The sequence below is a fragment of the Kitasatospora sp. NPDC085879 genome, assembly GCF_040686255.1.
Classification (GTDB): Bacteria; Actinomycetota; Actinomycetes; order Streptomycetales; family Streptomycetaceae; genus Kitasatospora.
This window is the reverse complement of sequence record NZ_JBFBJZ010000033.1, coordinates 1-57,374: the sequence shown is the minus strand read 5'-3', so window position 1 is coordinate 57,374 and position 57,374 is coordinate 1. Positions and strand designations below refer to the sequence as shown.

At 74.4% G+C, this 57,374-nt stretch carries 46 protein-coding genes and 1 riboswitch (1 of these 47 running past the window's edge); of the genes, 21 read left to right on the top strand and 25 right to left on the bottom strand.

The annotated features are described in order from the left end of the window. The 8 genes from AB0P35_RS24315 to AB0P35_RS24280 all read right to left on the bottom strand — a co-directional run. A protein-coding gene (locus AB0P35_RS24315; protein WP_363514103.1) for a lipopolysaccharide biosynthesis protein crosses the window boundary here: on the bottom strand, positions 1-360 show its 5' portion. The gene continues 288 nt to the left of window position 1, outside the view; only the first 360 of its 648 coding nucleotides appear in the window; it begins with the start codon at positions 358-360; its stop codon lies beyond the left edge, outside the window. 35 nt (positions 361-395) lie between these two features. Further along, positions 396-1,535, bottom strand: a complete 1,140-nt coding sequence (locus AB0P35_RS24310; protein ID WP_363514100.1) for a glycosyltransferase — start codon at positions 1,533-1,535, stop codon at positions 396-398. Then, positions 1,532-2,338 (bottom strand): polysaccharide deacetylase family protein, encoded by an 807-nt coding sequence (locus AB0P35_RS24305; protein ID WP_363514097.1) that lies wholly within the window; start codon positions 2,336-2,338, stop codon positions 1,532-1,534. Before AB0P35_RS24305 ends, AB0P35_RS24310 begins: the two co-directional genes overlap by 4 nt. Beyond that, entirely contained in the window at positions 2,328-4,043 is a 1,716-nt protein-coding gene (locus AB0P35_RS24300) for a lipid II flippase MurJ (RefSeq protein ID WP_363514094.1), read from the bottom strand. Before AB0P35_RS24300 ends, AB0P35_RS24305 begins: the two co-directional genes overlap by 11 nt. Next, positions 4,040-5,371, bottom strand: a complete 1,332-nt coding sequence (locus AB0P35_RS24295; RefSeq protein ID WP_363514091.1) for an O-antigen ligase family protein — start codon at positions 5,369-5,371, stop codon at positions 4,040-4,042. The genes AB0P35_RS24300 and AB0P35_RS24295 overlap by 4 nt, the downstream gene beginning before the upstream one ends. Before the next feature lie 201 nt (positions 5,372-5,572). Then, positions 5,573-7,063: a sugar transferase gene (locus tag AB0P35_RS24290; protein ID WP_363514088.1), complete on the bottom strand. Its 1,491-nt coding sequence runs from the start codon at positions 7,061-7,063 to the stop codon at positions 5,573-5,575. A gap of 282 nt (positions 7,064-7,345) precedes the next feature. Then, a complete protein-coding gene (locus tag AB0P35_RS24285; RefSeq protein WP_363514085.1) occupies positions 7,346-8,527 on the bottom strand; it encodes a glycosyltransferase in 1,182 nt (393 codons plus the stop codon). Between the two features lie 115 nt (positions 8,528-8,642). Then, positions 8,643-9,080, bottom strand: a complete 438-nt coding sequence (locus AB0P35_RS24280) for an SRPBCC family protein (RefSeq protein WP_363514082.1) — start codon at positions 9,078-9,080, stop codon at positions 8,643-8,645. Between the two features lie 123 nt (positions 9,081-9,203). Here AB0P35_RS24280 and AB0P35_RS24275 point away from each other — a divergent pair, with 123 nt between their 5' ends. Then, positions 9,204-10,097, top strand: a complete 894-nt coding sequence (locus AB0P35_RS24275; RefSeq protein ID WP_363514079.1) for a HipA family kinase — start codon at positions 9,204-9,206, stop codon at positions 10,095-10,097. A 70-nt stretch (positions 10,098-10,167) separates the two neighbouring features. Here AB0P35_RS24275 and AB0P35_RS24270 read toward each other — a convergent pair whose 3' ends face one another. From AB0P35_RS24270 to AB0P35_RS24260, 3 genes are all read right to left on the bottom strand, one after another. Beyond that, positions 10,168-10,512, bottom strand: coding sequence for a hypothetical protein (locus AB0P35_RS24270; RefSeq protein WP_363514076.1), 345 nt, complete (start codon positions 10,510-10,512; stop codon positions 10,168-10,170). Between the two features lie 132 nt (positions 10,513-10,644). Continuing rightward, positions 10,645-12,132 (bottom strand): S8 family serine peptidase, encoded by a 1,488-nt coding sequence (locus tag AB0P35_RS24265; protein ID WP_095872680.1) that lies wholly within the window; start codon positions 12,130-12,132, stop codon positions 10,645-10,647. Between the two features lie 209 nt (positions 12,133-12,341). After that, positions 12,342-15,263: a glycoside hydrolase family 48 protein gene (locus AB0P35_RS24260; protein ID WP_363514073.1), complete on the bottom strand. Its 2,922-nt coding sequence runs from the start codon at positions 15,261-15,263 to the stop codon at positions 12,342-12,344. 289 nt (positions 15,264-15,552) lie between these two features. Here AB0P35_RS24260 and AB0P35_RS24255 point away from each other — a divergent pair, with 289 nt between their 5' ends. Further along, positions 15,553-17,058 carry a cellulase family glycosylhydrolase gene (locus AB0P35_RS24255; RefSeq protein ID WP_363514202.1) on the top strand — a complete coding sequence of 502 codons (1,506 nt, stop codon included), beginning with the start codon at positions 15,553-15,555 and terminating at the stop codon, positions 17,056-17,058. A 23-nt stretch (positions 17,059-17,081) separates the two neighbouring features. Here AB0P35_RS24255 and AB0P35_RS24250 read toward each other — a convergent pair whose 3' ends face one another. Further along, positions 17,082-18,158, bottom strand: a complete 1,077-nt coding sequence (locus AB0P35_RS24250) for an amidohydrolase family protein (protein ID WP_363514070.1) — start codon at positions 18,156-18,158, stop codon at positions 17,082-17,084. 3 nt (positions 18,159-18,161) lie between these two features. Beyond that, positions 18,162-19,487, bottom strand: coding sequence for a glutamine synthetase family protein (locus AB0P35_RS24245; protein ID WP_363514067.1), 1,326 nt, complete (start codon positions 19,485-19,487; stop codon positions 18,162-18,164). Between the two features lie 194 nt (positions 19,488-19,681). Here AB0P35_RS24245 and AB0P35_RS24240 point away from each other — a divergent pair, with 194 nt between their 5' ends. From AB0P35_RS24240 to AB0P35_RS24190, 11 genes are all read left to right on the top strand, one after another. Further along, on the top strand, positions 19,682-20,323 hold the full coding sequence (locus AB0P35_RS24240) for a helix-turn-helix domain-containing protein (protein ID WP_363514064.1): 642 nt from the start codon (positions 19,682-19,684) through the stop codon (positions 20,321-20,323). Positions 20,324-20,363: 40 nt separating this feature from the next. Next, on the top strand, positions 20,364-21,863 hold the full coding sequence (locus AB0P35_RS24235) for an MFS transporter (protein WP_363514061.1): 1,500 nt from the start codon (positions 20,364-20,366) through the stop codon (positions 21,861-21,863). A gap of 450 nt (positions 21,864-22,313) precedes the next feature. Continuing rightward, entirely contained in the window at positions 22,314-24,089 is a 1,776-nt protein-coding gene (locus AB0P35_RS24230) for a 3-hydroxybutyryl-CoA dehydrogenase (protein WP_363514058.1), read from the top strand. A gap of 272 nt (positions 24,090-24,361) precedes the next feature. Beyond that, entirely contained in the window at positions 24,362-25,264 is a 903-nt protein-coding gene (locus AB0P35_RS24225) for a TetR family transcriptional regulator (protein ID WP_363514055.1), read from the top strand. Positions 25,265-25,635: 371 nt separating this feature from the next. After that, positions 25,636-26,973: a crotonyl-CoA carboxylase/reductase gene (gene ccrA / locus AB0P35_RS24220; protein ID WP_363514052.1), complete on the top strand. Its 1,338-nt coding sequence runs from the start codon at positions 25,636-25,638 to the stop codon at positions 26,971-26,973. Next, positions 26,973-28,991: a protein meaA gene (locus AB0P35_RS24215; RefSeq protein ID WP_095872687.1), complete on the top strand. Its 2,019-nt coding sequence runs from the start codon at positions 26,973-26,975 to the stop codon at positions 28,989-28,991. Before ccrA ends, AB0P35_RS24215 begins: the two co-directional genes overlap by 1 nt. A gap of 23 nt (positions 28,992-29,014) precedes the next feature. After that, complete coding sequence (locus AB0P35_RS24210) at positions 29,015-29,974, top strand: CoA ester lyase (protein WP_095872688.1); 960 nt, start codon at positions 29,015-29,017, stop codon at positions 29,972-29,974. Between the two features lie 30 nt (positions 29,975-30,004). Beyond that, entirely contained in the window at positions 30,005-30,508 is a 504-nt protein-coding gene (locus AB0P35_RS24205) for a MaoC family dehydratase (protein WP_095872689.1), read from the top strand. Positions 30,509-30,665: 157 nt separating this feature from the next. Next, positions 30,666-31,868 (top strand): acyl-CoA dehydrogenase family protein, encoded by a 1,203-nt coding sequence (locus tag AB0P35_RS24200; protein ID WP_095872690.1) that lies wholly within the window; start codon positions 30,666-30,668, stop codon positions 31,866-31,868. Between the two features lie 462 nt (positions 31,869-32,330). Further along, a complete protein-coding gene (locus tag AB0P35_RS24195) occupies positions 32,331-33,023 on the top strand; it encodes a phosphatidylserine decarboxylase (RefSeq protein ID WP_257018996.1) in 693 nt (230 codons plus the stop codon). Between the two features lie 43 nt (positions 33,024-33,066). Next, positions 33,067-33,891 carry a CDP-alcohol phosphatidyltransferase family protein gene (locus AB0P35_RS24190; protein ID WP_257019250.1) on the top strand — a complete coding sequence of 275 codons (825 nt, stop codon included), beginning with the start codon at positions 33,067-33,069 and terminating at the stop codon, positions 33,889-33,891. Positions 33,892-33,982: 91 nt separating this feature from the next. Here AB0P35_RS24190 and AB0P35_RS24185 read toward each other — a convergent pair whose 3' ends face one another. From AB0P35_RS24185 to AB0P35_RS24175, 3 genes are all read right to left on the bottom strand, one after another. Continuing rightward, on the bottom strand, positions 33,983-35,488 hold the full coding sequence (locus AB0P35_RS24185) for a hypothetical protein (RefSeq protein ID WP_363514046.1): 1,506 nt from the start codon (positions 35,486-35,488) through the stop codon (positions 33,983-33,985). Between the two features lie 178 nt (positions 35,489-35,666). After that, positions 35,667-36,788, bottom strand: a complete 1,122-nt coding sequence (locus AB0P35_RS24180) for an alpha/beta fold hydrolase (protein WP_363514043.1) — start codon at positions 36,786-36,788, stop codon at positions 35,667-35,669. 93 nt (positions 36,789-36,881) lie between these two features. Next, the gene (locus tag AB0P35_RS24175; RefSeq protein WP_363514040.1) at positions 36,882-37,571 is read right to left on the bottom strand and encodes an XRE family transcriptional regulator; all 690 of its coding nucleotides are present in this window, start codon (positions 37,569-37,571) and stop codon (positions 36,882-36,884) included. A gap of 165 nt (positions 37,572-37,736) precedes the next feature. Continuing rightward, positions 37,737-37,931, top strand: a riboswitch (cobalamin riboswitch). Between the two features lie 92 nt (positions 37,932-38,023). On the opposite strand from AB0P35_RS24175, the gene AB0P35_RS24170 reads away from it, so the two are divergent. The 5 genes from AB0P35_RS24170 to AB0P35_RS24150 are packed head-to-tail and all read left to right on the top strand — an operon-like array spanning position 38,024 to position 44,514. Beyond that, the gene (locus AB0P35_RS24170) at positions 38,024-39,001 is read left to right on the top strand and encodes a cobalamin biosynthesis protein (protein ID WP_363514199.1); all 978 of its coding nucleotides are present in this window, start codon (positions 38,024-38,026) and stop codon (positions 38,999-39,001) included. Further along, a complete protein-coding gene (locus AB0P35_RS24165; protein ID WP_363514037.1) occupies positions 38,998-40,494 on the top strand; it encodes a cobyric acid synthase in 1,497 nt (498 codons plus the stop codon). Before AB0P35_RS24170 ends, AB0P35_RS24165 begins: the two co-directional genes overlap by 4 nt. Before the next feature lie 14 nt (positions 40,495-40,508). Beyond that, positions 40,509-42,554 carry a putative cobaltochelatase gene (locus AB0P35_RS24160; RefSeq protein ID WP_363514034.1) on the top strand — a complete coding sequence of 682 codons (2,046 nt, stop codon included), beginning with the start codon at positions 40,509-40,511 and terminating at the stop codon, positions 42,552-42,554. A gap of 3 nt (positions 42,555-42,557) precedes the next feature. Continuing rightward, on the top strand, positions 42,558-43,154 hold the full coding sequence (gene cobO, locus AB0P35_RS24155; RefSeq protein ID WP_095872698.1) for a cob(I)yrinic acid a,c-diamide adenosyltransferase: 597 nt from the start codon (positions 42,558-42,560) through the stop codon (positions 43,152-43,154). Between the two features lie 4 nt (positions 43,155-43,158). Continuing rightward, positions 43,159-44,514, top strand: coding sequence for a cobyrinate a,c-diamide synthase (locus AB0P35_RS24150; RefSeq protein ID WP_363514031.1), 1,356 nt, complete (start codon positions 43,159-43,161; stop codon positions 44,512-44,514). A 7-nt stretch (positions 44,515-44,521) separates the two neighbouring features. Here AB0P35_RS24150 and AB0P35_RS24145 read toward each other — a convergent pair whose 3' ends face one another. Beyond that, positions 44,522-44,962, bottom strand: coding sequence for a nitroreductase family deazaflavin-dependent oxidoreductase (locus AB0P35_RS24145; protein ID WP_363514196.1), 441 nt, complete (start codon positions 44,960-44,962; stop codon positions 44,522-44,524). Between the two features lie 172 nt (positions 44,963-45,134). Between AB0P35_RS24145 and AB0P35_RS24140 the strand changes: the two genes are divergently transcribed. Continuing rightward, positions 45,135-45,821, top strand: a complete 687-nt coding sequence (locus tag AB0P35_RS24140) for a TetR/AcrR family transcriptional regulator (RefSeq protein ID WP_363514028.1) — start codon at positions 45,135-45,137, stop codon at positions 45,819-45,821. Positions 45,822-45,828: 7 nt separating this feature from the next. Here the strand turns inward: AB0P35_RS24140 and AB0P35_RS24135 are convergent, their stop codons facing one another. From AB0P35_RS24135 to AB0P35_RS24125, 3 genes are all read right to left on the bottom strand, one after another. Then, complete coding sequence (locus tag AB0P35_RS24135; protein WP_363514025.1) at positions 45,829-47,358, bottom strand: DUF4190 domain-containing protein; 1,530 nt, start codon at positions 47,356-47,358, stop codon at positions 45,829-45,831. A gap of 192 nt (positions 47,359-47,550) precedes the next feature. Then, positions 47,551-49,140, bottom strand: coding sequence for an ABC transporter permease (locus tag AB0P35_RS24130; RefSeq protein WP_363514022.1), 1,590 nt, complete (start codon positions 49,138-49,140; stop codon positions 47,551-47,553). After that, positions 49,137-50,054 carry an ABC transporter ATP-binding protein gene (locus tag AB0P35_RS24125; RefSeq protein ID WP_363514019.1) on the bottom strand — a complete coding sequence of 306 codons (918 nt, stop codon included), beginning with the start codon at positions 50,052-50,054 and terminating at the stop codon, positions 49,137-49,139. Before AB0P35_RS24125 ends, AB0P35_RS24130 begins: the two co-directional genes overlap by 4 nt. Positions 50,055-50,228: 174 nt before the next feature. Between AB0P35_RS24125 and AB0P35_RS24120 the strand changes: the two genes are divergently transcribed. After that, the gene (locus tag AB0P35_RS24120; RefSeq protein ID WP_363514193.1) at positions 50,229-50,687 is read left to right on the top strand and encodes a MarR family transcriptional regulator; all 459 of its coding nucleotides are present in this window, start codon (positions 50,229-50,231) and stop codon (positions 50,685-50,687) included. 58 nt (positions 50,688-50,745) lie between these two features. Here the strand turns inward: AB0P35_RS24120 and AB0P35_RS24115 are convergent, their stop codons facing one another. From AB0P35_RS24115 to AB0P35_RS24105, 3 genes are read right to left on the bottom strand one after another with little or no spacing between them, the layout of a single operon-like run. Next, on the bottom strand, positions 50,746-51,795 hold the full coding sequence (locus tag AB0P35_RS24115) for a TolB-like translocation protein (RefSeq protein WP_363514016.1): 1,050 nt from the start codon (positions 51,793-51,795) through the stop codon (positions 50,746-50,748). After that, positions 51,792-53,141: an MFS transporter gene (locus AB0P35_RS24110; protein ID WP_363514013.1), complete on the bottom strand. Its 1,350-nt coding sequence runs from the start codon at positions 53,139-53,141 to the stop codon at positions 51,792-51,794. Before AB0P35_RS24110 ends, AB0P35_RS24115 begins: the two co-directional genes overlap by 4 nt. A 5-nt stretch (positions 53,142-53,146) precedes the next feature. Further along, positions 53,147-54,043: an alkaline phosphatase family protein gene (locus tag AB0P35_RS24105; RefSeq protein WP_363514010.1), complete on the bottom strand. Its 897-nt coding sequence runs from the start codon at positions 54,041-54,043 to the stop codon at positions 53,147-53,149. Between the two features lie 260 nt (positions 54,044-54,303). Between AB0P35_RS24105 and cobC the strand changes: the two genes are divergently transcribed. Next, the gene (gene cobC, locus AB0P35_RS24100; RefSeq protein WP_363514007.1) at positions 54,304-55,836 is read left to right on the top strand and encodes an Rv2231c family pyridoxal phosphate-dependent protein CobC; all 1,533 of its coding nucleotides are present in this window, start codon (positions 54,304-54,306) and stop codon (positions 55,834-55,836) included. Here the strand turns inward: cobC and AB0P35_RS24095 are convergent. After that, positions 55,823-56,629 carry an MOSC domain-containing protein gene (locus AB0P35_RS24095; protein ID WP_363514004.1) on the bottom strand — a complete coding sequence of 269 codons (807 nt, stop codon included), beginning with the start codon at positions 56,627-56,629 and terminating at the stop codon, positions 55,823-55,825. The two genes, cobC and AB0P35_RS24095, sit on opposite strands and share 14 nt — an antisense overlap. Further along, positions 56,626-57,201 carry a hypothetical protein gene (locus tag AB0P35_RS24090; protein ID WP_363514001.1) on the bottom strand — a complete coding sequence of 192 codons (576 nt, stop codon included), beginning with the start codon at positions 57,199-57,201 and terminating at the stop codon, positions 56,626-56,628. Before AB0P35_RS24090 ends, AB0P35_RS24095 begins: the two co-directional genes overlap by 4 nt. Positions 57,202-57,374 lie beyond the last annotated feature (173 nt).

The window sequence follows — 57,374 nt, the reverse complement described above, 5'->3', positions numbered from 1 at the left end:
GGCCCGCACCGCGTCGCCGGCGGCCGGGCCGGTGCCGGCGATCTCGATCATCGGGGCGTCCGGCGAGGTGGTGCCGCGGACGCTGTCCGCCAGCGCGGAGACCGTCCGGCCGGTCTTCGCTGCGGCCGCGACCAGCACCTGCGGCTGCCCCGCGAGCCGGCCGTACGCCTGGGCGAAGTTGACCGCGGTGGCCCCCTCCCCCGGGTTCTGCGCGACCACCACCACATAGGAGTTGGCGGTGTAGGAGACGGGGGCGACGGCGGCGTAGCCGGCGCCGGCGGCGGCGCCCAGCGGGGCGGCGACGGCCACCGGCCACCAGCGGCGGACGGCGGCCCGGACGGATCGGCGCGGTTCGGACATCGGAACTCCTTGACTCGGTCGGTGGTTTCGCACGTTCAGGCCCACAGGGCGGCCGGCCGGGGCGCCGCGGTGCGGGCGGGGCCGAGCCGGTCGTAGAGGTCGGCGAGTTCGGCGGCGATCCGCGCGATGTCGTAGTGGTGGACGGCGGGCGGCGGCGGGAGCCGGCGCGGCGGCGCGGTACGCAGGGCGTCCAGCGCCTCGGTGTACGCCTCGGCGGTGGACGGCAGCCGGCGGGCCCCGGGGGCGGCGTCCGGGCCCAGCGCGTCCAGCGCCGGGCAGGCGGTGCGGAGCACCGGCAGGCCCGCCGCGAGGCCCTCCAGCACCGTCAGCCCGAAGGTCTCCTCGGTCGAGGGCGCCGCCAACACGTCCATGGCGGCGAGCAGTTCGGGGACGTCGTCGCGCTCGCCGGTGAACACCGCGGTCACCCCGGCCCGCGCGGCCTGCGCCGCCAGGGCGGCGCGCTCCGGCCCCTCCCCCACCAGCAGCAGCCGGGTCTCCGGGCCGCCCGGCCGGGCCGCGAGTGCGGCCAGCGCCTCGACCAGCACCGCGAACCGCTTGCCGGGCACCAGCCGCCCCACCGCGCCGACCGTGAACGCCCCGGCCGGCAGGCCGAGTTCGGCACGGACCGCGGTCCGGCGGGCGGCCGGCACGGCGTACCCGGCGGCGTCGATGCCGTTGGGCAGCAGGTGGACGCGGTGCTCGGGCACCCCCCAGTCGCGCAGGGTGTCGGCGACCTGCCCGGAGACCGCGACGGTGGTGCGGCCGAGGCGTTCGGCGGCCAGGTAGAGCGCCCGGACGCCGCGGCCGGCGGGCCGGCCCTCGATCATCCCGGGGTGCAGCGAGTGCTCGGTCGCCAGCACGGTGCGCACGCCGGCCAGCCGGGCGGCCAGCCGGCCGTACAGCCCGGCCCGGTAGAGGTGGGTGTGCACCGCGTGGTAGCGGCGGGTGCGGATCAGCCTGGTCAGCCTGGGCAGCACCGCGAGGTCGCGGTTGCCGCGCATGTCCAGCTCGTGCACCGCGAAGCCGTCCGCGCGCAGCGCCTCGGCGACCGTGCCCGGATTGGTGAGGACAGCCACCTCGCAGTGGTGGCGGTCCGGCAAGTGGCGCAGCAGCAGGTGGAGTTGGCGTTCGGCGCCGCCCGCGGCGAGGCCGGTGACCACGTGCAGGACCTTCATCGGACGGCCTCCTGCCGGGCGGCGGGCACGGGGCTGCCGCCGCGCAGGCCGGTCACGGCGTCCCGCCAGTGGTGCCGGCCCTGCTTGGCGAGCAGCCGCACCGCCCCGTCGCGGTCGCCGACGTAGCAGCGGGGCAGCGCGAACCGGCCGGTGAGCTCGCCGTGCTCGATGGCGCAGGCGTACTGGTAGCCGGCGTCGCGGACGGCCTCCGCGGCGGGCCGGTCGACCGCCCCGTACGGGTAGCAGAAGCCGGTGACCGGGCCGCCGACCAGCTGCTCCAGGGCGCGGCGGCTGCCCCGGGCCTGGTCGGCGAGCTCGTCCGCGCCCAGCCCGGGCAGCGCCTTGTGGGAGAGCCCGTGCGAGCCGATCTCCCAGCCGGCGGCGGCGAGTTCGACCACCTCGTCGACGGTGAGCAGCGGCTTGCGCGGGCCGTCCGGGTCCCAGCCGTTGTGGCCGCCGAGCAGGTCGGGCACCACGTACGCGCTCGCCGTGAAGCCGTACCGGCGGAGCACCGGGGCGGCGTGGCGGGCGAAGTCGGCGTAGCCGTCGTCGAAGGTGAGGCCGACCAACCGGGCGGCGGTGCCGGCGGCGCGGGCGCGGAGCAGTTCGCGGACGCTGACCCCGCGCCGGCCGCTGCGGGCCAGCCAGGCCATCTGCGCGGCGAAGCGCTCGGGGCTGACGGTGAGCAGGTACGGGTCCTGCTCCTCGTGGGTGATCGAGTGGTACATCAGGATCCACGGCGCCGTTCTGGCCGGGTGGGCCTGGCCGGGCAGGGTGGGGTGGCGGGCCGGTTCAGCGTCCATGGGGCTTCCTCTCAGCAGCCTGGGTGACCGGGCCCGCGGCCCGGAGAAGGGCGCGCACCGGGTCACGGACCTCGGGAGCGCCGAGGACCGTGCCGAGCCCGGCGAAGACGAGTGCGACGGTGAGTCCGCCGAGCAGGGTGGCCGGCAGCGGCCCGGACGGTCCGGAGGCCGCCACCGCGCCCGCCGCGGCAGCGCCCACCGCGGCGGCCAGCAGCCGGGCCTGGCCGCCGAGGACGCGCCGCAGCCGCAGCGCGATGCCCCGCAGCAGCAGGCCGCGCAGCAGCAGCACGGCGGCTGCGATGATCCCCGCCGCGTTGCCCGCGGCGAGCCCGAGCGCGCCGTACCGCGGGGTGGCGGCCAGCCCGACCCCGGCGGTGACCAGCAGGCCGACGGCCATCGCGGCGACCGGGTACCAGTCCAGCGGCCGCAGCCGGGAACCGGCCGGCCGCGGGTCGGCGGCCCGGCGGACGACGGGCCGCAGCGAGAAGAACGGCCGGACCATCACGCCGATCAGCGCCTGGGCCGGCAGGCCGAAGCTGTAGACCCGGATCACCTCGGCGGTGGCGGCGGTGTCGTGCGGGCCGAACGCGCCGCGCTGGAAGAGCAGCGCGACCACGGACGGGGCGCAGGCCATCAGGAAGGCGGTACCCAGCAGCACGACCGCGGCGGCCTGGCCGAGGTCCTTCTCGACGCGGTCCCGGGCGGCGGCCAGATCCCCGGCGGCGAGCGCCCTGGCGACCAGCGGGAAGGTCACCGTGACGATCAGGATGCCCGCCGTCATGGCGAGTTGGGAGACCTTGGCCGCGTAGTTGAGGTGCGAGATGGTGCCCGGCGGCAGGCCGGAGCCGAGGTAGCGCTCGACGAACACCTGGGCCTGCCGGGTGAGGGTGAACACGGCCACCGGCAGTATCGCCAGCGGGATCAGGACCAGCCCGGCGTCCGCCGTCCGCGCCCGCTCCGGCCGGCGGCGGCGGCGGCGGGCGGAGCGCAGCCGGCGGACGGCGACCAGCAGCAGTCCGGCCATCAGCAGGCTGCCGAGGGCGACGCCGAGCGCGGCGGACCGCACCCCGAGCAGCGCGTGCCCGCCGAGCAGCACGGCGAGGATGCCCAGGTTGTAGGCCACGTAGATACCCGCCGGGGCGGTGAACCGGTGGTGGGCGCGGAGCATCGAGCAGAGGTAGCCGACCACGCCGAACGGCAGCACGGTGAGCGCGGTGATCCTCGTACAGGTGACGGCGAGCGCCGGGTCGGCGAGGCCGGGGGCGAGCAGGCCGACCAGCGGGCCGGCGCCGACGGCGGCGGCGAGGGTGAGGGTGCAGAGCGCGAGCAGCAGCCAGGGCAGCGTGGCGCGCACCAACTGCCGTACCGGGTCCGGCCCGTGGGGCCGCTCCTCGCGCAGCACCAGGGCCAGGCTGAACGCCGGGACCATCAGGAAGGCCATCGCGTCCTCGATGAGCAGCGGCGCGGCGGTCTCCGGCACCGTCCAGGCGACGAGGAAGGCGTCGGTGCCCTGGTTGGCGCCGAAGTACCGGGCGAGCAGCAGGTCGCGGAACAGGCCCAGGCCGGAGCCGGCGGCGCTCAGCACGGCGGTGACCCCGAAGGCACGGGCGACGAAGCCGCCGCGGCGGCGCCGGGCGGCGTGCCGCGGCCCGGGGACGGCGGGGTGCGCCGGCCGGGCGGCCGTGGTCGGGCGGTCGCCGTTCATGCCGCCTCCGCGGCCGCCGGGCCCGGGTGTGCGGCCCGGGCGGCGAGGCCGAGCACCACCGAGGTCAGCACGGTGGTGGTGCCGCCGATGTCGGCGTAGAGGAAGTCGACCAGGATCCAGACCAGCAGGGCGAGGGCGGCGAGGGCGCCACCGCGGGCCCGGCGCAGGCATCCGGTGAGCAGGGCGAGGAAGAGCGCGGCGTAGGCGGTGATGCCCAGCAGGCCCTGCTCGCTGAGCACCAGGAAGTACATGTTGTGCGGCGAGAGCAGCGGTTCGCGCTGGAAGCCGATGGTGGAGTCGGCCGCGTCGCTGCCCGAGGAGAGCCGCAACGGGGCGTGGCCGTCGCGGAGTTGCTGGAAGACCTTCGGGCCGGCGCCGGTCACCGGGTGGTCCTGCCAGATCCGTTCGGCGGTGGCCCACAGGTCGTAGCGGTCGCTGACGGACTGGTCGGGGGCGGCCTGCACCGAGCCGATGCTGCCCAGCCGTTCGGCCACTCCGGAGGCCCCGAGGCCGAGGCCGCCGACCAGCACCACCGCGGCGGCCGCGCCGAGCACCGCGCAGCGCAGCGCGAGCCGGGCGTCGGCCCGGAGCATCAGCACGGCGACGGTCGCGGCGCAGGCGATCCAGCTGCCCCGGCTGAAGGAGACCGCAAGCGGGAAGGTGAGCAGCGCGGCCGCGGCGTACAGGGCCCGACGCAGGGCCGGCCGGCCGCCGGGGCCGCGCTCGCCCAGCGCCAGGGCGAGCGCGGCCAGCAGGCCGAAGCTGACCACGGTGGACATCGCCATGATGTCCAGGGCGCCGAACGTGCCGACGGCGCGCACGGGTTGGCCGGCGTACGAGGCGCCGGTGCGGGTCAGGTACTGCTGGGCGCCGACCGCGCCCTCGACCAGCGCGGCCGCGACGAAGGCGCCCAGCACCAGCCGCCGGTCGGCCCGGGTGCGCAGCGCGCAGGCGACCGCGGCCGGCACCAGGACGAAGATCTGCACCAGCCGGACGAAGCCGGTGGTGCTCGCCTGCGGGTCGACGGAGGCGAGGGTGGCGGCGGCGGCCGCGCAGACCACCGCGCCGAACAGCAGGCAGACGGTGCGGTCCAGCCGGGCACGGCCGCGCAGCAGGTCGGCGGCGGTCAGCGCGACCAGCAGCAGCGAGGCGAGGTCGGCCGGGGTGATGTGGACGGCGGCGGTGACGTCCTTCTCGCCGGTGGGGACGCAGACCAGCAGCACGGTGGCGGCGGCGGCCGCGGCGGCGGGCCGCGGCCGGGCGGGCAGCCGGCGGAGCAGCGGCCGCCGTGCGTCACCGGCGGGCCACACCTGGCGTGCCGGCGACACCCGCCCCGAGCCGAAGGGCCCGCCGGTGCCGAAAGAGAGGCGCGCGGGAGCGACGAAGGAGCGAGGGAGCAACGACCGTCGGCGCCGAGTCAGGAGGGCCCGGAGGCGAGCGGGCGACGAAACAGCGCGAGGGAGCAACGACCGTCGGCGCCACGTCAGGAGGGCCCGGAGGCGAGCGGGCGAGTAACCGAGGGCCATCGCTCAGCTCCCGTCCGGGTTGAGCATGAGGGCGGCTGTGCGGAGCAGGATCTTGGCGTCCTGCCAGAGGCTCCAGCTCTCGATGTAGCGGTTGTCGAAGCGGGCCCGGTCCTCGATGGAGGTGTCGCCGCGCAGGCCGTTGACCTGGGCGAGGCCGGTGAGCCCGGCCGGGACGCGGTGCCGGTCCTGGTACTCGGGGTAGGCCTGGCCGAAGCGCATGACGAAGTAGGGGCGCTCGGGGCGGGGGCCGACCAGGCTCATGTCGCCGCGCACCACGTTCCACAGCTGCGGGAGTTCGTCCAGCGAGGTGCGGCGCAGCAGCCGGCCGACGGCGCCCATCCGGTGGTCCTGGGAGATGTTCCAGCGGGTGGCCGACTCGTGCTCGTTGCTGGGGCGCAGGGTGCGGAACTTGAGCACGGTGAAGACCTGCCCGTCGAGGCCGGTGCGCTGCTGGCGGAAGAGCACGCCGGGGCCGGTGTCGAAGCGGACGGCGAGGGCGCAGGCGGCGAGTACCGGGGAGAGCAGCAGCAGGCCGAGGCCGGCGGCGGCGATGTCCAGGGCGCGCTTGACGGCCCAGCCGGGGCGGCGCACGGCGGGCCGTTCCAGTGGCAGGCAGGGGAAGCCCCAGAGCTGGTCGGTGCCGCGCCGGCCGAGTGCGGCGTACTCGCGCAGCTGGGGCACCACCCAGACCCGGCAGCCGAGCCGGGCTGCGGTGCGCAGGGCGGCGGCGGTGGCGGCGTCGTCGGCGGCGCCCTCGGTGGCGATCACGTGGTGGATCCGCTTGCGGCGGATCTGGCTCTCCAGGGCGCCGTGGCCGCCGAGCAGGCGCAGCGGGGCGTCCGGGGCGAGCAGGACGGGCTGCGAGTCGAGGTAGCCGACCGGGCGCAGCCCGTACTCGCGGTGTTCGAGGAGGGCGGCGGCGATCCGCTGGCCGAGCTGGCCCGCGCCGAGCACCAGGGTGGGGCTGGGGCGCCGGCGGCGGGCGCGGCGCAGCAGGGCGTAGGCGGCGGCCCGGCCGAGGCAGGCGAGCAGGGTGAACGCGGCGAGCAGGGCGGTCAGCCGGAGCAGCGGGGCGGGGCCGAGGACGGAGCGGCCGGGGCCGAGGCAGGCGGCGAGGGTGACGGCGAAGGCGGTGGAGACGGCGGCGCGGCCGGCGAGGGCGGGGAGGTCGTCGAGGGCGGACACGGTGAGCCGGCTGCGGTAGAGGCCGCCGGCGAGGTTGAGCGGGAGGAGCAGGGCGAGCAGGGCGGCGGTCAGCCGCGGGGGGCCGGGGGCGGTGAGTGCCGCGGCGGCGGCGAGTGCGAGGACGTCGCAGCCGAGCAGTCCGGCCGGGAGGGCGACCCGAGAGCGGATCGGCCGGCGGTGGCGGCCGGCCTGCGGTACCGGGCGCACCCGGGTACCGGCGGCGGGCCGGTCGAGTAGCTCGGTGCCGAGCCGCTGCCGGGCCGACAACGGCCCGCCCGGTCGCGGCACGCTCTCGTGGTCAATGGTCATCGGTGCGCGAACTCCCCTGTGGTGTACCCGCGGTCGCGGGGGCGGCCGACCGGCCCGTACCGGCCCGGCGCTGGGCGCGGCGAAGTGGACCCTCCGAACAGGTGCGAATCAGGCAAAATCAGACAACAGCGATCGCCGTTGTCACTGCGGCGAGTTGACGTGCCGTGTCATTCCACCTGCTCATTCGTCGGACTGTCGGACGGCTCGTACGCGGCGCCCCCGACCCGGCGGCGGCTGCGGACCCGGCAGCGCCCGCGAGGGCTCCCACAGTCGGATAAACGATCAGAATCCCTGGGGGACACGGAAACCGGGCCGCCCGAGCGGACGCACGGGCAGCACTCCGCGGTACACCGCCTCGACCTGCTCGACCGTTCGGCGCACGTCGTGCCGGCGGACGACATGGGCCCGGGCGAGCGCGCCGCGATACGCACAGAGGTCCGGATCGGCGAGTTGCCCGGCCAGGCGTTCGGCCAACGCGACGGCGTCCTCCGGCGGCACCGGGGACGCGGCGGCATCCTCCGGCGGAAGACTCTCGCGGGCGCCGGGCACATCGGTGAGCAGCACCGGACGGGCGGCGGCCATCGCCTCCAGCGGGGCCAGCGCCATGCCCTCCCAGCGGGAGGGCAGCACCACCACGTCCGCGGCGGCCAGCCAGGGCCGCGGATCGGACACGCCGCCGGCCAGCAGCACCCGGCACGGTCCGGGCAGCGCGCGCACCCGCTCGGCCAGCACGGCCTCGTCCGGGCCGCCGCCGACCAGGGCCAGACCGGCGCCGGGCACCGCATCGGCCACCCGCGGCCAGGCGTCCAGCAGCACGTCCTGGCCCTTCTGGCGGCACAGCCGGCCGAGGCAGACCGCCAGCGGCGCGTCCGGGTCCAGGCCGGCGGCGGCCAGGCCGAGCGCGGCACGGGCAGCCCGGCGGGCGGCGGCGTCCGCGGCCGCGTGGTGCTCCACGTCCACCCCGTTCGGGACCACCTGCCAGGCGGCCGCGATCCCGGCGGCGGCGCCGTCGGCCCGCTCCTGCTCGCTCACGCAGAGCAGCGCGTCGGCCCACCGGGCGGCGTGCCGCTCCCAGCGCCGGGTGGCCCGGGCCATCGCCCCGTCGACGGCGGCGAACGACCAGGCGTGCGGCTGGAAGACGGTGGGGACGGCGCCGCGCACCGCGAGCCGCCCGGCCAGCCCGGCCTTGGCGCTGTGCAGGTGCAGCACGTCCGGCTCGGCGGAGCGCACGATCCGGCGCAGCCGCCGCACCTCCCCCGCAGTGGCCGGTCCGGGCGCGCGCCCGGCCGGCCAGTCCAGCAGCTCCGCGCCGGCCGCGGCGGCCTCCGCGCCGAGCCGGCCACCGGGCGGACAGGCCAGCAGCACCCGGTGGCCCGCCGCGCGCTGGCCGCGGACGAGGTCCACCACCACCCGGGCCACTCCGCCGTCGACCGGCTGCGCGGCATGAAGGATCGTCAGATACACGGCCGCGAGCCTAGGTTGGGGCAGAGGCCGACGCCCCGGACGTCACTCGTCCCGGGGACGGGGCACCACCCGTACGGCGCGGGCGGCCCGAACGGGTGTACGGATTGTCGTACGGTTACTCGACCTCGGTGGAGAGCCGGTCGAGCAGCCCGCCGTGGATCCGGTTGAGGCCCTTCGGGGCGAAGGTCCGCTCGAAGAAGCCGCCGATACCGCCGGCGCCCTGCCAGGAGGCGTCGACCACGACCTTGGCGCCCTCGCCGGCCGGGGTGACCGTCCAGGTGATCACCATGCTGGAGTTGGCGTCCGTCTCCACCAGGGTCTGCGGCCGCGGCTCGGTGACGGTGAACAGGCAGTCCCGGACCCGCTTCTCGGTGGCCTGCAGCCGCCAGTGCACCTGGGTGCCGGCGCCGGTGCCGCCCGCACGGACCTCGTACTCGCTGTACTGCTCGGGCAGCAGGCGGGGCCGGACGGTGGCGTAGTCGGCGAGCGCCTCGTACACCCGCTGCGGGGACGCCTGGTAGACCCGCTCGGTGGTGGCCTGGACCTTGCCCATGGGGGCTCTCCTTCACTGGACTTCGCCGCCGCCGCTCGGGATGGCGGCCGATCGCGCCCAAGCCAACCACACCCGTCCCGCCGGACCCGCGACTCACCCCGGGTCCGGGTTAGGCTTGCCGGTGTGCTCGATCAGGTGACCGCCCTCCGCTACCTCGATCCGCTGCGCGCCGGCGGCTCGGTGCCCGGTGTGGTGGAGACCGACGACCTGGGCACCTACGTGGTGAAGTTCACCGGCGCGGCGCAGGGCCCGAAGGCCCTGGTGGCCGAGGTGATCGTGGGCGAGCTGGCCCGCCGGCTGGGGCTGCGGGTCCCACCGCTGGTACTGGTCGACTTCGACCCGGCGGTGGCCGCGCACGAGCCGGACTCCGAGATCCAGGACATCCTCCGTGCCAGCGCCGGGCTGAACCTCGGCATGGACCTGCTGCCCGGCGCCCGCGACTTCACCCCCGGCGCGACGCCCGTGGACCCGCTGGAGGCCGGCCGGATCGTCTGGCTGGACGCGCTGACCGGCAACGTCGACCGCACCGTGCACAACCCCAACCTGATGGTCTGGCACCGGCGGCTCTGGCTGATCGACAACGGCGCCGGGCTGATCTTCCATCACCGCTGGTCCGGCGCGGCCGCCTCGGTGCTCAAGCCCTACCCGATGAGTGCGCACGCACTGGGCGCCTACCGGCCCGCGGTGGCCGACGCCGACGCCGAGTTCGCCCCGCTGGTCACCGAGGACCTGTTGCGCGAGGTGGTCGGCCTGGTGCCGGACGCCTGGCTGGTCGACGAGCCCGGCTTCGAATCGCCGCAGGCCCTGCGGGACGCCTACGTCGCACACCTGGCCGAGCGTGCGGCGGGCTCCGCCGTCTGGCTGCCGACCGAGTTCGCGACGGCCGACGAACTGCGGGCGGCCGAGGAACGCCGCGCCGCGGCCACCCTGGCAGCCCGCCCGGCCTGGCTCAAGCAGGTGCCGAACCGCCACGGCCTGGCCAAGGTCGAATCGGACTGGACCCGCCACATCGGCTGACGGGTGAACCACTGGGGGCGCCGGGGGCACCTCCCGGCCGAAGGCTGGGGGCGGAACTGAGTGGTGTCCCCTAGTACAGCGGCGGCACGGGTTCGGCGCCGGCCGCGAGCAGCAGGCCCTCGGCGAGGGTGCCGCAGAAGAGGCAGAACGCCACCAGTGCGGCCCGCTCCAGGGGGTCCAGCCGGCGTACCCGCGGTGTCGCGAGCAGCAGCCCCGCGGCGGCCAGCCCCGCCAGCGGGCCGCCGAGCACCAGGAGGCCGGCCCACAGCCACTCCCCCGCTCCGGCCGCGACCGAGCCACCCATGCCGAAGCAGACGCCGATCGCCAGCAGCAGCAGTCCCGGCACCGCGACCACCAGGCTGCCCGCGAGCACCAGCACCGCGCCGGCCCTGCGCCGTCCGTCCACCCCGACCACCGTCCCCGCTCCGTCGGCCCCCGACATCGAGGGTCGCCGGAACGGCCCTGCCCCGCCTGAGTACGGATACTCGGGCGGGGCAGGGGAGTTCGTCCGTCGTTCAGCAGGTCGACGCCCTGTGCGTCACGGACGTCACAGGCGCCACCAGTCGGCGGCCTTGGCGGCGTTCACGATGCCCGCGCCGTAGAAGCCGTTGGTGTGGCCGGAGCTCTCGCAGACCGCCTTCCAGGCGCCGTCGCCGCTGGGGTCGAAGGTCGCCGGGCAGGTGTGGTCGTCGGCCTGGTGCTGCAGCATGGCGCGGAGCTCGTCCGGGCCAGCCCACGGGTGGGTGCTGGCGAGCAGCGCGGCGACGCCCGTGGTGTGCGGGGCGGCCATCGAGGTGCCCTGCATGTAGGCGTACTTGTTGCCGCGGACGGTGGACAGCACCCGGCCGTTCTTGTCGGGGGTGTCCGGCAGCTGGTACCGGGAGTCGCCGCCGGGGGCCGCGACGGTGGCCTTGCCGAGGCCGTAGCTGGAGTAGAAGGACTTGTCGCCCTTGTCGCCGACCGAGGTGGTCACCACGATGCCGGGCAGTTCGGTCGGCAGCGAGAGGCAGTTGCCGTCGACCGGCCGCGGGGCGGGGGTGGTGTCGTCGGGGCTGGTGGTGTCGGTGGTCTTGTGGGCGAGGTCGATGTTCTCGTTGCCGGCGGCGGCGACGCTGAGCACGCCGTTGCGCTGCGAGAAGGCGACCGCGCGCTTGACCGCGGTGACGATCGCGGCCTGGTCGGGGTCGGTCTTGCAGTTGAACAGCCACGGGTCGATGTAGTAGCTGTTGTTGGTCACCTGGAAGTGGTGCTCGCCCGCCCACACGAAGCCGCAGATGGCGTACTCGGGGTAGATGAAGCCGCCGTCGTCGACCACCTTGACCGCGGCGAGCCGCACGTTCGGTGCGATGCCCTCGATGCCCTTGCCGTTCTTGGCGGCGGCGATGGTGCCGGCCACGTGGGTGCCGTGGTCGCTGGTGGTGGGCTGCCAGGACTGCCAGGTGGTGTCCGCCTTGCCGCCGTTGATGCAGGAGGCGGAGAGCGAGGCGTCGACGTTGGCCGCGAGGTCCTCGTGCGTGGCGTCGATGCCGGAGTCCAGGACGCCGACGACCACCCGGCGGCTGCCGAGCGTCTTCTCGTGGGCCTTGTCGACCCCGATCTTTCGCATGTCCCACTGGTTGGCCCAGAGCGGCTCGGAGCCGTCGGCGGGCGCGGCGGCGGGGACGGCTGCCGGCTCGGCGACCTCCACGTCGTTGCTCTGGACGATGCCCGCGGTGCGGCTGGCGCCGACCGACTCGACGGTCTTCGACGCGCGGAGCTTGGTGGCGAAGTCCTTGTCGGTGGAGCGGGCGACGACGACGCCGATCTCGTCGTAGGAGACGACCACGGTGCCGCCGAGGGCGGCGATCTCCTTTTCCGCCTTCTTGACCTGGCCGTGGTTGGCCTTGGTGTTGACCACGTAGCTGAGGAGCGGGCCTGGCGCGTCCGCGGCACCGGCCGCGGCGGCGGTCCCCGTGGGCAGCGCGATCGCGCCCGCGGTGGCGAGGGCGAGGCCCAGCGCCGCCGTCCTGGTCCGGCGTATCCGAGGAACACTCATAGGGGTTGACCCTCCGGAGTCTCGAAGTGTGCCCCGCTGGTGGCGGTGACACGTGAGGTGGACCGGACGCTATTGAACGTGCGTGGTGATCCGCAAGAGCACGGGCACGAAATGTGCACAACAGCGGTGCCCGGCCCGCTGTCAGTCGGGCCGGGCACCTGTCCTGTTCGCTCCGTCGGTCCGCGCCGGGCCGAAGCCCGGCGGGTGCGTCAGGAGTTGAAGAGCTCTCCGTAGGTCGCGAGGGCGGTCGCGATGTCCGCCTGGGCCCAGAAGCGGTGGTACGTGAAGGTCGGCGCGGCGCCGCCGTCCAGGTAGGCCTGGACCTTGGCGAAGGCCGGGTCGTTCTTGTAGAAGGAGCGGATCGACAGGAAGGTGGACGCGGAGTTGATCGCGTCACCGTTGGGCATGGTGCCCGTCCAGCCGGACGGGACCGAGACCGAGTCCTTGAAGCGGCTGTAGTCGGTGCGGGTCTCCGGGACGGAGATGCCCAGCGCGTCCTGGTTGTTGGCCCACATGCCGTCCAGCAGCTTCTGCGCGGCGGTCTTCGCCGCGGCGTTGCCGGACTTCGCCGCGTAGTAGGACAGCAGTTTGGCGTAGGAGCCCGCCACACCGACGTCGCTCGTCTGGTCGACCACGGTCACGTGCAGGCCGGTGTTGCCGCCGGGCGCACTCGCGTTCCAGGTGTCGGGCTTGCCGCTCCAGGCCAGCGTGGACGGGATCTTGAAGGTTCCGTCGCTGCCGAACGTGGTGTTCGCCAGCGCCCAGGTGACCCACTTGTCCAGGACGGCCTTGGCCTTGCTGTCGCCGCTCGCGTAGTAGTACTCCGCGAGCCGCTCGACGCCCCAGGCCTGGAAGCCGAACCACTGGTTGGACGGCGGGTCGTGGTAGACCGGCGCCTCGTCGTAGTACATCCCGTAGAAGGTGGGGGTGCCGGCGGGCGGAGTGCCGTAGGCGCCGTCCCAGCTGTTGGTGGCACCGCCCGCGATGGCGCCCTCGCTGGACTGCAGCCACTGCAGGAACTCGACCTGGCGGCCCAGGCTGGTGGTCCAGTCGGTCTTGCCGGTGGCCGACTTGGGCGCCATGGCGGTGTTGTTGACGAGGGCGTAGGCGGCCATCGGGTTCTGGTAGCCGCCGTGCGCGGCGCTGTCGCCGATGCGCCAGGCCCAGCCGGCGCTGCTGTCGGTCGCGCCGCCCCAGGCGTAGTACCAGGACAGCAGGTAGTGCTCGCTGGTCTTGCCGGAGCCGGCCGCGCAGACGGTCGGGCCGACGCAGTTCCCGATCTTCTTGAAGTACTTGTCGAAGAACGAGTAGCGCAGGTAGTCGCCCATCTTGCCGGCCTTGGCCACGGCGGGCGCGACCTGCGCGCCGTTGCCCTGGGCCTTGGCCCAGGTGTCCGCCCAGTAGGCGGCCTGGATGGCGCGGGCGTCGGCGTCCGGGGCGTCGGTGAACTTCCACTGCTTGGCGTAGGACGCGTCCTTGACGAACAGGTCCAGGTAGCCGTTCTTGCCGCCGTAGGCGAACTTGTCGCAGGTGGGCTGCGGGATCGTCTCCCAGACCGACTCCTGCGGGCCGCGCTGGTAGGTGTTGATGTAGGACGGTCCGGTGTCGGTCGGGCCGGCCTCGCACTTTCCGGGCGCGTTGCCATAGCCGTACACGTTGTCCACGTCCTGCAGCCAGTGCATGCCGTAGATGTCGTCGGTGCCGTAGGCGGACTTCAGCTCCGCGGCGATCGGGTCGTTGCCCGGGGTGACCGAACTGTCCATCTGGGACGGATAGTCGCTGGGCAGCGGGTGCTCGGGGGCGTAGGTGGCCGGCTTGTTCGCGTTGTAGAAGCTGTTGGTGGGCTGGTCGGCGTGGGTGGGGATCATGTACGTCTCCATGAGCGTCCACGCCGCGTTGAACTTCGACCAGTCCTTGGTCACCCGGCCGTACTGCGCCTCCAGCCACAGCAGGTAGCTGTAGGCCTCCGAGGTGGTCTCGTGGCCCTGGTCCGGCGCCTCGACCAGCAGGGTCTCCACCGAGTGGTAGGGGATGCCCTCGGGCGAGAAGTAGCCGTTCGCCGGTGCCTTGATCTTGTCGTACAGCTGCAGGAAGCGGTCGTCGTAGACGCCCGTGCCGGCGGCCAGTTCGGTCACCGTGACCACCGAGGCGGTGTAACCGGTGGCGGTGGAGGTGAAGTTCGCCGAGCCGGTGGACGTCGCGTCGGCCGCCAGGGTGACGGTCTGCGCGGTGGACCAGTTCGACGGGGTGAAGGTCAGCGTGGCACCGGAGCTGATGGAGAGTCCGGTGTTCCCCGAGCTCCGGGTGGTGGTGACGGTGACGTTGCCGGTGGGCTGCGAGGACAGCTTCAGCGCGAAGCCGCCGGTCTTGCCCTGGGTCACCGACAGGGTGGTGGGCACCGCGGTGATGGACGGCCCGGCGGCGACGGTGATGCCGGCCGGGGTCGACTCGCTGGTTGCGCCGAGGCTGTCGTACGCCTTGGCGTAGACGGAGTGGCTGCCGGAGGAGGCGCCCGTCCAGCTGAAGGTGTACGGCGCGGCGGTGGCGGTGCCGATCAGCGTGGTGTTGTCGTAGAACTCGACCTTGCTGATGGTGGCGCCGTCCGCCGCGGTGGCGCTCGCGGCCAGCGGGACGGCCGCGCCGGCCGGGTAACTCGCGCCCGCGGAGGGGCTGGTGAGCGCGACCGCGGGGGCGGCGTGGGCGCCGGTGCAGCCGGTGCCGTTGACCGCGAACGAGGTCGGCGCCGCATTGGTGCCGCTGTACGAGAAGTTGGCGCCCGCGGTCACCGACTGCCCCGCGCCGATGGTGCTGGCCCAGGCCGGGTTGGTGACGCTGACGTTCTTGCCGGACTGCGACCAGGTGCCGTTCCAACCGGTGCCGGAGAGCGTCTGGTTACCGGTGTAGGCGTAGGTGAGGTTCCACCCGCTGATCGTGTCGGCACCCTTGTTGCTGATCTTCACGTTCGCCGTGAAGCCGGAGCCCCAGTCGTTGGTGCTGTAGTCGACGGAGCACTGCAGGGCGGCGGCGGAGGCGGGGTTCGCGACCATGGTGGTGAGGCCGGCCGCGAGCACGGCGAGCGCCACGCCGAGTGTGGACACACGGGTGGTGCGGGAGGTGGTGGGGGGTGACATCACGGCTCCTGAAGGTGGGGGAGATCGACGGCGAGGCGGCGATGCACGGCTCTCGCTTCAGTACGCGGATCTGTGGGAGCGCTCCCAAGAATGAGGATGGGTTAGAGGCATGTCAAGAGACTGCGCAGCAGACAGGCTTGGCAACTCCCGTACCGATGGCTATGTTTCAGCCCGGGCCTGTGGGAGCGCGCCCATGACCCACTCTCATCGAGGAGCGGACATGTCCCTCCGCACCACCGCCCTGGCACTGGGGTCGGCACTGGTCGCCACCGCCGCCGCAGGGCTCGCCATGGTCGGCCCCGGCACCGCCGCGGCCGCCACCACCGCCTGCACGGTCGACTACAGCACCAACGACTGGGGCTCCGGCTTCACCGCCAATGTGAAGATCAACAACCTGGGTACCACCGCGGTCAACGGCTGGACGCTGACGTACACGTACACCGGCAACCAGACGCTCTCCGGCACCGGCTGGAACGGCACCTGGTCGCAGTCCGGCAAGAACGTCACCGTCACCAACCCGGCCTGGGCGACCAGCATCGGCGCGGGGCAGTCGGTGACCGCGGGCGCCAACTTCGCCTACAGCGGCGGCAACGCGGCCCCCACCTCGTTCGCCCTGAACGGCCTCGCCTGCACCGGCACCGGCCCGACCCCGTCGGGCTCCCCCAGCGCCTCGGCCTCCCCCAGCACCTCAGTGCCCCCGAGCGCCTCGGCATCCCCGAGCAGCTCCGCCTCCCCCAGCAGCTCGGCCTCGCCGAGCAGTTCGGCGTCCCCCACCGCCGGCACCGGCGCCCCGTCGCTGCACGTCTCGGGCACCTCGCTGGTGAACGAGGCCGGCACGCCCGTCACCCTGCACGGCGTCAACCGCTCGGGCACCGAGTTCATGTGCGTCCAGGGCTACGGCTTCTTCGACGGCCCGGTGGACGCCGCCGCGATCGCCGCCATCAAGAGCTGGCACGCCAACGCCGTCCGCGTCCCGCTCAACGAGGACTGCTGGATCGGCACCGGCAACGTCAAGCCGGAGTACGCCGGCGCCAACTACCGTGCCGCGATCAAGGGCTGGGTGGACGCGCTGCGCAACGCCGGGCTCACCCCGATCGTCGAGATGCACTGGAGCCGCGGCCAGTACACCGGCAACTCCTCGGGCTGCTCCGACGTCAACGCCACCTGCCAGAAGCCGATGCCGGGTGCCAACGCGGTGCCGTTCTGGCGCTCGGTAGCGGACACCTTCAACGACACCGACCAGGTGGTCTTCGACCTGTTCAACGAGCCCTACCCGGACCGCTCGGAGTCCTCCACCACCCAGGGCTGGCTCTGCTGGCGCGACGGAGGCAGCGCCTGCCCCGGCATCCCGTACCAGGTCAGCGGCTTCCAGACGCTGGTGAACACCGTCCGGGCGACCGGTGCCGAGAACGTCATCATGCTCGGTGGCCTGGCCTACTCCAACGACCTCGGCCAGTGGCTGACGTACCGGCCGACCGACCCGACCGGCAACCTCGTGGCGGCCTGGCACGTGTACAACTTCAACACCTGCTCCAGCGTCTCCTGCTTCGACTCCACACTGGCCCCGGTGGCCGCCGAGGTCCCGCTGGTCGCCGGTGAGATCGGCGAGAACACCTGCAGCCACGGCTTCATCGACCAGGTGATGGCCTGGCTGGACGCCCGGAAGCTCGGCTACCTGGGCTGGACCTGGAACACCTGGGACTGCAGCTCCGGCCCGTCGCTGATCAGCGACTACGACGGCACCGCGACCACCTTCGGCGCCGGCCTGCGCGACCACCTCCGCGCCATCGGCTGACCGCACGCGACGCCCGCAGGCTGTCAGATCCCGTACAGCCGACGGGCGTTGCCGTGCCCGAGCATCTCGGTGACGCGCGCGGCGTCCGCTGCGGTGCAGTCCCCGGCCGCCTGCCAGCCGTCCAGCACCGCGGCGAGCGCCCGCCGGAACTGCGCCACGCCGACGGGGTACAGCTCGGGCAGCCCGTAGGCGTCGGTGGAGAACAACACCTTGCCGAAGGGCGCGAGTTCGAGCACCTCGCCGAGCACCGCGGCGGCCCGCGGCCCGGTGTACGACAGGGTCAGCCCGACGTCCACATGGACGTGCGGGAAGGCCTGAGCCAGCCAGGCCGCCTGCCGGTGGTACGGGTAGCCGTGGAGCAGCACCAGTGGCACGCCGTCCGGCTCCACCGCGCGGACGAAGTCCACCAGCAGCGCCGGGTCGGCCCGGTGCAGCCGCAGGTCCGGGTCGCCGAAGCCGGTGTGCAGCTGGATCGGCAGCCCGAGGCCGACGGCCGTCCACAGCAGGTGGCGCAGCAGCACCGGATCGGTGATCCGGCCGTCCGGGCGGGCGCCGGCGGCCCGCACCACCTCGGAGCGGGCGGGCGGGTCGCCCGGGATGTCCAGACCGGCGCGGTAGGCGAGCACCGACTTCACCGCGACCGCCTCGGCGCAGGCCCCGGCCAGCGCCTCGGCGACCGCGTCCGGCCAGTGCGGCGCGGGTGCGCGGACCCCGGCGGCCACCGCCTCCAGCCGCACCACCTCGTGGGGCCGTGCCCCGGCGAGGGCGGCCAGGTCGGCGGGCGGCAGCAGCGGACGGCCGTCGGCCTCGGTGAGTCCGGTGTCGACCAGCAGGTCGGCCAGGCCGGCCCCGGCGAGCATCCGGGCGGCGGCCTCCGCGGCGCCCGCCTGCCGGCGCGCCGCGAGGTAGTCGGCCGGCTCCGCCAGGGCGGGCAGGCCCAGCAGTGGCGGGCACCAGCGGCGGACGGCCAGCCCGATCGCGCTGTCGAAGGGCGAGGTGCCGGGTGCGGGTGGCCGGTCCGACTCGGTGATCAGCGCCCCGAACGCGGCCTCGTCCAGGTCGGCGACGACGACGCCGTGGCAGTGGTGGTCGACCAGCACCGGTCAGTACCGCCGGAGGGTGGCCTCGACCAGCTGCCGCGCGTCCAGCCCGGCGAAGCGGGCGATCTCGGCCTCGCGGACGTCCAGCACCGCGCGGTAGAGCTCCTCCCCCATCGCCGTCCGCAGCGGGGCGCAGGCGCGGAAGGCGGAGAGCGCGGCGGCCGCCCCGTGCGGCAGCCGTTCGACCCCGTGTGTGCGGGCCGGGTCGCCGGTCACCTCGGGTGGCAGCCGCAGGCCGGCGTCCAGCCCGGCGAGGCCGGCCGCGAGCGTGCCGCCGACGGCGAGGTAGGGGTTGGCGGCCGCGTCGAAGCACTTCACCTCCGCGTTGGCCTGGTCCGGCGCGGAGCCGGTGATCAGCCGCAGCGCGGCCTCCCGGTTCTCCAGACCCCAGCAGCGGTACGGGCCGGCCCAGCGGCCGGGCACCAGGCGCAGGTGGCTGGCCGGGCTCGGCGCGCCGAGCACCAGCAGGGCGGGCAGTTCCTCCAGGACGCCGGCGAGGAAGGACTCCGCCTGCGCGGTGAGGCCGTGCGGGCCGGGTCCGTCGGCGTGCAGGTTCCGCCCGTCCTGCCAGAGGCTGAGGTGCAGGTGGCAGCCGTTGCCGACGCCGTCGGGCGCCACCACCGGGGCGAACGAGGCGCGCAGCCCGTGGTGGGCCGAGACCGCCCGGACGGTCTGCCGCACCAGCAATGCGGTGTCGGCGGCCCGGACGGGGCCGTCAGCGGCGACGGAGACCTCGAACTGGCCGGGCGTGTACTCGGGGTGGATCTGCAGGACGGCGAGCCGCTGCGCCTCCAGGGCGCGGAGCACGTCGCGCAGGTAGTCGGAACGCTCGACCAGCCGGTCCATGCCGTAGGCGGCGCCGCCCTCCGGTGCGCCGTCCCGGTCGACGACCCACTCGATCTCGAAGCCGGCCCGCACCGCGAGTCCGCGGGCGGCGAGCGCCTGCTCGGTGCGGCGGGCGAACCAGCGCTGGCAGCCGGGGTGCGGGGCGCCGTCCTGGCGGCGGCGGTCGACCGGCGCCCAGGCCCAGCCGGGCTGGGCGGCGAGCGGCACCAGCGCGTCGAGGTCGGGGACGAGGCGGAGGTCGCCGACCGGGCCGCCGCCGGGGGCCATCGAGTCGTCGGCGAGGAAGGAGTCGAAGCAGGGGGAGGCGCCGACGCCGTACCGGACGGCGTGCGGCAGGCGGGCGACCGGCACCGCCTTGGCCCGGGTCACGCCGGCGTTGTCCACCCAGCCGAGGGCGAGGGCGTCCACCCCCGCCCCGGCGAGTTCCGCGGCGGCCTCCTCGGCCCGTTCCACCAGCTCGTCCCTGGTCTGCGCGCTGCCCATGGGCCCATGCTGCCGCCCGCGGCGGCCGAGGTGGGGGACCGCCCCGCGGTGGGGCCGCCCGGGGAGGGTGAATCAGCCATTTCCCGAACTGTGGCGCAGGTCACACCGGAGGGGGAATTTCCGGGGACCGACTCCCCGTTTAACCCGGTGTTCGCACAAACGGGGAACGAGTCCCCGGAAGGGAAGGGAGTCCGATGACCACCGTCAGCGCCAAGCCTGCCGGCCAGCGGCTCCGTGCGGACGCCAGCCGCAACCGCGCGCGGATCATCACCGCCGCCCGCGAGGCGATCGTGGAGCACGGCGCGGACGCGCCGCTCGACGAGATCGCCCGCAGGGCCGGGGTCGGCAACGCCACGCTCTACCGTAACTTCTCCGACCGGCGCGAGCTGCTGCACCACGTCACCCTCTCGGTGCTGACCCGGGTGCTGGAGCACGCGGAGGCCGGCCTGACGGATCCGGACGCCTTCGAGGGCCTCGCCCGGTTCACGCACGCCGCCGCGGACGAGCGCATCGGCGCGCTCTGCCCGATGCTCTCCGACCACATCGACCACGACGACCCCGAGCTGGAGAGCGCGAGGCTGCGGCTGAGTGCCGCCGCCGCCGAGCTCATCGCCCGCGCCCACGCGAGCGGGCAGCTGCGCGCCGACATCGGGGTCGGCGACTACTTCCTCGGCGTCACCCAGCTCACCCGCCCGCTCCCGGGCACCGGATGCCTCGATCTCGACCAGTTCGTCCATCGCCACCTGCAGGTCTTCCTGGACGGCCTGCGGGCCCCGGCGACCTCCGTACTTCCCGGCCGTGCCGCGTCCTTCGAGGACCTCAAGCGCGCCGACTGACCGACCCGACCACACGCAACGCACGTTAGTGGGTACCCCCATGTCCGAAACCGGCCTCCAGGCCGATCCGCGCCGATGGAAGGCACTCGTCTTCATCGGCCTGGCCCAGCTGATGGTCGTCCTCGACGCGACCGTCGTGAACATCGCGCTGCCCTCCGCGCAGCACGACCTCGGCATCTCCGACGGCAACCGCCAGTGGGTGATCACCGCCTACGCGCTGGCCTTCGGCGGCCTGCTCCTGTTCGGCGGCCGGATCGCCGACCTGTGGGGCCGCAGGCGGACCTTCATCATCGGCCTCACCGGCTTCGCGCTGGCGTCCGCGATCGGCGGCGCCGCCGTCAACACCCCGATGCTGCTCGGTGCCCGTGCCCTCCAGGGCGTCTTCGGCGCCCTGCTCGCCCCGGCCGCGCTCTCGCTGCTCGCGGTGATGTTCACCGAGGCCAAGGAGCGCGCCAAGGCCTTCGGCATCTACGGCGCCATCGCCGGCGGCGGCGGTGCCATCGGCCTGATCCTGGGCGGCCTGCTCACCGAGTACCTGAACTGGCGCTGGACCTTCTACGTCAACATCCCGTTCGCCGTGGTCGCGATCCTCGGCGCGGTGATGGTGATCCGCGAGCCGGTCGGCAGCCGCAACCGCAACCGCCTGGACATCCCCGGCGTGCTGCTGGTCACCGGCGGCCTGGTCTCCCTCGTCTACGCCTTCACCCGCGCCGAGTCGGACGGCTGGTCGGCCGGTATCACCGTCGGCCTGTTCGCCGCCGCCGCCGTGCTGCTCGCCGCGTTCGCCGTGGTGGAGAGCAAGGTCTCCGCGCCGCTGCTGCCGATGCGCGTCATCACCGAGCGCAACCGCGGCGGTGTCTACCTGTCGCTGGGCCTCGCGGTGATCGGCATGTTCGGCCTGTTCCTGTTCCTCACCTACTACCTGCAGGTGGTGCTCGGCTACAGCCCGGTCACCAGCGGCCTCGCCTTCCTGCCGATGGTGGCGGGCATGATCACCGGCTCGACCCAGATCGGCGCCCGGCTGATGACCCGCGTGCCGCCGCGCTACCTGATGGTGCCCGGCTTCCTGGTCGCCTCGCTGGGCATGCTGATCCTCACCCAGATCGACGTGAACAGCTCCTACCCGGCGCTGATCCTGCCCGGTCTGATCCTGATGGGCCTCGGCATGGGCACCGCGTTCATGCCGGCGATGAGCATGGCCACGCACGGCGTCGAGCCGCGCGACGCGGGTGTCGCCTCGGCCATGGTCAACACCTCGCAGCAGGTCGGCGGCGCCATCGGCACCGCGCTGCTGAACACCATCGCGGCCAGCGCCACCACCGCGTACCTGACCTCGCACGCCAAGGACGGCGCACCGAAGCAGCTGCTCCAGCTGCAGGGCATGGTGCACGGCTTCTCGACCGCGATCTGGTGGTCCTTCGGCATCCTGGTGCTCGCCGCCACGGTCGCCGCAGTCCTGATCAACACCGGCCGTCCCGAGGTCCACGCGACCGCCGAGGGCGCGGCCAAGGAGGACGCCGTCCCCGTGATGGCGCACTGACCCCTCCCGTTCCACCGCAGCGGCCCGCCGGGTTCTCCCGGCGGGCCGCCGTGCTTTCCCCGGCCGGTTCCGCTCCGCGCGGCACTCTTCCTACTCGGCGGTAACTCCGCTACAGTGACCGGCACGCACCAGCGCCGGGCCTCGGGAGCCGCACCGGCGTGGTCGGCGCCGCGGCATTGCGCGGACGCCCCGGTGCGGGTGTCCCGGCCCTCGCGGCCGTCTTCTCCCTTCAGCAGTTCAGTGCCGTCCGTCCTTCTCTCGGCGCGCCTGAGCATCTCGGCACATCCGCGGCACGACCGGAGCGGACCGGTTCGTGCTCCGCGGGGCCGCCCCGCCTTCCCGCACACCCGCGCAGCCACACCCTCCTCCGGCGTGCCCCGGCCGCCGCTCGCCGTCGAGCGGCCGGCCGCGCCCGAGCGCTGCGCGGGCCCATGACAAGGAGTCAGGACAATGGAGCGTCCCTTCCCCACTGTCGCCGTGGTCGGTCTCGGCACCATGGGTGCCGGCATCGCCGTGGCGATCGCGAAGAGCGGCCGACGGGTGCTCGGCATCGAGGCCGACGCCGACGCCGCGGTCCGGGCCCTGGCCCGGATCGAGGAGGCCACCGCGCACGCGGTGCAGCGCGAGCGGCTGACCGCCGAGGAGCGCACCGCGCTGCTCGCCCTGATCACGGTCGGCGACCGGCTCGACGCCGCGGCCGCCGCCGACCTGGTGATCGAGGAGGTGCCCGAGCAGCTGGAGCTGAAGCGGGAGATCTTCGCCGAACTGGACCGCATCTGCCCGCCGGAGACGGTGCTGGCGACCGGTACCACCGCACTGTCGGTGACCCGGATCGCGGCCGCCACCGCCCGCCCGGAGCGCGTGCTGGGCCTGCACTTCTTCAACCCGGTGCACACGATGAAGCTCGTCGAGGTCGTGCGCACCGTGCTGACCTCGCCGCAGGCCGCCGAGGACGCCGCCGCCTTCGCCCGCGACCTGGGCAAGGAGCCGGTCGCGGCCGGCGACCGGGCCGGCTTCATCGTCAACGGCCTGCTCTTCGCGTACCTCAACCAGGCCGCCGCGATGTTCGAGTCGCGGTACGCCACCCGCGAGGACATCGACGCCGCCATGCGGCTCGGCTGCGGCCTGCCGATGGGCCCGCTGGCGCTGCTCGACCTGATCGGCATCGACACCGCCCGCACCGTGCTGGAGGCGATGTACGAGCAGTCGAAGGACCGGCTGCACGCGCCGGCCCCGATCCTCGGCCAGCTGGCCGCGGCGGGCCTGCTCGGCCGCAAGTCCGGCCGCGGCTTCTACAGCTACGAGGCGCCCGGCTCCTCGCGGGTGGTCGCCGAGGCTTCGGCCGCGGCAGGCACCCGGGTCGCGGGCCGGACGGTCGCGAGCATCGGCGTCTGCGGCTCGGGCACCATGGCCACCGGCATCGTCGAGGTCTTCGCCAAGTCCGGCCTGCCGGTGCTGCTCGCGGCCCGCAGCCAGGAGAAGGCGGACCTCGCCAAGGCGCAGCTGGCCAAGTCGCTGGAGCGCTCGGTCTCCCGGGGCCGGCTCAGCGCCGAGGCGCGGGACGCGGCGCTGGCGCTGGTCACCCCGACCGGCAGCTACGCCGACCTGGCCGGGGTGGACCTGGTGGTCGAGGCGGTCGCCGAGGACCTGGAGGTCAAGCGCGAGCTGTTCGCCACCCTGGACAAGATCGTCAAGCCGGGCGCGGTGCTCGCCACCACCACCTCCAGCCTGCCGGTGATCAGCTGCGCGACCGCGACCTCGCGGCCGCAGGACGTGATCGGCATGCACTTCTTCAACCCGGCGCCGGCCATGAAGCTGGTCGAGGTGGTCTCCACGGTGCTCACCGCGCCGGACGTCACCGCCACCGTGCTTGAGCTGTGCGCGAAGGTGAAGAAGCACGCGGTGGAGTGCGGCGACCGGGCCGGCTTCATCGTCAACGCGCTGCTCTTCCCGTACCTGAACGACGCGGTGCGGATGCTGCAGGAGCACTACGCGACGGTGGACGACATCGACACCGCGATGAAGCTCGGCTGCGGCTACCCGATGGGCCCGTTCGAGCTGCTGGACGTGGTCGGCCTGGACGTCTCACTGACCATCGAGCAGGTGCTGCACCAGGAGTTCCGCGAGCCCGGCCTGGCTGCCGCCCCGCTGCTGGAGCACCTGGTCGCGGCGGGCTGCCTCGGACGCAAGACCGGCCGCGGCTTCCGCGACCACGCGCGGCGCTGACGCGCCGCGGGCCGCCGCCGGCCGTCCCCGGCGGGGGCGGCGGCCCGCCCGGCACATCCGACCGAACAGCCGCCTCGCAGCAAGGAGTCGCCATGAACACCGAGCCCGGAGGCAGACTGCCTCGGAGCAATGTCGCGCCGACCGCCCGGCCGGCCTGGAACCAGGGCCAGCTGCCGCCCCGCTGGCCGCGGCCCGCCGTGGTGCCGCCGGCCGCCCCGGTCCGACGGGCGCGGCCGGCCGGCGCGGTGCCCGGGGCGTGTAGCGTTCCGGGCATGGATCGGGAACAGTCAGCCGTGCAGCAGCCGTCCCGCGCACCGCTGGACGGCGTCCGCCCCGAGGGCGGCCAGGGCGGCCGGCGGGCCGCGGCGCAGCGCCGGCAGATGCGCCAGGAGCTGGCGGCGGCGGCCATGGACCTGTTCGCCAACCAGGGCTACGAGGAGACGACGGTCGATCAGATCGCCGCCGAGGCGGGCGTGGCGCGGCGGACCTTCTTCCGCTACTTCCGGTCCAAGGAGGAGGCGATCTTCCCGGACCACGACGACACCCTGGTCCGGGTGGCCGACCTGCTGGCGAGCGCCCAGCCGGAGGAGCACCCGCTGGACGTGGTCTGCCGCGGCATCAAGGAGGTGCTGCGGATGTACGCCTCCACGCCGGGCGTCTCGGTGGCGCGCTACCAGCTGATCCGGCAGGTGCCGGCGCTGCGCGAGCGGGAGATCGCGGTGGTCGCCCGGTACGAGCGGTTGTTCACCCGCTACCTGCTGGGCCGCTTCGACGCGGTCGAGCAGATCCCGCCGGGCTGGCAGCGCGGCGGGGACGACGACTCGATGCTGGCCGAGGTGTCCGCGGCGGCCGTGGTGGCGGCCCACAACCACGTGCTGCGCCGCTGGCTGCGGGCGGGCGGCCACGGGGACGTGGAGGCGCAGCTGGACCACTCCTTCGAGGTCATCCGGGGCACGTTCTGGGCGACCCCGCCGAGCGGTGTGCGACGCCGTGGCACTCCCGTGGCACCCGGTGCCAGTGGTGACACCGGGTCGGCCCTGGAGGACGCGGCGGTGAGCGCACTGAGCGCCAGCCCCGGCGGTGAGGTGCTCATCACAGTGGCCCGCACCGACGCCCCGCTGGACCTCGTCCTGGACTCGATCAAGTCCGCCCTGAGTGGCGCCCGGACGGTCTGATCCCGGCGTTTCAGCAGGTCAAGAGCGTTTCGAAGGCCCGTCCCCGCAGCCCGGGGGCGGGCCTTCGCGCATGTCGCACCGGGCCGCCTCGAACAGCGATCCACATCACTCGAACTGATGACACCCGGTGTCTTTACGAGTGGCACAGGGTGCCACTACCTTGTTACCCACCAGTCGCGGCGCCGCGGCTCCCCACCTCGGCGCGCCGCGTCCGGCGTCCCCAGACCTCGGGGGCACGTACGACCTCGGCGACACCACATCCGTCGCAGACAGTCGACCACCCACCCACAGACCCTCAGCGAAGCCGGTGTCCGCTCCCGGCTCCCCCAGACGCCCTGTGCCCTCACACAGGTACGCCTTCGGAGGCAGCCATGAACGAAATCCTCGACGCGATCCTCAGCTCCGACAGCACCTCGGCGGACTTCGCCGCGATCAAGCTGCCGGAGTCCTACCGGGCGGTGACGCTCCACAAGGACGAGGAGCAGATGTTCGCCGGCCTCGCCAGCCGCGACAAGGACCCCCGCAAGTCCCTCCACCTGGACGAGGTCCCCCTGCCGGAGCTCGGCCCGGGCGAGGCCCTGGTCGCCGTCATGGCGAGCTCCGTCAACTACAACACCGTGTGGAGCTCGATCTTCGAGCCGGTCTCCACCTTCGGCTTCCTGGAGCGCTACGGCCGTCTGTCGCCGCTGACCAAGCGCCACGACCTGCCGTACCACATCCTCGGCTCGGACCTCGCGGGCGTCGTCCTGCGCACCGGCGCCGGCGTGAACGCCTGGAAGCCCGGTGACGAGGTCGTCGCGCACTGCCTCTCGGTCGAGCTGGAGTCCCCGGACGGCCACAACGACACGATGATGGACCCGGAGCAGCGCATCTGGGGCTTCGAGACCAACTTCGGCGGCCTCGCCGAGATCGCCCTGGTGAAGACCAACCAGCTGCTGCCCAAGCCGAAGCACCTCACCTGGGAGGAGGCCGCCTCCCCGGGCCTGGTCAACTCCACCGCCTACCGCCAGCTGGTCTCCCGCAACGGCGCCGGCATGAAGCAGGGCGACAACGTGCTGATCTGGGGTGCCAGCGGCGGCCTCGGCTCCTACGCCACCCAGTACGCGCTGGCCGGCGGCGCCACCCCGATCTGCGTGGTCTCCAACGACGCCAAGGCCGAGATCTGCCGCGCCATGGGCGCCGAGGCGATCATCGACCGCTCCGCCGAGGGCTACAAGTTCTGGAAGGACGAGAACAACCAGGACCCGCGCGAGTGGAAGCGCCTGGGCAGCAAGATCCGCGAGTTCACCGGCGGCGAGGACGTGGACATCGTCTTCGAGCACCCGGGCCGCGAGACCTTCGGCGCCTCGGTGTACGTCACCCGCAAGGGCGGCACCATCGTCACCTGCGCCTCCACCTCCGGCTACATGCACCAGTACGACAACCGCTACCTGTGGATGTCGCTGAAGCGCATCGTCGGTTCGCACTTCGCCAACTACCGCGAGGCGTTCGAGGCCAACCGCCTGGTCGCCAAGGGCAAGATCCACCCGACCCTCTCCAAGGTCTACTCCCTGGAGGAGACCGGCCAGGCCGCCATCGACGTGCACCACAACAAGCACCAGGGCAAGGTCGGCGTGCTCTGCCTGGCCCCCGAGGAGGGCATGGGCGTCCGCGACCACGAGCTGCGTGCCAAGCACCTGCCGGCGATCAACCGCTTCCGGAACATCTGATGGCAGATCGCGACCGTCCGTGGCTGATGCGGACCTACGCCGGGCACTCCACCGCGAGCGACTCCAACGCGCTCTACCGGCGGAACCTGGCGAAGGGTCAGACGGGCCTGTCCGTCGCCTTCGACCTGCCCACGCAGACCGGCTACGACTCGGACCACGTCCTCGCCCGCGGCGAGGTCGGCCGGGTCGGCGTCCCGGTGGGCCACGTCGGCGACATGCGCACCCTGTTCGACGGCATCCCGCTCGAGCAGACCAACACCTCCATGACGATCAACGCCACCGCGATGTGGCTGCTGGCGCTCTACCAGGTGGTCGCCGAGGAGCAGGGCGCGGACATCGCCAAGCTCACCGGCACCACCCAGAACGACATCGTCAAGGAGTACCTGTCGCGCGGGACGCACGTCTTCCCGCCCGGGCCGTCCGTCCGGCTGATCACCGACATGATCGCCTACACGGTCGCGAACATCCCCAAGTGGAACCCGATCAACATCTGCAGCTACCACCTGCAGGAGGCCGGGGCCACCCCCGTCCAGGAGATCGCGTACTCGATGTGCACCGCGATCGCCGTCCTCGACGCCGTCCGCGACTCCGGCCAGGTGCCGGCCGAGCGGATGGGCGAGGTCGTCGGCCGGATCTCCTTCTTCGTGAACGCGGGCGTCCGCTTCGTCGAGGAGATGTGCAAGATGCGGGCCTTCTCCCGGCTCTGGGAGAAGGTCACCCGCGAGCGCTACGGCATCGAGGACACCAAGCAGCGCCGGTTCCGCTACGGCGTCCAGGTCAACTCGCTCGGTCTCACCGAGGCCCAGCCGGAGAACAACGTCCAGCGCATCGTGCTGGAGATGCTCGCCGTCACGCTGTCCAAGGACGCCCGCGCCCGCGCCGTCCAGCTGCCCGCGTGGAACGAGGCCCTCGGCCTGCCCCGCCCGTGGGACCAGCAGTGGTCGCTGCGAATCCAGCAGGTGCTGGCCTACGAGTCCGACCTGCTCGAGTACGGCGACATCTTCAACGGCTCCACGGTGGTCGAGGCCAAGACCGAGGAGCTGCTCGCCGGCGCCGAGGCCGAGATCGCCAAGGTGCTGGAGATGGGCGGGGTCATCCCGGCCGTCGAGTCCGGCTACCTCAAGTCCAACCTGGTCGCCTCGCACGCGGCCCGCCGCGCCCGGATCGAGGCCGGCGAGGACAAGATCGTCGGAGTGAACTGCTTCGACACCACCGAGGAGAGCCCGCTCACCGCGGACCTCGACACCGCGATCATGGTGGTGGACCCGGCCTCCGAGCGCTCCGTGCTCGCCGGCCTGGAGAAGTGGCGCGCCGCGCGCGACGAGGCGGCCGCGCAGACCGCCCTGGAGCAGCTCAAGGCCACCGCGACGACCAGCGACAACCTGATGCCGGCCACCCTCGCCTGCGCCCGCGCGGGCGTCACCACCGGCGAATGGTCCTTCGCGCTGCGCGAGGTGTTCGGCGAGTACCGCGCCCCCACCGGCGTGGGCGGCGCCCCGGTCGCGGTGGCGGCCGAGGCCGGCGGCGAGCTCGCCGCCGTCCGCGAGGCGGTCGCCGCAACGGCCGCCGAGCTCGGCACCGGCAAGCTCCGCCTGCTGGTCGGCAAGCCGGGGCTGGACGGGCACTCCAACGGCGCCGAGCAGATCGCCGTCCGGGCCCGCGACGCCGGCTTCGAGGTGGTCTACCAGGGCATCCGGCTCACACCGGAGCAGATCGTCTCGGCGTCCGTCGCCGAGGACGTCCACTGCGTCGGCCTGTCCATCCTCTCGGGTGCCCACCCCGAGCTGGTGCCCGACGTCCTGCAGCGGCTGCGCCGCGCCGGGGTGGAGGATGTGCCCGTGATCGTCGGTGGCATCATCCCCGCTGCGGACGCCGAGGCCCTCAAGGCCGCCGGTGTCGCCGCGGTCTTCACTCCGAAGGACTTCGGCATCACCACCATCATCGGCCGGATCGTGGACGAGATCCGGCTCGCCAACAGGCTCCAGCCGTGGGCCGCGACCACCGCCGCGACCAGCTGACCCCGGAAGGACGAACCACCCCCATGACCGTGAACCGCCTGCGCCCGCGCCGTTCCTGCCTGGCCGTACCCGGCAGCAACCCCCGCTTCCTGGAGAAGGCCCAGGGCCTGCCCGCCGACCAGGTCTTCCTCGACCTGGAGGACGCCTGCGCCCCGCTGGTCAAGGAGAGCGCCCGGCACAACATCGTCGACGCCCTGAACAACGGCGACTGGGGCAACAAGACCAAGGTCGTCCGGGTCAACGACTGGACGACGCACTGGACGTACCGCGACGTCATCACCGTCGTCGAGGGCGCCGGCCCGAACCTCGACTGCATCATGCTGCCGAAGGTCCAGGACGCCGAGCAGGTCAAGGCACTCGACCTGCTGCTCACCCAGATCGAGAAGACCATGGGCTTCGAGGTCGGCAAGATCGGCATCGAGGCGCAGATCGAGAACGCCAAGGGCCTGATCAACGTCGACGCGATCGCGACCGCCTCGCCCCGGCTGGAGACCATCATCTTCGGCCCGGCCGACTTCATGGCCTCGATCAACATGAAGTCGCTGGTCGTCGGCGAGCAGCCGCCCGGCTACGACGCGGACGCGTACCACTACATCCTGATGCGCATCCTGATGGCCGCCCGCGCCAACGACCTGCAGGCCATCGACGGCCCCTACCTGCAGATCCGCAACCAGGACGGCTACAAGGCGGTCGCCCGCCGCGCCGCCGCCCTCGGCTTCGACGGCAAGTGGGTGCTCCACCCGGACCAGGTCTCCGCCGCGAACGAGATCTTCTCGCCCTCGCAGGAGGACTACGACCACGCCGAGCTGATCCTCGACGCCTACGACTGGTGCACCTCCGAGGCGGGCGGCGCCAAGGGCTCCGCGATGCTCGGCGACGAGATGATCGACGAGGCCAGCCGCAAGATGGCCCTGGTCATCGCCGGCAAGGGCCGCGCCGGCGGCATGGAGCGCACCTCCAAGTTCGAGCCCCCGCAGGCCTGACCCTCCCCCTCTTTCTTCTAAGGACACCCCATGCAGTTCGGACGCACCTACGAAGAGTTCGAGGTCGGCGCGGTCTACAAGCACTGGCCCGGAAAGACGGTCACCGAGTACGACGACCACCTCTTCTGCCTGCTCACCATGAACCACCACCCGCTCCACATGGACATCAACTATGCGGAGAACACGACGGACTTCGGCAAGAACGTCGTGGTGGGCAACTACATCTACTCCCTGCTGCTCGGCATGTCCGTCCCGGACGTCTCCGGCAAGGCGATCGCCAACCTGGAGATCGAGTCGCTGCGCCACGTCGCCCCGACCTTCCACGGCGACACGATCTACGGCGAGACGACCGTCCTCGACAAGTGGCCGTCCAAGTCCAAGGACGACCGCGGCATCGTCTACGTCGAGACCAAGGGCTACAAGCAGGACGGCACGGTCGTCTGCATCTTCCGCCGCAAGGTGATGGTGCCGACCGAGACGTACATCAAGGAGCGCGGCGGCGAGCAGCCCGGCCGCCCGACTCCTGCTTCCTGAGACCCCGGACGGGTAGGCCGCCGTCATCGGCCTCACCCCACCCCGGCCCGGGGGCCCTGCTGCCGCAGCCACGCCGGCAGGGCCCCCGACAACGACTTCCCCGACAGCCACGGCTGTCTCTCCCCCACCCTCACGCCTTCAGATAGGGAGCCGCACGATGGGACGCCTCGCACAGACCGACGGCCTCACCGAGATCCAGCGGGACATCCTCGCCACCGTGCGGGACTTCGTCGACAAGGAGATCATTCCGGTCGCGACCGAGCTGGAGCACAAGGACGAGTACCCCGCCGCCATCGTGGAGGGGATGAAGCAGCTCGGCCTGTTCGGCCTGACCATCCCCGAGGAGTTCGGCGGCCTCGGCGAGTCGCTGCTGACCTACGCCCTGGTGGTCGAGGAGATCGCCCGCGGCTGGATGTCCGTCTCCGGCATCGTCAACACGCACTTCATCGTCGCCCACATGATCAACGCGCACGGCACCCAGGAGCAGAAGGAGTACTTCCTGCCCCGCATGGCCGCCGGCGAGATCCGCGGCGCCTTCTCGATGTCCGAGCCGGGCCTCGGCTCCGACGTGGCGGCCATCTCCACCAAGGGCGTCAAGGACGGCGAGTTCTACGTCCTCAACGGCCAGAAGATGTGGCTGACCAACGGCGGCACCTCCACCCTGGTCGCGGTCCTCTGCAAGACCGACGAGGGCGGCAGCACCCCGTACAAGAACATGACCACCTTCCTGATCGAGAAGGAGGCCGGCTTCGGCCCGAACCCCAAGGTTCCCGGCCTGACCGTCCCCGGCAAGATCGAGAAGATGGGCTACAAGGGCGTCGACACCACCGAGCTGGTGCTCCAGGACGTCCGGATCCCGGCGAACCGCATCCTCGGCGGCGTCCCGGGCAAGGGCTTCTACCAGATGATGGACGGCGTCGAGGTCGGCCGCGTCAACGTCGCCGCCCGCGGCTGCGGCGTCGCCCGCCGCGCCTTCGAGCTGGGCATCTCCTACGCCCAGCAGCGCACCACCTTCGGCAAGAAGATCGCCGAGCACCAGGCGATCCAGTTCAAGCTCGCCGAGATGGCCACCAAGGTCGAGGCCGCGCACCAGATGATGGTGATGGCCGCCCGCAAGAAGGACAGCGGCGAGCGCAACGACCTCGAGGCCGGCATGGCGAAGTACCTCGCCTCCGAGTACTGCAAGGAGGTCGTGGAGGACGCCTTCCGCATCCACGGCGGCTACGGCTTCTCCAAGGAGTACGAGATCGAGCGTCTGTACCGCGAGGCCCCGATGCTGCTCATCGGTGAAGGTACTGCGGAGATCCAGAAGATGATCGTCGGTCGCCGGCTGCTGGAGGAGTACAAGCTCGCCGACTGATCCGGCCGATCCCCGACTTTCCGCATGGTCGGGCCAGGGCGTGCGGGCCCGGTCCGACCCCCTGCCGCACCGGTTCGGCCTGGTCAGCCGAGGGGGGCGGTGCGGCAGGCCCGGAGGCGGCCGTAGGGCGCATACCAGCAGGTACGCGCCCTGCGGCCGTCTCCGCACACCGTGGACGTGCCCGCGCCCTCCGGCGCGCCGACACCCCGTCAGGGGCGCCCGGCGTGCGATGAGAGCTGGGTCACGCGCCACGCCCGACCTCTTGGGGAACCACCCCTCCTCGGCTACGGTCGTATACATAGCAGGCATGGCTTGGCTCCATGCCCGGCATATCCACGAACAGGCGGCTTGCCCACCTACCGCCTGGTCCCGATAGCATCCACCGGGACAGCGTCCCCTTGTACCCGATCCCCGCGGTGGCCCCCGTCCAGCGGCCATGATCCCCCGCGACTAAGGTCTTCGATGCCCATCAGCCCGTCCCCTCACACCTCCGTCCCCGGTGGCGACCGGTTCGCCGCACCGACGGCCGGTCGGCGTCCGCGCGTGACGATCGCGCGAGGCGCGACCCCCTGGTTCGTACCGACCCTGGCCACCGCCGCCGTGACGACCGCCCTCACCCGGCGCAACGGCAAGTGGGCCCTGGCGGCCGTCCCGGCCTGCGCCCTCGGTGCGGGCATGCTGTGGTTCTTCCGCGACCCGGAGCGTGAGATCGGCACCGGCAGAGTGATCTCCCCCGCGGACGGCGTGGTGCAGTCGATCGACGCCTGGCCGGACGGCCGGACGCGGGTCGCCATCTTCATGAGCCCGCTCAACGTACACGTCAACCGCGCGCCGCTGCCCGGCACCGTGACGTCCGTGGAGCACGTCGCCGGCGGCTTCGTCCCGGCGTTCAACAAGGACAGCGACCAGAACGAGCGGGTCGTCTGGCACTTCGACACCGAGCTCGGCGACATCGAGATGGTGCAGATCGCGGGGGCCGTGGCCCGCCGCATCGTGCCCTACGTGAACGCCGGCACCAAGGTCGAGCAGGGCGAGAGGATCGGTCTGATCCGTTTCGGCTCCCGCGTCGACACGTACCTGCCGGCCGGCGTCGAGGTTGGCGTCGAGGTCGGCCAGAAGACCACCGCCGGGGTGACGCGCCTTGACCGTGACTGATCCTGAGACTCTCGTCGGCCTCGGAGACGAGGAGGAGACGGAGCTGCGGCGCCGCCGCTGGGCGCGCGACCGCGAGCTGCGGGCGCCCCGTTCGCCCCAGCACCTGTCCACCGCCGACTTCCTGACCCTGGGGAACGCCGTCTGCGGCTTCCTGGCGATCTACTCGATCACCACCGGGGTCCTGATGCCGCACCTCACCGGTGAGACCACCGCGCCGAACCGCAACAGCGCCGCGACCGCGGTCACGCTGCTGCTGATCGGCTCGATGTGCGACCTGTTCGACGGCCTGGTGGCCCGCAAGCTGCGCTCGTCGGCGCTGGGCGCGGAGCTGGACAACCTGGCCGACCTGATCAGCTTCGGTATCGCCCCGGCGTACTTCGTGGCGGTCTGGGGCATCGTGTCCCCGGACAGCAACCAGCAGCTCTCGGCGTTCATCGCGCTGACCGTCCTGCTGGCGGTGGTGCTGCGGCTCGCCCGGTTCTCGGCGGTCAAGATGCGGCCGGGGATCTTCCAGGGCATGCCGTGCCCGATGGGCGCGATGACGGTGATCGCCATCGTGCTCCTCGACCCGCCGTTCGTGCCGGGCCTGCTGATGATCTTCGGTGTGGCCTACCTGATGGTCTCCCGCATCGAGTACCCGAAGCCGCAGGGCCTGCTCGCCACCGCGACGCTCTGCTGGATCGTGGTCTCCATCGGCTGCCTGGCGGCCTGGGCGGCCGGTCTGCCCGGCGGCGACATGCTGATGCACATCGGCGCGGTCGCCCAGATCACGCTCGCCGCGATGGCGCCGCTGCTGGTGATCCGCCGCAAGGTCGGCCAGAAGGTCGGCGACGTGCGCGCCCGCCGCGCGGAGTCCCGCGGCTGCTGAACGCGCTGAACCACACGGAAGGGCCCGTATCCGGATCGGATACGGGCCCTTCCGTCGTGTGCGCGTGCCCCGGGGGGCGGCGCGGGCGGGGCTACTGGCCGGCGCCGCCGTCGTGGACGCTGAAGGCCGAGCGGCGGGCCGCCCTGGCCACCGCCGGGTCCGGGTGGACGCCGGAGACCGCGGTCAGAACCGAGGCCGCCCGCGGGTGCCCCGACTGCCGGGCGCGGTTGAACAGCCGGACGGGCTCGCCCGCCGAGGCGCCCTCGACGTGCGGCACCAGCAGCGCCGTGTCGCCGTGGTCGAGGACGGCCGCGGCGGTGTCCACCCACAGCCAGGCGGCGTCCTCCGCGCCCAGCACGTCGGCCGGGGAGACCGGGCCGTCGTCGGACCGCTCGGCCAGCCACAGCAGCGCGTACGGCCGCAGCTCCTGCTCCTCCACGGCGGCCCGGACGGCCTGCTCGGCGGGACCGCCGGCGACCCGCAGGGCCTCGAAGGCGAGGCCGCGCAGCAGGGCGTCGTCGCCGCGGGCCGCGTCCAGCAGCTCGGCGACCGCGCGGTCGGCCGGGCGGGCGGCGACCCAGGCCCGGTACTCGGCGCGGGCCGGGCCTGGGGTGTAGTCGGCGCAGGCGGCGAGCATCTCCAGGGCGTCCTGCTCGATGTGGCCGGCCGCGGTCTGCGCGACCGTGCAGATCTCCTCCAGCTTCGCCCGGACCGCCCAGTGCCCCAGTGAGGACAGCTCGGCGGCCTCGTCGCGGCGCTCCAGGGCGCCGACGGCGGCCAGGCCGTCCAGCATCCAGTCGAGCACCGCGGCGACGTCGGAGGCCGAGGTGGGGGTGTCGACCTGCGGCGCCCGGCAGGTGCCGCGGACGGCGGACATCGCGGAGGCCGCGTGCGGCACCGGGGAGGGGCCGAGCGCGCCGGTGCCGGCGCCGTGCCGGCGCTCGTCCAGGCCTCGGCGCAGCAGCTCCAGGAGCTCGCTGTCGGCGACCGGCCCGTCCACCAGGTGCAGGAAGGACAGCAGGTGCGGCGCCTGGTCGACGGCCTGGCCGGCCAGCATGGCGAAGACGCCGCGCAGGGCGGCGGGCGGGACGGGCGCGAGCAGCGTCCAGGCGTCGAACAGCGCCGACCAGCCGCGGATCACCGCCTCGTCGTCGTGCTCCCAGGCGTTCAGCCGCCAGCCGGGGCCGGCTCCGCCGTCGCGCAGCTCGACCAGGCCGACCAGCAGGGCCTGGCCCCAGGCCTTGGCGGCGGCGCCGACGGTCATGGCGAGGGCACGCCCGGCGGCCCGGGCGTCGTCGGGCAGCAGCTCGCCACGCTTGTCGACCTCGCCGAGCTCGCCGGCCCAGCGGGCGATCCGCACGGCGTCGGCAAGCATCCGGCGGGCGTGCGGGGCCAGCTCTGCGGGTGCGGGGAAGCCGTCCGGCAGCGGCACCCGGCCGCGGCCCGGCTTGGGCGCGGGGGTACGGCGGCGGACTGGCCCACCCGGAGGCGTGCTCTCGGGTCGGCGGGCCGCTCCTGGCAGACGGGTCACCGTCGCTCCGGTGCGGATCGCGGGCTGGAGCGGGGCATCACGGTCGCGCGGGTTCCGAGACGTCACGCCGAGCAGTCTTCCCCGTGTACCGGCCTTCTGTCACATCGAGTTCTACGCGCGATCGTAGGTCCGGTCCGTGGACAGGGGATGAGATCGGGCAACAGGCACCAAACCGGGTCGCCCGGAGCCGAAACATGGCATGAGCACGACGTTCGTCTCCGGTCGGTGCGGCCGCCCGCGGGGCTCACAGCAGCGGGGTGAGCCAGCGGCGCAGCGCCTCGCCGTAGCGGTCGGGATCGGCGTTCCACAGGGCCGCGTGCGCCCCGTCCGGGACGGGCTGCAGGCTCACCAGGTCCTCGCGCCGCGCGGCGAGGCGCTCGGCGGCCTCGAAGGGGGCCACCGCGTCCACGGGGCTGTGCAGCAGCAGCGCGGGCACCTGCAGGTCGGTGCCGGCGGCCAGCCGGGCGAAGCCGGCCAGGTCGACCTTGGTGCGGCCCTCGGCGGCCAGCGCGCCGAGCTCGGCGAGCGGGCCGGGCACCCCGGCCCGGGCCGCCTCCCGGCGGACCGTCGCGGGCCAGTCCAGCACCGGCGAGTCCAGCACCAGGCCGGCCACCGAGTCCCGCCAGGCCGAGCGGGTCGCGGTGTGCAGCGCCATCGTGGCGCCGAGCGACCAGCCGAAGAGCACGATCTTGCCGGCGCCGTTCGTCTGGGCCAGCCGGACGGCGGCGTCGACGTCCCGCCACTCCGTCTCGCCGAAGTGGCCCAGGCCGTCCGGGGACGGCGGGGCGCCCTCGTCGCCGCGGTACGTGACCACCAGGACGGGCATCCGCAGCGCGTGCAGCAGCGGCAGCACCGGCAGGGCCTGCTGCCGGTCGGCGCCGGGGCCGTGCACCACGATCGCCCAGAGCCCGCGGATGCCCGGCACGTACCAGGCCGGCATCGGCCCGAGTTCGCCCTCGACCTCGGCCGCGGTGAAGTCCAGGCCGAGTGCGGAGGCCGGGTCGCCGAGGTACACCCGGGCGGTCACCCGGACCTCCGTCCCGGTGCGCAGCGAGCCCGCGCCCGTGGCGAGCAGCCGGCGGGTGACGCTCTGCGGACCGGTGTCCAGCACGTCGCCCACCACGGCGTGGCCGCCGTCCGCCCACTCCAGGGCGTAGCGGCCGGGACGCTCGGTCTCCACGCTGCGGGTGAGGGTGACGCGGTCCGCGCCGAGCTCCTGCACCCGGATGCCGGGGCCGCCCGTGGTGCCGGCCCCGGCGAAGCCGGGGCGGACGGCCCGTTCGGACACCCGGCGGCCGATCAGCAGCGCCGCGGCGCCCGTCCCGACAACGGCGGCCCCGACGATCGCGGCGGTTCCCCAACGCATGGCGCTCCCGGTGTGGCGGCACGGACACGGCGATCCCAGTCCACGCCCCCGCCGGGGGACGGGCCACCCGAACGGGTCCGTCCGGGCGGCGGCTCAGACCGGGACGTCGGTGGCCCGGCGGGCCAGCAGCTCCCAGAACCGCTCCGCGAGCGGCCGGGCCGGCGGCCGCGCGGTGTCCGGCACCGTCGAACCCCAGTGCCCCGGCACCAGGTACTCGTCCTGCAGCTCGGCCAGCACCTCGCCCAGTACGGCGTGCGGGACCGGCACCACCCGGGCGACCGCCCGCAGCTGCGCCTGCCAGCGGCCGTCCACCACCTGGCGCAGCAGCCGGTCGAGCGCGTCCTGGCGTCCGGTCACCCGCACCATCACCCGCAGCGGCAGCCCGAGCACGTGGGCCAGCGCCAGGCCCTGCTCGCCGTCCGCGTCCCAGCGGCCGGTCTCCTCGGCCCGCGCGTACGTCGCCGCGCCCACCCCGATCCGGTGGGCGGCCTGCTCCCGGTTGAGCTCCCGGGCGAGCCGGAAGTCCCGCAGGGTGGCCGGCGCGATCCCCATCAGCTGTGCGGGCGGACACCACAGCGCGCGGGACAGGGCGATGAACTCCTCCTCCGAGGGCAGCATCTCGCCGGCCTCCCAGGCCACCACGTGGGAGGGCAGCAGCCGGACGCCGTGCGCGGCCATGCCCTCGGCGACCTGGTCCGGGGTCAGGCCGAGCCCGGCGCGGTGCGCCCGGGCGGCCCGCGGGGAGAACGGCACCGGCAGCGGGGTGGACGGTCTTCGTCGCATGCCACAAGAACGTACGGGCGGCCCGGTGCGCCGCCCCACACGCCGAACGCACGAAGCGGACCCCACCGGCCGCCGCGGGCGCTGGAGGATCGTACGGGGCGCGGACGGCCGGGCCGCGACGGTGTGTGACCAACCACTCCACACGCTTTGTTGACTGGCGGTCGGAGGGCGTGATGGGATCTCCGGGCCATACGGAGGCATGCAGAGGAAGCCGGTGCGAGTCCGGCGCGGTCCCGCCACTGTCACCGGGGAGCACGCTCGACCTGCATGGTCACGGCGGTCCGCCACAGGGCCGTTGGAAGGCCCGAGCGAGCGCCGGACCCGGAAGCCAGGAGACTCTCGCCGCCGGTTCGTCGATCCAGGGCGCGGACCCTGAGTGAGGACACGCACGCCATGCAGGCTGCCCAGCGGTCACCGCTGCGCCCCACCCAGGGAGCCGGGCCGTGGGCCGCCTGACCCCCGCCCCCTACCTGTTGGGCGCCGTGGCCGGCTACCTCGCCGACACCGCCCTCGCCGACCCCCGCCGCGGCCACCCGGTGGCCCTGTTCGGCAGCGCGGCCGGACGCCTGGAACGCCGCCTCTGGAGCGACCACCGGGGCGCCGGCACCGCCTTCACCGCGCTGAGCGTCGGCGCGGTCGCGGCCGGCGCGGCACTCGCCGACCACGCGCTGCGCCGCCGGCCCGCCGCGCGGGCCGCCCTCGCGGCGGCCGCCGCCTGGACGGTGCTCGGCGGCACCTCGCTGACCCGCGAGGCCCGGACGATCGGGCGCTCCCTGGAGGCCGGCGACCTGACCGCCGCCCGCGAGCGGCTCCCCCACCTGTGCGGGCGCGATCCCAGCACCCTGGACGAGCAGCAGATCGCCCGCGCGGTGGTCGAGTCCGTCGCCGAGAACACCGCCGACGCGGTGGTCAACGCGCTGACCTGGGGCGCGCTCGCCGGCACGCCCGGGCTGCTGGCCTTCCGGGCCGTCAACACCCTGGACGCGATGGTCGGCCACCGCTCGCCCCGGCACCTGCGCTTCGGCTGGGCCTCCGCCCGCCTCGACGACGTGGCCGGCTGGCCGGGCGCCCGGCTCACCGCACTGCTGACCGTCGCCGCGGCGGAGCACCCGCGGGCCGCCTGGAAGGTGTGGCGGCGCGACGGGTCGTCACACCCCAGCCCCAACGCCGGACAGGCCGAGTCCGCCTTCGCCGGCGGGCTCGGCGTACGCCTCGGCGGCACCCTGCAGTACGGCGAGAGGGTGGAGCACCGGCCCGTCCTCGGCGCCGAACTCCGGCCGGTGGCCGTCCCGGACATCGAACGCGCCTGCCGCCTCTCCCGCCGCGTGGGGGTGCTGGCGCTGGCGGTGACGACGGCCGCCCATGCCCTCGGACGCACCGCACTCGGCCGCGCCACCTCCATCACCCGTTCGCAAGGGAGTGTCACGTGACGAAGGCTCTGCTGGTGGCAGGGACGACCTCAGATGCGGGGAAGAGCGTGGTCACGGCGGGGATCTGCCGGTGGCTGGCGCGGCAGGGGGTCCGGGTGGCGCCGTTCAAGGCGCAGAACATGTCGCTGAACTCCTTCGTGACCGCGGACGGCGCCGAGATCGGCCGGGCCCAGGCGATGCAGGCGCAGGCCGCCCGGGTCGAGCCGGAGGCGGCGATGAACCCGGTGCTCCTGAAGCCGGGCGCGGACGGCCGCAGCCAGGTGGTGCTGCTCGGGAAGCCGGTCGCCGAGGTCGGGGCGCTGGACTACCGCGAGCGCAAGCCCGTCCTGCTGGAGCGGGCGCTGGAGTGCCTGGCGGACCTGCGCAGCCGTTACGAGGTGGTGGTCTGCGAGGGCGCCGGCTCCCCCGCCGAGATCAATCTGCGGGACCGGGACATCGCCAACATGGGTCTGGCCACGGCGGCGAACCTGCCGGTGGTGGTGGTCGGCGACATCGACCGCGGCGGGGTGTTCGCGGCGATGTACGGCACGCTGGCGCTGCTGTCCGCGCAGGACCAGGCGCTGGTGGCGGGCTGGTTCGTCAACAAGTTCCGTGGGGACGCCCGGCTGCTGGCGCCCGGGCTGGAGATGCTGCGGGAGCTGACGGGCCGTCCGGTGCTGGGGACGCTGCCGATGCTGTCCGGCCTGTGGCTGGACGCCGAGGACTCGCTGGACCTGTCCACGGCCGTGGAGAACCGCCCGACCGCCGCGCCGCACGGCTCCGAGGTGCTGCGGGTGGCGGTGGTGCGGCTGCCTCGGCTGTCGAACTTCACCGATGTGGACGCGCTGGCCCAGGAACCGGGCGTGCTGGTGCGCTGGGCGACCCGGCCGGAGGAGCTGGCCGACGCCGACCTGGTGGTGCTGCCCGGCACCCGGGCGACCGTCGCCGACCTGGCCTGGCTGCGCGAGCGGGGACTGGACGGCGCGCTGCGGGCCCGCGCCGCGGCCGGGCTGCCCGTCCTCGGCGTGTGCGGCGGCTACCAGATGCTGTCGCGGGAGATCGTCGACGCGGTGGAGTCGAAGGCCGGCGCCGTCGAGGGCCTCGGGCTGCTGCCGACCCGGGTGGAGTTCGGGGTGGCGAAGGTGCTGGGCCGGCCGGTCGGCGAGGCGTACGGGGAGTGGGTCGAGGGGTACGAGATCCACCACGGCGTGGTGGCCGTCGAGGGCGGGACGCCCTTCCTCGACGGCTGCCGGGTCGGCGCGGTGTGGGGGACGACCTGGCACGGCGCGCTGGAGAACGACGGTTTCCGGCGGGCGCTGCTGCGCGAGGTGGCGGCGGCGGCCGGGCGGGCGTTCGTGCCGGCGCCGGACACCTCGTTCGCCGCGGCCCGCGAGGAGCGGCTGGACCGGCTGGGCGACCTGATCGAGGAACATGCGGACACCGACGCACTGTGGAAGCTGATCGACGGCGGGGCACCGCAGGGGCTGCCGTTCGTGCCGCCGGGTGCACCGTGAGCAAGGGAGAGCAGATGAGTGACGCCCGTTATCCGTTCACCGCGATCGTCGGCATGGCCGACCTGCGGCTCGGACTGCTGTTGAACGCGGTCTCGCCGGCCGTCGGCGGTGTGCTGGTGCGCGGCGAGAAGGGCACCGCCAAGTCGACCATGGTGCGCGCGCTGGCGGGGCTGCTGCCGTCGATCGGCACGGTCGCCGACTGCCGGTTCGCCTGCGACCCGGCGGGGCCGGACCCGCAGTGCCCGGACGGCGCCCACGCCGGCGCCGCGGCGCTGGAGCGGCCCGCGCACCTGGTGGAGCTGCCGGTCGGTGTCTCCGAGGACCGGATCGTCGGCTCGCTGGACCTGGAGCGGGCCCTCGCCGAGGGCGTCAAGGCGTACGAGCCGGGTCTGCTGGCGAAGGCGCACCGCGGCGTGCTGTACATCGACGAGGTGAACCTGCTGCAGGACCACCTGGTCGACCTGCTGCTGGACGCGGCGGCGATGGGCCGGTCGTACGTGGAGCGGGAGGGCGTGTCGGTGCGTCACGCGGCGCGCTTCCTGCTGGTCGGCACGATGAACCCGGAGGAGGGCGAGCTGCGGCCGCAGCTGCTCGACCGGTTCGGCCTGACGGTGGAGATCGCGGCGACCCGGGACCCGCAGGAGCGGGCCGAGGTGGTGCGCCGGCGGCTCGCGTACGACGCCGACCCGGCCGGTTTCGCGGCCCGGTTCGCCGCGGAGGAGCAGGGGCTCGCCGAGCGGATCACCGCGGCCCGGGAGCTGCTGCCGAAGGTGGAGCTCACGGATGCGGCGCTGCGTCAGATCACCGCGGTCTGCGCGGCGTTCGAGGTGGACGGTCTGCGCGCGGACATCGTGATGGCCCGCACCGCCGTCGCCCTGGCCGCCTGGGCCGGCCGCACCGAGGTGCTGGAGGAGGACGTCCGCAAGGCCGCGCAGCTGGCGCTGCCGCACCGGCGCCGCCGCAACCCCTTCGACGCGCCGGGCCTGGACGAGGAGCAGCTCGACCGCACGCTGGAGGAGCACGCCGCGCCCGAGGACGACGGCCCGGACGACGGCGGCCCGCAGGACGACGGCAGCGGCCCCGACGGCGGCGGCCCGGACGGCGGCGGGGCTCCGGCGCCCACGGACGGGCCGGACGGCTCGGCGGCCGCCGAGCCGGAGCAGGCGCCCGAGCAGGCCCCGCCGCAGCCCCGGCAGGCTCCCGGCGCCGGCCGGGAGACCGCCCCGGTGGCAAGTGCCGACCCGTACCGGACCCGGCTGTTCAGGGTGCCCGGCACCGGCCGGGGTGCGATGGGGCGGCGCTCGGCCGCGGAGACCGACGGCGGGCACACCGTACGGGCGCGCCGCCCGCAGGGCCGCCTGGCCCGGCTGCACCTGACGGCCACCATGCAGGCCGCCGCACCGCACCAGGCGGCCCGCGGACGGTCCGGGCGGGCGCTGGTGCTGGCCAAGGACGACCTGCGGGAGCAGGTGCGCCGGGGCCGGGAGTCCAACCTGGTGCTGTTCGTGGTGGACGCCTCCGGCTCGATGGCGGCCCGGCAGCGGATGGGCGCGGTCAAGGGCGCGGTGCTGTCGCTGCTGATGGACGCCTACCAGCGGCGGGACAAGATCGGCATGATCACCTTCCGCGGCACCGGCGCGGAGCTGGCGCTGCCGCCGACCTCCTCGGTGGAGGTCGGCGCGGCCCGGCTGGAGCAGCTGCCGACCGGCGGGCGGACCCCGCTGGCCGCCGGGCTGCTGCGCGCCCACGAGGTGCTGCGGGTGGAGCGGATGCGCGACCCGGACCGCCGTCCGCTGCTGGTCGTCGTCACCGACGGCCGGGCCACCGGCGGCCGGGACGCCCTGGCGCAGGCCGAGCGGGCCGCTGGCCTGCTGGCCGGGCAGGGCGTGGCGAGCGTGGTGCTGGACTGCGAGTCCGGCCATGTCCGGCTGGGCCTGGCCCACACCCTGGCGGCCCGCCTCGGCGGCCCCGCCGTCACCCTGGACGAGCTGCGCGCCGAAGGCGTGGCGGCGCTCGTCCGCGACCACCGTTCCGTCTCCACCCAGCGAAAGGCGGCCTGAGCCGTGCCCAAGGGAGTGCCCGAGAGTGTCCCCGACGACGGCCTGACGACCCGTCAGCGCCGTACCCTGCCGATCACCGCGGTGCACACCGGCCCCGGCAAGGGCAAGTCGACCGCCGCGTTCGGCATGGCGCTGCGCGCCTGGAACCAGGGCTGGCCGATCGGGGTGTTCCAGTTCGTCAAGTCCGCCAAGTGGAAGGTCGGCGAGGAGAACGCACTGCGTGTGCTCGGCGCCTCCGGCGAGGGCGGCACGGTGGCCTGGCACAAGATGGGCGAGGGCTGGTCCTGGGTGCAGCGCGGCATGGAGTCGAGCGAGGAGGCGGCGAAGGAGGGCTGGGAGCAGGTCAAGCGCGACCTCGCCGCCGAGACCTACCGCTTCTACGTGCTGGACGAGTTCACCTACCCGATGCACTGGGGCTGGGTGGACGTCGACGAGGTGGTGTCCGTCCTGAAGGACCGCCCGGGCAGCCAGCACGTGGTGATCACCGGCCGGTACGCCAAGGAGCCCCTGACCGAATGCGCCGACCTGGTCACCGAGATGACCAAGGTCAAGCACCCCATGGACGCCGGCCGCAAGGGCCAGCGCGGTATCGAGTGGTAGCCCGTTGAACATCCCCCGTCTCGTCGTCGCCGCGCCCTCCTCGGGCGCGGGCAAGACCACCGTCGCCACCGGTCTGATCGCCGCGCTCGCCGCGCGCGGCCTCGCGGTCTCCCCGCACAAGGTCGGCCCGGACTACATCGACCCGGGCTACCACGCGCTGGCCGCCGGCCGCCCGGGCCGCAACCTGGACGCGTACATGTGCGGGGAGGACCGGATCGCCCCGCTCTTCCTGCACGGCGCCGCCGGGGCCGACGTGGCGGTGGTCGAGGGCGTGATGGGGCTGTTCGACGGGGCGGCGGGCCGCGGCGAGCTCGCCTCCACCGCACAGGTCGCCAAGCTGCTGCGGGCACCGGTGGTGCTGGTGGTGGACGCCTCCTCGCAGTCCCGCTCGGTGGCGGCGCTGGTGCACGGCTTCGCCTCCTGGGACCCGCAGGTGCGCCTCGCCGGGGTGATCCTCAACCGGGTCGCCTCCGACCGGCACGAGCAGCTGCTGCGCGAGGCACTGGAGGAGGGCTCCGGGGTGCCGGTGCTCGGCTGCGTGCGGCGCACCGCCTCGGTCGCCACCCCCTCCCGCCACCTCGGCCTGATCCCGGCGGTGGAACGCTCCGCGGACGCCCTGCGGGCCGTCCGTGACATGGGCGAGCTGGTCGCCGCCTCGGTGGACCTGGACGCGCTGCTGGCACTCGCCCGCAGCGCCCCGCCACTGGACGCCGAACCGTGGTCCGCCGCCGCGGAGGTCTCCCCCGTGGCCGGTCGGCCGCGGATCGCCCTGGCGGGCGGGGCCGCGTTCTCCTTCTCGTACGCGGAGAACGCCGAACTGCTCGCCGCCGCCGGCGCCGAGGTCGTCCCCTTCGATCCGCTGCGGGACGGGGAACTGCCGGCCGGCACCCGCGGGTTGGTGGTCGGCGGCGGCTTCCCGGAGATGTACGTGACCGAGCTGAGCGCCAATGCCGCGCTGCGCGCGGAGATCGCCGCACTCGCCGCGCGCGGGGTGCCGATCGCCGCCGAGTGCGCCGGACTGCTCTACCTCGGACAGGAGTTGGACGGGAAGCCGATGTGCGGGGTGCTGCCGCACACGGCGCGGATGACCGAACGGCTCACGCTGGGCTACCGGGAGGCCGTGGCCCTGGCCGACAGCCCGCTGGCCGCCACCGGCACCCGGGTGCGGGGGCACGAGTTCCACCGCACGGTCTGCGAGCCCGGCGCCGGCGAGCAGCCGGCCTGGGGCTGGCGCGGTCCGACCGGGCCGGCCGTCGAGGGCTTCGTGCGGGGCCCGGTGCACGGCTCGTACCTGCATCTGCACTGGGCGGGGGCGCCGCAGCTCGCGGAGCGCCTGGTCCGCGCGGCGGCAGCGGTGTGACGGGGCGTCAGGCCGAGGCGAGCCGGAAGACCGGGTAGCCGGGCGCGATCCGCAGCAGGTCGGCGTCGGACGCGTCGGCGTCGACGCCGTCGAAGAAGACGCCGACCTCGAACTTCCAGCGCTTGAGGTAGGCGCGGAGCACCGCCGGCTTGTCGGCGTCGGCGAGTTCGACCGCGCTGAAGGCCTCGGCGCGACGGCCGAGCCGGAGTTCGCCGGTGCCCGCGGCGCGCAGGTTGCGCACCCACTGGGTGTGGCCGCGCGGTGCGACCAGGTAGCGCTGCCCGTCGTGGCTGAGCAGGTTGACCGGGGTGGTGCGCCACTCGCCGCTCTTGCGGCCGCGGACCGCCAGCACGCGGGAGCCCCAGAGGCTGAGGCCGGCCCGGGTGAGGGCGGCGACGGTGCGGTTGGAGAGGGCGAGCAGGGCGGCGCTGATCCGGCCGGTGGGCATCACATAGCGGCTGGCGGTGTCGGACACGGGAACCCCCGAGGAGTGCGAGCGGCGGATGCTTTCAAGAGCGGTGCTCTCGTTTCTGGACACGACTCTGCCACTCGCCCCGACCACAGTCAAGAGCAGCGCTCTCGTTTCAGTGCATCGCTCGAATCTGTGGCAGGCTGTCCCCATGACCGCCATCAGGACCGCCCGCGAACGGGCCCGCGAGGAGCTCACCCGCGAGATCAAGCAGGAGGCCCGCCGGCAGCTCGCCTCCGAGGGCGCCCAGAAGCTCTCGCTGCGCGCCGTCGCCCGCGAACTCGGCATGGCCTCGTCCGCGATCTACCGGTACTTCCCGAGCCGCGACGAACTGCTCACCGCACTGATCGTCGACGCCTACACCGACCTCGCCGACGCCGCCGACGCGGCCCTCGCCGGCGCACCCGCCGCCCCCCGCGCCCGCTGGCGGGCCCTGTGCACCGCCGTCCGGGCCTGGGCCCTGGCCCACCCGCACGAGTACGCGCTGGTCTACGGCACACCGGTGCCCGGCTACCGCGCCCCGCAGGAGACCATCGAGCCGGCCGCCCGGCTGCCGCTCGCCCTGATCGGGGTGGCCGCCGAGGGCGCGCCTGCTGCTGCGCCGCCCGTGCCGGGCGGCCCGCTCGGCGAGCAGGTCACCCGCCTCCGCACGGAACTCGCCCCCGGACTGCCCGAGGCGGTACTGGCCCGCACCGCGATCGCCTGGACACAGCTCTTCGGCATGATCGGCTTCGAGCTGTTCGGGCACCTCGTCGGGTCCTTCGACCCGGCGGACGCCTTCTTCGCGCACGCCGTCGAGGAGATGGCCGACCTCGTCGGCCTGCCACGCGAGGGCTGAGGCCGGGTCAGGCCCGGGCCGGGGCACCCGCCGCGGCCGAGGGACGGGCGCCGCCGCGCAGGTCGGCAACCGGCGCGGGCCGGTCCGTGCGGACCCCGCCCGGCGCTCCCGGGCCGCCCTTGCCGCCGGCCTTGCCGCCACCCGTCGCCAGGCCCAGCGCCGCGCGGACGGCCGTCGGGCGCTCGAAGCCCAGCAGTTCCTCGGCCTGGGCGAGCTCGCGCTCCAGCACCTTCGGATCGGTGGCGGTCCTGGCGGCCTTCAGGTGCGTCATCGCCTGCGTCAGCTCGTCCTTGAGCGCGGCGACCGGGGCTGCGGCCAGGCCGCCCCAGCTCCGCTTGCCCAGGTCGTCGATCTCCCAGTCCACTGCGACGGACAGGTTCTGCGCCCACTCGCGGTAGGCGGCCGCGGCCTCCGCGGGCTTCGCGTCCGGCTGCTCGTCGAAGGCCCGGTCGACCCGGTGCTCGGCGCGCAGGTAGGCCGTCTGCTCGTCGTTCAGCGCGCTCTTGTCCTGGTGCACGGAGCCGGTGGCGAGGGAGCCGGCGTCGGTCATGAAGCAGGTGGCGTAGTGGTCGTTGTCCAGCGACCAGGTCTCCTGGTCCGGATAGAAGAAGTGCACCTGCATGTCCTCGGGGACCGCCCAGCTGTCCGGCGTGTAGTCGAACAGGGCCTCGGAGCAGCTCTTCTTGGCCTCGGCGACGACCTTGTCCTTGCCGGGGTAGACGAACGCCGTGAACCGCGGGCTCGCGAAGACCTCGCCGTAGTGCGGCTCGGCGCAGTCCACCGTCTCGACGTCCGTGACGTCCTCGCCCTTGCCACTGCCCGACTTGACGAAGCACTCGCCCGAGGCGAGGTCGAAGACGCCGGTGACGCCCGGCCGGCCGGACGAGTTCTCGTCGTCGAACGGCTCGGTGCTGAGCGGCCCGCGGTCGCCGAAGACCACACCCACCACCATCAGCACGGCCAGCCCGACGGCCCAGACCCCGCCCAGCGAGATGCCGGCGATCGCCAGACCGCGGCCGCGCTCGTTGCGGACCTTCACGGTGCGCAGGGCCGCCACGCCGAAGGCGATCGCGCCCACCCACATGCAGCACGCGAAGCCGAGGACACCGAGCACGAACGAGGCGATGGCGTAGCCGCTCCACGCGGTCGGCGGGCCCATCGGCTGCTGCCACCCCGGCGCACCCGGGTGGCCCGGGTACTGCCCCCAGCCCCCGCCGCCCCACGGCGCCCCCGGCGGCGGCACGGCACCGGGCGGGACCGCGCCGGGCGGGATCGGACCGGGCGGGACGGAGCCGGGCGGCGGCGGTGCGAACGCACGGGCCAGCGCCTCGTCCCGGGCCGCCCGGTCCTGCGGCGGCACACCGTGCTGCACGGCCTCCGGCGCCGGCGGCGCGTACGGGTTCGACGGCGCGTACGGGTTCGGCACGTCGTGGACCGGCGCGCCCCCCGACGGCGGCGGCGGTGCGAACGCGCGGGCCAGCGCCTCGTCCTGGGCCGCCCGGTCGTCCGGCTGCGGGCTGTACGGATCGGACGACATGCGGGCTCCCTGTGCGCTGGTGCTCGCCGGACACGGTTCGTTCGACGGCGGCGCGAATATAGCGGATCACTCGGACGGCCGTCCGGTCATATTCGCGCGGTGGACGCCGCCGCACGGCGAACACCCCTGCGCCGCACGGCCCGGCGGGCCGAAGGGGCGTCACCGAGCCGCCCACGGCGACCCCGCCGCCGATCAGCCCAGGTCGCGGCGGTGCAGCCCCGCGAGGCCGGCGGCGGCCGTGAGAACGGCGAGGGCGGTGAGCCAGAGCAGCGGGACGGCGGTGAAGCTGCCGCCGGGGAGGTGCGGGGTGTGGGTGAACGGGGAGAGGTCCAGCGCCCACTGCGGGAGGCGGAGGATCGGACCGAGCCAGCCGATCAGCAGGAAGAGGCCGAGCGCGCCCCAGGCGGCCGTGCTCCACCGCGGCGCCAGCCCGACCACCGCCAGGGCGACCGCCGCGGCCAGCCAGACCGCGGGCAGCTGGGCCAGCGCGGCGGGCAGCAGCCGGGCGACGGCGCGGCCGGTGCCGCCCATCGCGGCGCCCTGGCCGAGGCCGGAGCAGGCCCCGGCGACGGCGAGCAGCACGGCGCTGCCGGCGAGCGGGAAGAGCAGGTGGCCGGCGGCCCAGCGGAGCCGGGAGACGGCGGTGGCGAGCACCGGTTCGGCCCGGCCGGACGTCTCCTCGGTGCGCAGCCGCAGCACCGCCTGGACCGCGTAGCCGGCGACCACCATGCCGAACAGGCCGCCCATGGTGGAGAAGTAGGCGTCCAGCACGCCCTGGCGGCCGCCGAGGCGGGCGATCACCTCGGAGACCCGGGCGTTGTCGCCGACGAGGTCCACCACGCCGCGGGAGACTCCACCGAAGACCAGCCCTGCCGCGGCGAGGCCGGCCGCCCAGCCGAGCAGGGTGCCGCGGTGCAGCCGGACGGCGAGCGCGGCCGCGGTGCGCAGCCCCGGGGCGCCGGCGGCCGGGCCGGGGCGCTGCGGCAGCAGGCCGGCGCCGAGGTCGCGCCGGGCGACCAGCGCGTAGGCGGCGGCGGTGGCGAGCGCGGCGCCGGTGAGCGGCAGCAGCAGCACCCACCAGCGGTTCTCGGCGAACGGCCGGACCTGCTCCGCCCAGCCGATCGGGGAGAGCCAGCCGACCCAGGCCGGGCCGGCGTCGCCGACGGCCCGCAGCACGAAGGCGGTGCCGAGCAGGGTGCCAGCGAGGCCGTTGGCGGCGCGGGCGGTGCCGGCCAGCTGGGCGGTGACGGCGGCGGTGCCGGCGAAGAGCAGGCCGCAGCAGCCGAGGGCGAGTCCGAAGGCGAGGGCGCCGGCCGGGGCCTGGCCGGCGGCGGTGAGGCAGCCGGCGACCAGTGCCGCGAGCAGCAGGTCGGCGGTGGCGGCGGCGAGCAGCGCGGCGGTGAGCGGGGCGCGCCGGCCGACCGCGCCGGCGCCGACCAGTTCGAGCCGGCCGTCCTCCTCCTCGGCGCGGGTGTGCCGGACGACCAGCAGGGTGCTCATCAGTCCGGCGAGGACGGCGCCGAAGACGCCCATCCGCCAGGCCGTCAGCCCGCCGATGGTGGACGGGTCGTACAGCGGGCCGTACAGGGCGCGCAGCGAGGTGTTGGCGGCGATGCCGGCGGCGAAGCGGAGCCGGGCGTCCTCGGTGTCGTACAGCGAGCGGAAGGCGAGCGCGGTGGAGACGACCGAGGCGGTGAGGGCGTAGACCCAGGCGGGCAGCGTGATGCGGTCGCGGCGCAGCGCGAGGCGCAGCAGGACGGGGGTGCCGGCGAGGGTGTTCACCGGGCGACCGCCGGGTCGGACTGCTCGCCGCGGGGCGCGCCGGGCTGCTCGTAGTGGCGCAGGAAGAGCTCCTCCAGGGTGGGCGGCCGGCTGGTGAGGCTGCGGACGCCGACGGCGGTGAGGGCGCGCAGCACCTCGTCGAGCCGGTCGGCGTCGACCTGGCAGCGGATCCGCCGGCCGTCCGCGACCAGGCCGTGCACGCCGGGCAACTCGGGCGGCGGGCCGGCGAGTTCGGCGTCGATCGAGGTGCGGGTGAGGTGTCGGAGCTCGGCCAGCGTGCCGGTCTCGACGGTGCGGCCGGCCCGGATGATGCTGACGCGGTCGCAGAGCGCCTCGACCTCGGACAGGATGTGGCTGGAGAGCAGCACGGTGCGGCCGCGGTCGCGCTCCTCGGCGATGCAGCTGCGGAAGACGTCCTCCATGAGCGGGTCGAGGCCGGAGGTGGGCTCGTCCAGGACGAGCAGTTCGGCCTCGGAGGCGAGTGCGGCGACCAGGGCGACCTTCTGGCGGTTGCCCTTGGAGTAGGCGCGGCCCTTCTTGGTGGGGTCGAGTTCGAAGCGCTCCAGCAGTTCGGCGCGGCGGGCCGGGTCGAGGCCGCCGCGGAGCCGGCCGAGCAGGTCGATGGCCTCGCCGCCGGAGAGGTTGCGCCAGAGGGTGACGTCGCCGGGCACGTAGGCGAGGCGGCGGTGCAGGGCGACGGCGTCCCGCCAGGGGTCGCCGTCGAGCAGCCGGACGGTGCCGCCGTCGGCGCGCAGCAGGCCGAGCAGGACGCGGACGGTGGTCGACTTGCCGGAGCCGTTCGGGCCGAGGAAGCCGTGCACCTCGCCGCGGGCGACGGTGAGGTCCAGCCCGTCGAGGGCGCGCGTCCGGCCGAAGTCCTTGACCAGGCCGGTCACCGAGATGGCGGTCGTCATGGCTCGACGGTACTCTCGATTCACAGATTCGTGAAGGTTGTGAATTCGGGGGATTTCCGCGTCGGCCGTCCGCTCCCGGATGATGGTCCGACGGTCGGAGCGGGCACGGGAGGCGGCACGGTGGAACGGGACGGGGCGGCGGTCGGGGCCTTCGTCGAGCGCTTCGCCGCGGTGATGGCGGACGCCGGGTTCCCGCGGATGCCCGCCCGGGTGTTCACCGCGCTGCTCGCCACCGACTCCGGCCGGCTGACCGCGGCCGAACTCGCCGAGTCCCTGCGGATCAGCCCGGCCGCCGTGTCGGGCGCGGTGCGCTTCCTCGGCCAGGTCAACCTGGTCACCCGGGAGCGCGAGGCCGGCTCGCGCCGGGACCGCTACCGGGTGCACGACGACGCCTGGTACGAGGCCTCGGTGCACCGCGACCGGGAGCTCGTCCGCTGGGAGTCCGGCCTGCGCGAGGGCATCGAGGCCCTGGGCCCGGACACCCCGGCCGGCGCCCGGCTGACGGAGTCGCTGGCCTTCTTCGGCTTCATGCGCGAGGAGCTGCCCGCCCTGCTCGGCCGCTGGCACGACCGGCGCGAGCAGCTGCGTGCCGACCTGGTGCGGGATCAGGACGCCGGCAGCACGTCCGGGTAGCGGGCGGCCTCGGCGTAGCCGGCCCTGGAGTGAGCCGGCCTCCCGAGGGCCTCCGAGGTCAGCCGAGGTAGGCGGGGGCCACGGCGGAACGGGTGAGGACGGCGGGGGTGCCGGTGCCGTCGGCGGGGACGGTCCAGAGGTCGGCGCCGTAGTCGCCGGCGAGGGCGTAGACGAGGGTGTGGCCGTCCGCCCACAGCGCCTGGTCGTCGAGGTTGCGCTGCTCGGCGGTGGCGGTCTCGGTCATGGTGGCGAGGTCGAGCACGTAGAGCCGCCACGGGGCGTCCGGGGAGGCGCCGGCCACCCGCTTCTTGTAGGCGACCCGGGTGCCGTCCGGCGAGAGCGAGGGGCACTCGACGTTCTGGTGCAGGGTGGTGAGCGTCCGGGCGGCGAGGTCGCCGCGGACGAGGTAGGTCCTGCCGCCGGTGGCGACGGTGGCGTAGAAGCCGTTGTCGTCGGCGAAGGTGACGCCCCAGATGTTGATGTCGGGCGCCTTCAGCGGCTTGCCGCCGTCGAGGACGGTGAAGGTCTCCAGGCTCTCCTGGAGCTGCCAGCCGCGGGTGTCCACGATCGAGGTGCGGGTGGAGAAGTCGGTGCCCGCGTAGGAGTCGCCGCTCACGAAGACCGTCCAGGCCGCCAGGTGCCCGGAGGGCGAGACGCGGGCCCGGGTGGGGATGCCGGCCGCCGGGTAGCGCTTCAGCTCGTGCAGGGCGGAATCGAGCACCACCGCGGTGTAGCGGTCGCCGAGGCCCTCCTGCTCGCCCTGCAGGCAGATGCCGGTGCCCGCGGCGGCGTGGAACCGCAGGCACTTGACGCCGGAGGCGGTCCGCGGGCCGTCCGGCCGGTCCGCGGGCACGGCGGTGATCTCGTCCCGGTGCGGGCCCCAGGCGGTCGAGCGGAACAGCAGCCGGCGGGTGCCGTCCGGGGCGAGGGTGACCGGGCCGGGGGTGATCGCGGGCCCGCCCGCCTGCTCCTGGTCCTTGCGACCGGAGCGGTCGGCGGCGCGCAGCACCGCCACCGTGCCGACCGCCCCGAGCAGGACGACGGCGGCCAGCAGGGTCAGCAGGCGGGCGACGGGGGCGCCCCCGGCCGAAGGTCGGGCGAGGGTCATGCGGGGTGCTCCTCGGTGCTGCCGGGGTCCGTGGTGCCGGGGTTGATGGGGTCGGGGTCGGCTGATCCGGGTACGGCGGCGGGGTCGCGGATCAGCAGGAAGGCCCCGCAGGCGGCCACGGCCAGCGCCACGGCGGCGACCGCGAGCACCGTCTGCCCGCCCCAGAGGGTCCAGCCGGCGCCGAAGGCCAGCGAGCAGCCGAAGCGGGCGAGCGCCTGCCCGGTGCCGACCAGGGCGAGCCCGGCGCCCTGCTGCCCGGCGGGCACGGTGCCGGAGGCGGCCGCGGCGAGCACGCCGTCGGTCGCCGCGTAGAAGGAGCCGTGCAGCAGCAGGACGAGCGGGGCCGTCCACCAGGCGTGCAGCGGGGCGAGCACCAGCCCGTACCCGGCGAGCAGCACCAGGTGGCCGAGCAGGAAGAGCCGGCGGCGGCCGAGCCGGTCGGCGGCCATGCCGAAGGGCACGGCCAGCAGCAGGAAGGCGGCCGCTGTGCCCAGCGGCAGCAGCGGGAAGAGGTGCGCCGGCAGGTCGAGCCGGCGCTGCAGCAGCAGGTACAGGAAGGAGTCGCTGACCGTGGTCAGGCCGAGCAGGACGGCGGCCAGGGTGAGCCGCCGCAGCGCGGGCACCCGGAGCAGGGCCAGCGAGTCCCGCAGCGTGGGGCGCGGCCCGTCGGCAGGCCCGGCGGTGCGGCCGGGGACGAAGAGCAGCAGCACCAGCACGCCGAGCGCGGCGACGCAGGCGGAGACGGCGAAGACCGCGTCGTAGCCGTCGGTGGCGAGCCGGAGCAGGGCGAAGGCGACCAGCGGGCCGAGCAGCGCGCCGGCGGTGTCCATCGCCCGGTGCACGCCGAACGCCCGTCCGCGGTGCTCGGGTTCGGTGGCGAGCGAGATCAGCGCGTCGCGCGGGGCGGTGCGCAGGCCCTTGCCGGTGCGGTCGACCGCCAGCACCGCGCTGATCAGGGGCAGGGTGTGCACGAGCAGCAGCAGCGGCTTGCAGGCGGCCGACAGGCCGTAGCCGATCGCGGCGACCGCCTTGTGCCGGCCCCGGCCGCGGTCCGCGGCGTGCCCGCCGACCAGCCGCACCAGTGCCCCGACACCGTTGTTGATGCCGTCCAGCAGGCCGAAGCCGAGCGGGGAGAGCCCGAGTCCGGCGACCACGTACAGCGGCAGCACCGCGCTGACCATCTCCGAGGAGACGTCGGTGATCAGGCTGACCGCACCCAGCGCGAGGACGGTGCCGGGCACGGCGGCGGCGCGCCGCCCCGGGCGGGTGCCCGGGACGGCGGCCGGCTCGGCACTGCGGCTCGCGGTGGCGGCGGTCTTGCTGCTGCGGGAGTCCGCGAGGTACACGGGCGTCAGTTCCAGATGCCGGTGATGTCGGAGGCGCTCGCGGCGTTGCCCGCGTGGCTGGTCAGGCCCGCCAGGTCCTCCAGGGTGCGCAGCACGTTGTAGTGGTTGTAGGTGGTGGCGGTGGAGCTGCCGGCGGCGACGTGCTCGCCGTAGAACAGGGTCGGGATCCGGTTGCCGGAGAGCTTGTTGTCCTCGTCGAAGGTGACCACGAGCATGCTGTTGTGGGTCTTCGCCCAGGTCGCGTAGGCACCCAGGTTGTTCTGGATCCAGGTGTCGCCGGTCGAGACCGAGCAGTCGTGCATGTCGCTGCACAGGTTCGGCACGACGAACGAGACCTTCGGCAGGGTCGTGTAGTCGGTCGGGAACTGGGTCATGGTCTTGGCGGTCGAGGTCGGCACGTTGGAGAAGCCGAACCACGGGTTGTGCTTCTGCGCGTACTTGCCCGCGCTGTTGGTGCAGACGGTCGAACCCTGGCTGGGCAGGCCCTCGTTGTAGCTGGCCCAGGTCTTGCCGGCGGCGATCAGCTCGGAGGCCAGGTTGGGCGCCGAGATCGAGCCGACGGTGACGCAGCTGTCGTCGGTGCGGCCCTGGTTGGAGCCGGAGAACAGCTGGTAGTAGTTGGGCTCGCTGGGGTGGGTGAGGCCGTAGGACTGGGTCAGGTTCGCCCCGCCGGCCTTCAGGGTGTTGTTCAGGTACGGCGCGCTGGAGCTGCCGATGACCTGCGAGTAGGCGTGGTTCTCCATCACCACGACCACGACGTGGTCGGGGGTGGGGAGGGTGGCGGCCTGGGCGGTGGCGCCGGTGACGGCCCAGAGTCCGAGCGATCCGGCGGCCATGGCCACCGCGCCCGCGAGGGCGGTGAAGGTGCGTCGGGTGCGCTTCGGGGTCCGAGCGGCAGTCATGCTGTCCTCCGTACGAGGGGCGGCAAGTTGACGGGTGGAGCAGGTTCTGTGACTGGGTGCTGCTGGCTGTGACCGGTCGAGCGGGCCAAACCCTAGGTGCGGGCCGGTGGCCGGGGCCGCGCCGCGGAGGTGAAGAACGGAAGAACGGAATCCGACGGAATCCGGCGCCGGTACGTCCCATCTCACACCCGTCCCGATTGACCCGCGTGTCGCGCCCGTGGTGGGATTTCCGGCAGGTCGGACGGGGTCGCGGAGGCACGGTGGTGGAGCTGGACGGCCCGCTGGTCGCCGGTGTCGGCGCCCGCCCCGGCACCCCCGCCGCCGACATCCTCCGGCTCCTCGACGACGCGCTGGCCGGCGCCGGACTGCACCGCTCCGAGCTCGTCCTGCTCGCCACAATCGAGGCCAGGGCCGCCGAGCCCGGCCTGTGCGAGGCCGCGCGGCTGCTCGGTGTCCCGCTGGCCGCGCACCCCGCCGCGGAACTCGCCGCGGTGCCCGTGCCGAACCCGTCCGAGGCCGTCCGTGGCGCCGTCGGCACCCCCGGCGTCGCCGAGGCCGCCGCCCTGGCCGAGGCCCCCGGCGGGCGCCTGCTGGTGCCCAAGACGGCCTCCCGGACGGCCACCGTGGCGATCGCCCGCCGCGCGGCCGCCCCGGACGGCGCCGGCGGGAGCGGCCGCACCGGGAGCCCCGACCGCCCCGCGACCCCCCGGGAGAGCACCGCGATGAGCACCGAATTCGACCTCCGCCACCACGGCGACGCCGAGGTCCGCGCCGCCGGCCTGGTCGACCTCGCCGTCAACGTCCGCACCGGCACCCCGCCCGGCTGGCTGCGCGACCGGCTCGCCGCCACCCTCGGTGACCTCGCCTCCTACCCCGACCCGGCCGCCGCCCGCGCCGCCGTCGCCGCCCGGCACGGCCGGCCGGTCGACGAGGTGCTGCTGACCTCAGGCGCCGCCGAGGCCTTCGTGCTGCTCGCCCGGGCGGTGACGGCACGTCACGTCTGCGTGGTGCACCCGCAGTTCACCGAACCCGAGGCGGCGCTGCGGGACGCCGGGCACACCGTGCACCGGGCCGTGCTGCGGGCCGAGGACGGCTTCCGGCTCACCCCGGGCGCGGTGCCCGAGGAGGCCGACCTGGTGGTGATCGGCAACCCCACCAACCCGACCTCCGTACTGCACCCGGCCGCCGACGTGGCCGCGCTCGCCCGGCCCGGGCGCACCCTGGTGGTCGACGAGGCCTTCATGGACACCGTCCCGGGCGAGAGCGCCGCGCTCGCCGGGGTGCGCGGCCTGCCGGGCCGGGTGGTCGTGCTGCGCAGCCTCACCAAGACCTGGGGCCTCGCCGGGCTGCGGATCGGCTACGCGCTCGGCCCGGCCGGGCTGATCGCCGAACTCGCCGCCGCCCAGCCGCTGTGGCCGGTCTCCACGCCGGCGCTGGCCGCCGCCGAGGCCTGCTCGGCGCCGGCCGCCCTCGCCGAGGCCGAGGAGGCCGCCCGCACCCTCGCGGGCCACCGGGCGCACCTGCTGCGGGGCCTGGCCGGGGTGCCCGGGGTGCGGGTGCACGGCGCCCCGGAGTCCTCGTTCCTCCTGGTCGAGCTGGCGGGTGCGGCCGAGGTGCGGGAGCGGCTGCGGGCGGCCGGTTTCGCGGTGCGGCGCGGCGACACCTTCCCCGGCCTCGGGCCTGACTGGCTGCGGATCGCCGTCCGGGACCCGGCCACCGGCGACCGTTTCCTCGCCGCGCTGGCCGCCGCCGTCGGCGCCGCGGCCGTCGACACCGCGGTCACGGCAGGCTGACGGCGTCCCCGCGGCGGACGGTGCCGCCCGCCAGCACCCGCGCGTACACCCCCGCGCAGGGCAGCGGGCCCATGCCGGGCAACGGCTCCACCCGGTTCAGCCGGGCGGGGCGGCGCAGCGCCTCCGGGTCGCGCGGCAGCGCGCCGTGCGCGAGCGTCGGGACGGCGCAGCGTGGCGTCGCGGCGATCACCTCCAGCCGGACGCCGTCGCCCACCCGGAGCTCCCGGCCGACCCAGGCGTTCTCCGGGAAGCCCGCCTCCCCCGGCGTGTCGATCACCAGGTTGGGGCGGTAGCGGGCGGCCGCCACCGGCCCGTCGGTGCCCAGGGCGGTCAGGGTCGCGGTGCTGACCAGGTGGAGCGGGGCGAAGTCGAAGAACGTCTCGGGCGGCGCGGCGCTGCCGAACGCGTGCATGGTGGCCGGCACGTCGGCGTGCACGCCTCGGTCGAGTACGTCCTCGGGGACACTGCGTTCCAGCTGGGCGCCGGGCGGTGGCCGGTCGACCGTCCGCACGGCGCGGCCGAGCAGGGCGGTGAGCCCGGCCTCGTCAAGCTCCCGTCCGTCGGCGGAGCGTAGGCGGACTCCGTCCGGGGCGGTGCGGGCGGTGACGGTCAGCAGGGCCCGCCACAGCCGCGGGTTCTTGGCGCTGACCACGCGGCCGGTAGCGGTGTCGAGCAGGGCGCGGACGCGGTCGCCGGCGATCCCGCGGTCGGTGATCTCCGCCGTGGTGAGCTCCTCGCCGAGGGCGGACTTCATCGGATAGCGGTGCAGTCCCCCGACCGCCCCGACGATCACCGCCCGGCCGCCGGGAGCGCGGCCGCCCAGGCGGCGAGGACGGCGAAGTCGTCCGGCCGCAGGCCGTACCGGTGGTCGATCCGCAGGGTCAGTGCCGGGGCGGGGTGGTTCGCCGCGATCCAGGCGGTGTCCTGCGGCTCGATCTCGTCGTCCACCCAGGCGAAGGGGCGGCCGGCGGCCCACTCGGTCAGGTACCGGGTCTTCCAGTGCAGCCCGTCCGGGTCGCCGTGGTGCATCCGCGGCCAGGGCACGAACGGCAGCTCCGGCAGCCCGATCGGCGGCCCGATCCACTCGTTGGCCTCAGCCGTCCACGTGGTGCACCAGACCGGTCGGAAGGGCAGGGCGAGCAGTGCGGGCCCGTGGTCGGGGTTGAGCCACAGCCGCAGCGGCTTCACGGACGCGGGCGGGGTGCCGGGGTGCCGTGTCAGCCAGGAGGCGGGCTTCACCCGGTGCGTGAGGTAGCCCTCGGGGCGGCGGTGCGGCTTCGCCCGGTACGGGTTGAGCGGCCCGTCCACGTCCAGCAGCAGCAGCGGCCGCCCGTCCTCGTCCGGTCGGCTGTCCGGCCCTCCCATGTGCCCCTCCCCCGCGCGGTGTTCCCCGCCGCATTGTCGTGGGCGCGGTGTGGCCCGGCCACCGGGTTTCCGCGGGCACGCCGCGGATCGGGTGCGGGTGGGCCGCCACCAGCTCGCCCAGGAAGGCGTTCAGACGGGCCGTCGGGATGCGGGTCTCCCAGCCCTGCAGCGCA

Coding starts and splice junctions, on each gene's coding strand:
- AB0P35_RS24310 (WP_363514100.1), bottom strand. CDS start 1,535: ATGAAGGTCCTGCACGTGGTCACCGGCCTCGCCGCGGGCGGCGCCGAA.
- AB0P35_RS24305 (WP_363514097.1), bottom strand. CDS start 2,338: ATGGACGCTGAACCGGCCCGCCACCCCACCCTGCCCGGCCAGGCCCAC.
- AB0P35_RS24300 (WP_363514094.1), bottom strand. CDS start 4,043: ATGAACGGCGACCGCCCGACCACGGCCGCCCGGCCGGCGCACCCCGCC.
- AB0P35_RS24290 (WP_363514088.1), bottom strand. CDS start 7,063: ATGACCATTGACCACGAGAGCGTGCCGCGACCGGGCGGGCCGTTGTCG.
- AB0P35_RS24280 (WP_363514082.1), bottom strand. CDS start 9,080: ATGGGCAAGGTCCAGGCCACCACCGAGCGGGTCTACCAGGCGTCCCCG.
- AB0P35_RS24265 (WP_095872680.1), bottom strand. CDS start 12,132: ATGAGTGTTCCTCGGATACGCCGGACCAGGACGGCGGCGCTGGGCCTC.
- AB0P35_RS24260 (WP_363514073.1), bottom strand. CDS start 15,263: ATGTCACCCCCCACCACCTCCCGCACCACCCGTGTGTCCACACTCGGC.
- AB0P35_RS24255 (WP_363514202.1), top strand. CDS start 15,553: ATGGTCGGCCCCGGCACCGCCGCGGCCGCCACCACCGCCTGCACGGTC.
- AB0P35_RS24245 (WP_363514067.1), bottom strand. CDS start 19,487: ATGGGCAGCGCGCAGACCAGGGACGAGCTGGTGGAACGGGCCGAGGAG.
- AB0P35_RS24240 (WP_363514064.1), top strand. CDS start 19,682: ATGACCACCGTCAGCGCCAAGCCTGCCGGCCAGCGGCTCCGTGCGGAC.
- AB0P35_RS24235 (WP_363514061.1), top strand. CDS start 20,364: ATGTCCGAAACCGGCCTCCAGGCCGATCCGCGCCGATGGAAGGCACTC.
- AB0P35_RS24230 (WP_363514058.1), top strand. CDS start 22,314: ATGGAGCGTCCCTTCCCCACTGTCGCCGTGGTCGGTCTCGGCACCATG.
- AB0P35_RS24225 (WP_363514055.1), top strand. CDS start 24,362: ATGGATCGGGAACAGTCAGCCGTGCAGCAGCCGTCCCGCGCACCGCTG.
- ccrA (WP_363514052.1), top strand. CDS start 25,636: ATGAACGAAATCCTCGACGCGATCCTCAGCTCCGACAGCACCTCGGCG.
- AB0P35_RS24215 (WP_095872687.1), top strand. CDS start 26,973: ATGGCAGATCGCGACCGTCCGTGGCTGATGCGGACCTACGCCGGGCAC.
- AB0P35_RS24210 (WP_095872688.1), top strand. CDS start 29,015: ATGACCGTGAACCGCCTGCGCCCGCGCCGTTCCTGCCTGGCCGTACCC.
- AB0P35_RS24205 (WP_095872689.1), top strand. CDS start 30,005: ATGCAGTTCGGACGCACCTACGAAGAGTTCGAGGTCGGCGCGGTCTAC.
- AB0P35_RS24200 (WP_095872690.1), top strand. CDS start 30,666: ATGGGACGCCTCGCACAGACCGACGGCCTCACCGAGATCCAGCGGGAC.
- AB0P35_RS24195 (WP_257018996.1), top strand. CDS start 32,331: ATGCCCATCAGCCCGTCCCCTCACACCTCCGTCCCCGGTGGCGACCGG.
- AB0P35_RS24180 (WP_363514043.1), bottom strand. CDS start 36,788: ATGCGTTGGGGAACCGCCGCGATCGTCGGGGCCGCCGTTGTCGGGACG.
- AB0P35_RS24175 (WP_363514040.1), bottom strand. CDS start 37,571: ATGCGACGAAGACCGTCCACCCCGCTGCCGGTGCCGTTCTCCCCGCGG.
- AB0P35_RS24160 (WP_363514034.1), top strand. CDS start 40,509: ATGAGTGACGCCCGTTATCCGTTCACCGCGATCGTCGGCATGGCCGAC.
- AB0P35_RS24145 (WP_363514196.1), bottom strand. CDS start 44,962: ATGCCCACCGGCCGGATCAGCGCCGCCCTGCTCGCCCTCTCCAACCGC.
- AB0P35_RS24140 (WP_363514028.1), top strand. CDS start 45,135: ATGACCGCCATCAGGACCGCCCGCGAACGGGCCCGCGAGGAGCTCACC.
- AB0P35_RS24135 (WP_363514025.1), bottom strand. CDS start 47,358: ATGTCGTCCGATCCGTACAGCCCGCAGCCGGACGACCGGGCGGCCCAG.
- AB0P35_RS24125 (WP_363514019.1), bottom strand. CDS start 50,054: ATGACGACCGCCATCTCGGTGACCGGCCTGGTCAAGGACTTCGGCCGG.
- AB0P35_RS24120 (WP_363514193.1), top strand. CDS start 50,229: ATGGCGGACGCCGGGTTCCCGCGGATGCCCGCCCGGGTGTTCACCGCG.
- AB0P35_RS24115 (WP_363514016.1), bottom strand. CDS start 51,795: ATGACCCTCGCCCGACCTTCGGCCGGGGGCGCCCCCGTCGCCCGCCTG.
- AB0P35_RS24105 (WP_363514010.1), bottom strand. CDS start 54,043: ATGACTGCCGCTCGGACCCCGAAGCGCACCCGACGCACCTTCACCGCC.
- AB0P35_RS24090 (WP_363514001.1), bottom strand. CDS start 57,201: ATGGGAGGGCCGGACAGCCGACCGGACGAGGACGGGCGGCCGCTGCTG.